Below are 57,671 nucleotides of genomic sequence, written 5' to 3'. Positions count from 1 at the left end.
GATAGCTGTATCCCGCCGCATGGGCATAGCAATCGCGGATCTGACAGGTCGTGTCCGTATCGGGCGACAGCTGCACCATGCCGAAGGGCGCGCTGGCACCGGGGAACGTGTGGCCTTCCGGGCCGGTGCCGATCATCGGGTCCACCCAGTGCAACGGATCGTCTTCTGGCGCGGCCGCGAGCGGTTGAACGGCAAGGACACAAGTTAACGCGGCGACCGCAAATGATAGCTTCATGGCGCCAGAATAGACAGAGCAGCCCCAGGTGTTCAACCGCCGCCGATCGGCGGGATTTCGCGTTCAAGCACGGCAATCGTCGTCGGCATCGCGGCCATTGGCCATCATCCGCGATAGCGCAGCGTTTCCACCAGCAGCGCGAAGGCCGGCGAGGCATGGCGCCGACTGGGATAATAGAGGTGATAGCCGGGGAACGGACCGCACCAGTCCTCCATCACGCGGACAAGCCGGCCTGCTTCGACATGATGCATCACCTGATCTTCGGGCAGATAGGCAAGCCCCAGCCCGTCCAGTGCCGAATTGAGGCGCAGGCTGATATTGTTGAAGACCAACTGGCCTTCGATGCGCACGTTCACCTCATGCCCGTCCTTGTCGAGGTCCCAGGGGAAAATGCCGCCATAGGTCGGCAGACGGATGCCGATGCAATTCTGCGCGGTCAGGTCCTGCGGCGTGCGGGGGATTGGATGGCGAGTGAAATAGTCGGGCGAACCGACTACCGCCATGCGCATGTCGGGGCCGATCCGAACGGCGATCATGTCCTTTGCAACCTGGTCGCCCAGACGCACGCCGGCGTCGAAGCCTTGAGCCACGATGTCGGTCAGCCCGTAATCGACGATGATCTCCACGCGAACATCGGGGTTGTCGGGAACGATCCTGCGAAGTGCCGGTTGCAGGATCGAAACGGCGGCATGTTCTCCAGCGTTAATGCGGATGGATCCAGCAGGCCTGTCGCGCAACTGGCTGAGGGAGGCGAGTTCCTGCTCGATTTCCTCGAAACGCGGGGCCAAGGTATCGAACAACCGACGCCCCGCCTCGGTGGGTGCCACACTGCGGGTAGTCCGGGTGAGCAGGCGCAGTCCGATACGCTCCTCCAGTCCCCTGATCGTCTGGCTCAGGGCCGATTGCGAGACGCCCAGCTTGGCCGCAGCGCGGGTGAAGCTCAGTTCTCTGGCGACGACAACGAAGGCCGCCAGCTCGTTATAGTTCTCGGTTGCCATTGATTAGCCCAGCTTATCGAAACATGCCGATTATAGAGACTAATCGTACCTTCGCCACCAGCCTATCTTGATCGCCGACCAGTGGAACGAGCTTGGACGTTTGGAGCCGAGAAGGATGGAGATGGACTCTGATTGGGCCATTGGGCGTCGCGCGATCGTCGCCGATGGCGGTATCCGCAAGGTTCGTTCCCGAGAACCCGCGACCGCTGAACCAGATAGAAGAGTAGGACAACGACAATGACGACCGAGACTCCCACCGTCACGCTGAACAATGGCGTAAAAATGCCGAGCCTGGGCTTCGGCGTGTTTCAGGTCCCCGACCCCGCCGAGTGCGAGCGCAGCGTGCGCGACGCGATCGATGTCGGCTATCGCTTGCTCGACACCGCAACGTCCTACGGCAACGAAGCCGCGGTCGGTGCGGCGATCCGAAGCCACGGGATCGACCGCAACGAGCTGTTCGTCACCACCAAGCTGTGGATCGAGGATGCAAGCTACGAGGGGGCGAAGGCCGCCTTCGAACGCTCGCTCGAAAAGCTGCAACTGGACTACCTCGATCTCTGGCTCATCCATCAGCCCTATGGCGACGTCTATGGCGCATGGCGTGCCATGGAGGAACTCCACCGCGAGGGACGCATCCGCGCGATCGGCGTCAGCAATTTCTATCCCGACCGTCTGCTGGACTTCGTGCTTCACAACCAGATCACACCTGCCGTGAACCAGATCGAGATCCACCCCTTCCACCAGCAGAGCGACGCGCAGGAACTCCTTGCCGAATACAAGGTACAGCCCGAGGCCTGGGGCCCGTTCGCCGAAGGCAAGAACGGCCTGTTCTCCAACGAAGTGCTTGCCGTCATCGGCCGGAAACACGGCAAGACCATCGCGCAAGTCGTCCTGCGCTGGCTGAACCAGCGAGGCATCGTCGCCATCCCGAAGTCGGTTCGCAAGGAACGCATGGCCGAAAACTTCGCGATCTTCGACTTCGAACTCGACGAAGACGATAATGCCAAAATCGCAACCCTCGACCAGAAGGCGAGCAGCTTCTTCGATCACCGGGATCCCGCAATGGTCAAGTGGCTGGGCACGCGCAAGCTCTGAACGCGGCACGGCGAAGTCGGTCAATCAGCGCCGACTTCGCCGTGCCCTTGCTCCGTTCGAGCGGCGGTTTAGAGCCGCATAGACGTGAGGATACCTCCGACCTCCCGATGGGCAAAGATCCGCACCGGCGGCGAGAATCAAAAACGGGGCGCACACCCCTGCGCGCCCGGTCCGCGCCCGGCATAGATCGTCCCGCGGCAAGCACCCCGCCCTCACCCAGGCACTACCGTTGCCCGAAATTTTGACTGTGAGAGCAATCAAATTGCCCCTGAAAGCCAGAATGCGCAGATTGACTTGACGCAATTTTACCATGAACCAACCATCCGGATGGTAGGTGCGACTACTGCGATTTCTCCAAGTTAAATCCGTCATTCAACTCAAACAAAAAGCCTGAGTATTAGGGGGGAATCCGTTCAGCCCACCTGCCCGTGAAATATATAAAAAAACCGGGAGAGGGATGATTATGAAATCTTCACGACTGAAGAATTGCGCGCGCGCGAGCGTCGCGATTATTGCGCTGCTGCCCGCTATGGCTGTGGCTCAATCTGCCGATCAATCGAACGAGGGGCACCAGGGCGACCAGCCTGCCGCGTCCCGCGAAACCGAAATCGTGGTCACCGGCACGCTCATCCGCGGCATTGCCCCGGCCGGCTCCAACGTCATCGGCATTACCGACGCGCAAGCCAAAGCAACCGGCGCGGCAACCGCCAACGGGCTGCTTTCCAGCCTTCCGACAGTGGGCAACTTCTTCAACTCGGTGCAATCGGGTGTGTCCGGCGTCGCGGGCTCGAATGGCAGCACTTCCATCGCTCGCCCGAACCTGCGCAACCTGCCCGGCGCGAATACGAGCGGCGGCGCGCAGACGCTCGTCCTGCTTGACGGCCATCGCGTAACGCCTCTTGGCATCAACCAGCTTGCGGTCGACCCCGACTTCATTGCACCGCTGGTGATCGAACGGGTCGAAGCCATGACCGACGGCGGTTCGGCCGTTTACGGTTCAGACGCGCTGGGCGGCGTCATCAACTTCATGACGCGTAGCCGCTATGACGGCGTTCAGCTCGATGCCAAGGTCGGCATCGGAGACAGCTACACCTCGTATCAGGCGGGCGGCATCGCGGGCAAGGACTGGGGTTCCGGTTCGGCCTATATCGCCTATCGCTATTCGCAGAACGACGCACTGTTTGGCTCCGACCGCGACTATGTCCATCGCATCGATCCGCTGACGGGCATTCCGACCGGCCGCAACTGCGCTGAAGGCGTCAACGTCTCGGCAGGATCGGGAGCCGCTGCCCGTAACTATATCATGAACGGCGCCAATCTGGCAGTCGGCGGCCCCATCACTTGCGACTATGCGCAAGACGTTGCCATTTATCCGAGCGTCAAAGCGCACAACGTTTTTGCCAGCCTGATGCAAAAACTGGATGACAATCTGCAAGTTGACCTGAAGTTCTATTACGCAAATCGCCAAATTCGCGGAAACAACGGTACATTGGGCAACGGCCAGCTGGGCACGGGCGCGGAATCGATGGTCACGCTCGCGCCCTCGAACCCGAATTATCACCCCCTGCCGGTGGGAGACCCCAATTTCGGCATGGCTCAGACGGTCCGCTTCAGCCTTGCAGATGCCTTGGGCGCGCGGTCCAGCACGCAGAATACCAACCTCGATACGTGGAACGTCACACCGCAGTTAACCTGGAAATTCGGCCACGACTGGCAATTGCGCGCGCTGGCGAACTACGGCAGGGGCACAGTCGATTACGAGAACGCGCAGCTCGTGAATGCCCGCGGCAACTCGCAATTGCAAAATGCCGCCAACACCGGTGCTTTGAACCCATACAACGTGGGGGCGACCAGCCAATCCGTGCTGGATAGCATTGTCGGTTACGACGTGGGAATTGGCCGGAATGAGTACGCCAATTTCCGCGCCATTCTCGACGGGCCGATCGTCTCGCTGCCGGCAGGCGATCTGCGCGCGGCCCTCGGCGCGGAATATTCGACCGATACGATGCGCCAGCGCACGACCAACGTGACCACCTATACGCTGCTGCCGCCAAGATCCTATACCCAGACCGTCAAATCGCTGTTCGGCGAACTGCAGGTCCCGGTCCTTGGCGGCGGCGACAATGACATGTCGCTCGTCGTTGCCGCATCGGCCCGCTACGACAAGTACAATGACTTCGGAGACACCTTCAATCCGAAATTCGGTATCACTTTCGAACCGTTCAACAGCCTGACCCTGAGGGCAAACTGGGGCAAGTCGTTCAACGCCGCCACGCCGGCAGACCAATTGGGGGTCTATTCGTCGATTGCCCAGCAGATCCCGGGCGCGTTCCTTCAGTTTCCGCCGCCCACTCCGGGCGTTTGCGGCGTGTCCGGCCTTCCGGCATGTGCGTCGGCAACCGCTGCGGGCATCTACCTCAACGGCGCGGTTCCCGGTCTCCAGCCGCAGAAGGCCACCAACTGGTCAGCAGGTTTCGACTTCCGGCCGATCGACAGGGTCACGCTTAGCGCCAGCTATTACAGTATAGACCTCAAGGGAACGATTGGGCGTCCGGTCAGCGGGTCCAACTTGACTGACTTCTACATGGGTTACCCCGATCTTTGGTTGTTCCAGCCCTCGGGCGAACAGGTTGCGCGGATCCTCGCCACTATCCCTGCGGCGGGTGTCGGAGTTGCACTCGCAAACCCGACCTCGACGAGCCAGGCGCTCCTTCTCGGCGCGGGCGGATCCACGACGCCAGTTCAGGTCCTGCTTGATACGCGTGCCCAGAACCTGGGCCGCACGAAATTGTCCGGGATCGATTTTTCGGCCAACTTCGACTTTGACACCAGCTGGGGATCGATCGATGGCCGTGTCGCCGGAAACTATCGCCTTACGCAAAAGAACCAGTCCCGTCCCGGGATCGCCTGGTTCGATGTGCTCCAGTATGATACTTCGAAGTACCAGATTTCGACCAATCTTGGCACAACGATGGGCCAGTTCCGCGCCCAGGCAACCTGGAATCTCACACCGGGCTACACACGTAGCGCGAATGTGGCCGGTCAGAAGAGGGTTTCAGACTTCAACATCGTCAACCTTTACTTCGGTTACGACTTCAAGGGTAGTGGCTTGGCGAATGACCTGAGCGTGACTTTGAACTTCAACAACATCTTCGACGAAGAGCCGCCGGTATACCTCGATGCCGGGCAGCCCGGCTACCTTCCGGGCAACACCTTCACTCTGGGCCGCATGGTTCAGCTGGGCTTGTCGAAGAAGTTTTAAGACCTTGCAATAAAATATTGCCGAGCGCCCGTCCGACAGTTCTATTGGGCGGGCGCTCTTTTTTTCGAGGCACAATGGAAAAGAAATCGGATCGCAAGGTTGTACGGGTGGACGGCGGGGTCCGCCGGGTACAAATCATGGATGAAGCCCAGCGTCTCATCGGCGAGCGGGGCTACAACGGCTTTTCCATTCAGGAACTTGCTGACCGCTGCTCTCTCACGAAAGCTGGCCTGCTTCATCACTTCAGCAGCAAGGAGCAGATTCTGATCGATTTGCTGGATGACCGTACCAAGCGGCACCAGCTTGACATGAAGAACTGGGTTGCCCGCCGCAAGGCAGCGACAGTGGGATGGTATGACCGTGCAACGTTCATCGAATCGCTCAAGAAGAGCGTCGAACGCGAGATTGCCGATGTCGAAATGGTCCGCATGCACGTGATGCTGCAGGCCGAGACTCTATGTGCAAGTCACCCAGCGCATAACTACTTCAATACGCGCGAAGCCATGCGGCAAAGGCGGATGGCGCTTGCGCTCGAACACTTCTGTCAGGATCCACAGACCACGGCGCGGCACCTGCTGGCGCTGATGGACGGCCTGACGGCGCAATGGCTACGCGAACACATGAACTTTGATCTCGCGGCCCAATTTGCAGCGGCGATCAGCCTGCAATTACCCCAGCCCGATGACGAAAATTAGCGTCGAACCAAAGGGGCAATAGCAACGCCATTGCCCGCGCCGGTTTTGGCGGCTTGCAATTGCGAGATCAGTGCAGTCTCACCGCCGTACCAGACCCTTTGGCTGCACGACACCAAGATCCAGATGCGTCACGATCCCCGGCGCCGCATCGCATACAGCGGGCACGGCGGTACAGCCGACCAGCCCTGTCCAGGGCAAACCGAGGAACGGATGGCGTCCGTCCTCTTCCTCCATCGCCATCAAGTGGCATTCGAGCGGCGGCTCGCCCTTTATCCGCACGCGGTACTTGGCCTCGCCCTGTTCCCATACCGGATCGAGGTCTTCGCCAAGCTGCCAGTAGAAATGATACACGATCAGCGGTGCACCCTCACACCAGGCGGTCCACTCGTAATGCTGGCCGCCCACAGTGCCCGCCTTCACCTCGCCGTAGAGGTGCTGAATGTCCTTCAGCGCCTTGGCGACCTCGAACTTGACGGTGACTTTCTCGATCTCCTTGCCCAGCCCTTCGGCAATCATCGCCATGCTGGAGTAGAAGTGCTTGTAGGTCTCGGGCGAACGCCGGGGATTTGCCAGCAATTCCTCAGGGTCGGCACCGAAGCCCATGATCTCGGTATAGATCATCGGGTTGCGCACCTTGTCGATGATCTCCGACACCTCGATGCAATCGACCCGGCTCATGAGACGGGCCAGCGTCAGCGGAAGGATGTCGCCCGAGAATCCAGGGTGGATGCCGCAGCCGTGGAAAGAGACATTACCCTCACGGCAGGCTGCCTCGATACGCGCGGTTTCCTCCGGAAGCCACTTGTTGGGCAGGAACGGGCCCGCCGGTGAAACGACATTCTTGCCCGAAGCAAGCAACTGGCACACCTGCTCCAGTGGCGGCGTCATCATGCTGGGCGCAAACAGGACGCAGTCCGCCTCCATCGCCAGGATCGCATCGATATCGCTGGTTGCCTTGATGCCCGTGCTGGGCAGGCCGACCAACTCGCCAGCGTCCTTGCCGACCTTTTCCGGATTGGTGACGTAGACGCCGACCAGATCGATGACCGGGTTCTCGATGAAATATTTGAGCGCTGCGCTGCCGACCGTGCCGGTGGCCCATTGGATGACGCGATAGGTCTGTTCTGTCATGGTACTGCTATCCTCAGTTCAGGCCACGGCTCTGGCCGCCATCGACACGGTAATTGGCGCCGGTGATGAAACCGGACAGCGGACTGGCGAGCAGGCATGCCACCATGGCCAGTTCGGTTGGCTTGCCGACACGCCCGACAGGCGGGATCTCGAACACCTGCGCCTCGCCGAAACGTTGGCAGACATCCTCGAAACTCATGTCGGGGTCGCCAAATTTTTCGCGTCCGAAGCGCAACAGGCCATCGACCATGATGATGCCAGGTGTCAGGACATTGGCCGTTACCCCTACCCCGCGCAGCGAGCCTGCAAGGCTTACGGTGAAGTTGTTCAGTGCGGCCTTGGCAGCAGAATAGTCTGCGCCCATGTAGTTGGGCTGCATAGCCACCGCGCTCGATACGTTGACAATCCGTCCGAAGCGGTTCGCCACCATATCGGGCACACAGAGCTGACACAGCTGCACCGCGCCCATGGTGTTCGCGCGGTAATTGGACAGGAAGTCCGCCGCGTCGATCTCCACCGGAGCCTTGGACGAGTTGCCTTCCGAATTGCCACCGGCGTTGTTTATCAAGATTTCGACATTACCGCCGAGCGCTGCCACCGCCGCCGCGTGGACGGATTGCGCCCCGCCGTCATCGGCAAGCTCGCCGATGGCGACGCCAGCCGCACCGATCGCGGTGGCAACTGCTTCCGCGCGCTCGCGGTTGCGCCCGTGTACGACAACGTGCGCTCCTTCCTCAGCCAACATGCGGGCAATGGCCTCGCCGATCCCGCTACTGCTGCCCGTGACCAGCGCACGTCGCCCTGACAGATTCAGGTCCATTCATCTCTCTCCCAGTCGTTCGCTCGCAAACATCACGACGCGGGTCGCCATTCCATTCCCAAATGGGGATCTCCCGAAGTTGGGAAGCGACAGGCGCCTTGGTCGATGCGGCGATTTGGAGAGAATGTTCTGTAGGTCCGTCCGGTGGGCTGCCCCCCATCGACCGATTTGTCGGTAATTTCGGCGCAGTAACGCTTACACCGAGCAGACATCCACGCGCACATCATTAATCCGGCACACGTGACAAGGCCCGCCCTTCGAGGGCAGGCCTTGCCGATTCAAAATTGCAGGTCCGATCAATATTTGAAGCTGACCGTACCGATGACCGTACGGCCCGCTGCCTGATGGGCGTAGTGGGTAGCGTATGCCTGATCGTAGTACAGCTTGATAGTTAAGTTCGGCACATCCAGTTCCGGACCTTGTCAGGCTGCCTGCGATCAGGTCTCCGGACTGCGAACGCTGCGCCAGGCCTCGCGGACTTTGGCTATGCCGAAGCGCAGAACCTGCGCAGGATCGATGTGCGGCATGGTGGGCAGTTCGTCCGGATCGACGATCGCGTGAAGGATGGCCGGGCCCGGCGCGGCAAGGAACTGCGCAACCGTCGTATCGAGATGCGCGGGATCGCGAACCGTGAAACCCTGCGCGCCACATGCCCGGGCAAAGGCGGCGAAATCGACGTTCGGAAACGTCGTGCCCTTGGCCGCGGGCAGTGCGGCTACCTCCATTTCGAGATGGACGAGGCCCCATTCGGCATTGTCGTAGACCACGATCTTGACCGGCAATTGATGCTCGACGCTGGTCATGAACTCGCCGAGCAGCATCGTCATGCCCCCATCGCCGACATGGGCGATCACCTGTCTGGAACGGTCCAGCAGTTGCGCGCCGTTGGCAAGGCCCAGACCCGTGCCGACCGCCGCGTTGTTGAAGGAGCCGGTGTTCTGCTGCCGGCCGCTCTGCCGCCACCAGTTTGCCGCCCAAAGCGTCACTTCGCCGGTGTCGGTGACGATGATCGCATCGTCGGCAGCGTGATTGCTGATCGCCCGCGCCAGTGCGGGCGGGTGGAGCTTGCCCGGGGTGCGCGCGATATCGGCCCGCTTGTCCAGCATGGCGTTCCATTCGTTACGGGCGGTCTGCGCCTTTTCGAGGAAAGCGGCGTCCGAGCGGGCGGGAAGAAGCTCCAGCAACATCGATAATGCCGGGCGCACGGAGCCTACGATGCCCAGCGCCACCGGCGCACGCCTTCCAAGGGCCAGCGCGCGTTCGTCGATCTGGATTACCCGGCCATGTTTGGGAAGGAATTCGGAATAGGGATAATCGGTGCCCAGCATGAGAAGCAGGTCCGCCTCGTTGATGGCGTCCACACCTGCCTTCGAACCGATCAGACCCACGCCGCCGATCCAACAGGGATTATCGAAGGGAAGAATGGCCTTTCCCCGGAACGTGTGCATGAGCGGGGCTTTCAGCCTGTCGGCAAGCTGTTCGAGTTCGTCTCCCGCGCCATGGCAGCCCTGTCCGCAGAAGACGGCCACGGTCTTCGCCTCGCCGATCATTCGGGCAGCTTCGGCCACGTCGGCCTGAGCCGGGGCAATTTCCGGCCGGGGCCGCAGGACGGCCATGCTCGCCACATCTCCCCCGATCTTTGCGGCAAAGACCTCCGGCGGCACGTTGATATGAGCGACACCGCGTTCGGCATAAGCGGCGGCAATGGCTTCGCGGATGACGGCGGGTGCCTGTTCCGGCGCGCTGATCATCTGGCTATAGACGGCAACGTCGCGAAACAGCAGGGCCGGATCGTCTTCCTGAAGATAGTCGGTCCCCCGCTTCTCCGCCGGAACGCCGCCCGTGATGGCCAGCACCGGCGCATGGTCCTTGCGCGCCTCGTACAGACCGGCGACGAGGTGGTTGCCGCCCGGGCCGGTCGTCCCGCAGCACACGCCAAGGCGTCCGGTCAGTTTCGCTTGCCCGGTGGCCGCAAGCGCCCCGCCTTCCTCATGACGGACGCCGATCCAGTCGATCGCGTCCTCCGCATCCAGCGCATGGGTGAAGGGATTGAGAGCGTCACCGACCACGCCGAACACGTGGCGAACGCCCAGTTGCGCAAGTGTATCGACCAGCAATTCGGCTACGGTTCGGGACATGGGGGGCTCTCTCTCAGAGTTTGACGGCGTGGAAACGCCTCACCGTCCCGTCTGCTCCCACGCGTTCTCGAGCCCCGAAGAGTCGCTCGCCGGCAGGAGAAGCGGAACGTCCACACCCCCTGCGCATTTGTAAACGATGAACCTCCCTCATCGGCCCATCCGAACGGCGCTGGCCCTGATCGCAGCATGTCTTGCGGCATGCGCGATATTGGCCGGAGCGTTCCCCGCCAGCTGGCTCAAGGAACTTGCCGAACGCAAGCTGAGCGAGAACTTCGGACGCCCGGTGACGATCGCGGGGATGTCTCGCGACAGTGCATTCTCGTTCACGCCGGTCCTCGGCCTGAACGGGGTGGCCATTCCGCAGGCGGCATGGGCGGGCCCGGGCAGGCTTGCATCCATCGACCGACTTCGCGTGCGAATCGCGATATTGCCGATGCTGATCGGCCGTGGCAGCCCGGAACTTGTTTCAGCGGACGGTGTGATGCTTGACCTGGTCCGGGATGCGGACCGCCGCGTCAACTGGAACAGCGGCGGCAAGCAAGAACCCGGAGCGAGCCCCACGATATCGTTTGCCGGGATGGAATCGGTGAAGGCGCAGATCCGCTATCGGGATGCGCTTCGCAAGCGATCGGTCGAACTTCATGTCAGCATCGACCCCCAGCACGGGCTGGTCGCGTCCGGCCCCGGAACGATCGACGGGAACGCCGTGGCCGTAACGGTCAAAGGACCGGCGGGCGCGGCGAATGCGCCATGGCCGTTCGAGGCCAGCATTGTCGGCGCGGCGATCGACATGCGCGCGAAAGGAACCATGGCCGGTCCGCTGCGCACGGACGACATGAGCCTCGACATAACGGCGCGGGCAAACGACCTCAAATTACTGGACCGCGTGATCGAGGCCGGTCTCTTCCACACGCAACCGATCGGCCTGACCGCAAGCGTCCGGCACCGGTCGGACATCTGGACGATCGACGGTCTCAAGGGCAAGGTGGGCAACAGCCCGTTTTCCGCCAGGCTCTCGGTCGACAAGTCCGGAGTCCGCACAAAGCTCGATGGCGAAATCCGGTTTGCGACATTGGATTTTGCGGATCTGGCGTCCGATGCAAGTCGGGCCGCCAATCACGCGTTAGAGCGGGCCGAGGGAGAGAGACTGGTTCCCAATACCCGACTCAACATCCGCAAGATCGACAAGACCGACGGGCGCATCGCCTTTCGCATCGACCGGATCGCAAGTGGCGGATCCTCGCCATTGCGCAGCGCGCAAGGCGTCCTGACAATCGATAACAGGCTGCTCATCGCCAAGCCCCTGACGCTGCGCCTCAGCCGTGGCGTTGTTGGCGGCGAGATCAGGGTCGACCAGCGTCAGGGCCAGAGCGAGCCGACGATCACCCTCGCGCTCGACATGCGCGGCAGCAGCATCGACGCGCTCGCGGGAGGCAGCGGTGAAATCGACGCCACCGTCGATGGCCGGATTCGGCTGTCCGGCGTGGGAAACACGGTTCGCGAAGCCGTCGGCAAGTCCGACGGAATCATCGGCGTAAGCGCGCACGATGGGGTCCTGCCGGCAAAACTGGCCAGCCTGCTAGGCTTCGATGTCGGAAAAGGCCTGCTTGCCGACAAGGGCAAGCAGGCGACGCTACGCTGCGCCATCGCCCGTCTGGAAATGCGTCACGGAACAGGAACTGCCGCGCCGGTGCTGGTCGACACCAGCGAAAGCCAGACGCACGGCACCGGCACGATCTCCTTTCCCGATGAGCGCATCTCGCTCACGCTCACCGGCGCCCCCAAGAGCGATTCCGTCCTGCGCCTGCCCGGCTCGATCCATGCGGGCGGGACGATCCGCAATCCGTCCGTCGTGATCCCCCCTGAGGTGAAGTCCGTGGGCAACGTGATCAAGGCATTGGGCCGGGCGATCTCGGACAAGCGCATGCCTGAAGCGACAGACGCCGATTGCACGGCACTGAATGCCCGCGTGCTTTCGCCCCGTGTGGATTGAGACGGTTCGCTGCGCCGCTCTGGAACTGCGGGCACGGGTCCACCGTTGCACAGGCAGAGGATAATCAAAGGGAACGCGATCACTCCATGTACGGGATTATCGAAGCCGACAGAGAAGCCGCAAGAGCACTGCGCGAGGTTCTGGCCGACATTTGCGGCTTCTGGCATTGCCCTGATGATGATGGGCAACTCTGCCAGGCATTGGCCCGGCATCGTATGGAAGCCGAACAACGCCTCACCGACAAACTGGCGCCTTTGGGTAAGGCGCGGGCGTGCGAACAAATGCCGCGTTTGATGCAGCAGGAGATGCCGCCCCTCGCGCGCGGTTTTGGTCCGGCCCACCAAAGCACGAGATCTGGACACAAGTAGCGATCCGGCGCCCCGCTTTAACATGGCGGGCAAGCGATTTGACCATGATTGCAGTGATGCCCGAAACAGATGTGGCGGACTGGACGCCACGGGATAGCCAGAGTCATAGTCGCGCAGAACACCCGGAATTCTGGAGCCTGTCCGTGACCATCGACATCGATCTGCCTGTGGTCCGACATGTGCCCGGAGAACCGGTGCTGGGGCTGGGACAATACGAACTGTCCGCGCTCGGCATTCTCAAGGAAGAGTTCTTCATTTCGGGAACGGCGCGATCCTTCGTTGCCGTGGGTGAGACTGGCTCCGATGGCAGGTGGACGGTAGCGCCGGCCGATCTTGCCGATTTCGAGACGCGAATAGTCGTATTGCGTCCCGCCGCCCCGGAGGCGTTCAGTGGAACGGTGATCGTCGAATGGCTGAATGTGTCCGCCGGCATCGACGCGGCACCCGATTGGAGCATGACTCATCGCGAGATCGTGCGGAGCGGCCACGCCTATGTGGCAGTCTCTTGCCAGGAGGTCGGGGTGCAGGGCGGCCCCAGCATGGGCAGCGACATGTCGCTCAAGAAGCTGAACCGCGAACGATACGAAAGCCTGATTCATCCCGGCGATGCCTTCTCGTACGACATCTTCACGCAAGTCGCCCGGATGCTTCGATCCCCGAAGGCCGCAAGGGTGCTCGGCAACCTTGAGCCACAATACATCCTCGGCGTCGGCGAATCTCAGTCCGCCACGTTTTTGGTGACTTACATCAATGCCGCCGATTCCATGGCAAAGGCATTCGACGGCTTCCTCGTCCATTCGCGGGGGACGACTGCGGGCCCCCTGTCCGGCCAATCGATCTTCGTGGGCGAACGCGTGACCGGCGTAAGGCTGCGCGAAGACTTGCGTGTTCCGGTGATCATGATCGAGACCGAAAGCGATCTCACGTCCCTCGGCGGCCTCGCCGTGCGCCAGCCGGACACCGACAGGTTGCGCACGTGGGAGATCGCCGGCACCGCGCATGCGGACAACTATCTGCTTGCAGTGGGGAGCATCGATTCAGGGAATATCCCGATCGAGAAACTCGCGGCCGCGTTCGAACCCATCCAGGACTTGATGGGCAAACGGCTCGGCAAGCCCGTCAATTTTGCGCCCCAGCATCACTATGTCGCTCAAGCGGCACTCCACAGGCTCCATCGATGGGTCATGGACGGTGAAACCCCGCCGAGCGCAGAGCGATTGCAACTCGCGTCCGACGATCCCTCCCAACTCGCGAGGGACGATGATGGAAACGTGTTGGGTGGCATCAGAACGCCTTGGTCCGATGTCCCCACCGCCTGCAACTCGGGAATTGGCGAGGCGGGCACGTTCTCATACCTCTTTGGCTCATCGGTGCCGTTCGATCGCGCCAGACTGGCAAGCCTCTATCCCGGTGGCGAGCCGCAATATCTGGCGATGTTCGAGCAATCCCTCGATCAGGCGATCGACGCCGGATTCATATTGCCTGCCGACCGAACCGAAATCCGTGGTCTTGCCTCTTTTGGCTTTCGCTTCGCTATCCGTTAGCACGAGACCCGAACCGTTCTGAGGTCCCCTCCAAAGGGGCTTTCCGGCGGCCAGCCGGATCGCCGAGGCGGCGCAAACATCGGTTGACAGGCAAACTCAATCAAATAAGTTGAGTTTACCGGGCCGCAGCCCGGCTTTGCAGTTTCGCCGAACAACGTGCGCGCGGGAAAGCGTTCGTATGTCCGGCATTTCTGGCCCCAGGCGACCACGTCCGGGCTTTTCACTCCATGTCTGGGATTGAGAGGGTTGCGTGGGCCTTGGCGCTTGTTTGCGCGCGTCTGCGAAACCTGCCCAATCCCGAGAAGCCGCGCGGCCGCATCGCCGCGACAATTCGGAAGGGATGACGTTGAACCGCAAGATCCTGATGGCAATGACTGCCCTCGCGTCCTCATTCGCCATGGCCAGCACCGCCGGTGCCCAACAGCAGCAGGCGTTCCAGGGCACCGTGGGGCGCACGTTGGCGGAATCGAAGGAGTGGTGGCCCGAACCAGCGCGCGCGCCGGCAGGTGCCCCCAACGTGGTGTGGATCCTGCTCGACGATGTCGGCTTCGGCGCCTCCAGCGCCTTTGGCGGCGGCATCAGCACGCCGGCGCTGGAAGCGCTGGCGCAGCAGGGTTTGCGCTATACCAATTTCCACACGACCGCGATCTGCGCGCCGACGCGCGCGGCCTTGCTGACCGGGCGGAACAGTTCCTCCGTCCATGAGGCGGGATTTTCGCACATTCCGCTGTCGGCCGGCTTTCCGGGCTGGGACGGCCGGATCCCTTCCGAAGACGGCACCATTGCCGAAATTTTGCGCGACAGGGGATACAATACCTTTGCCGTCGGCAAATACGGCCTGACGCCCGATGAGGACGCCACCGATGCCGGGCCCTTCGATCGCTGGCCTACCGGCAAGGGCTTCGAACACTTCTTCGGCTTCCTGGGATCGCAGACCGACCAGTACAAGCCCGACCTGGTGGAGGATCAGGCACACGCCCAGCCCGATGGGCGCCACCTGAGCGAGCAGATCACCGACAAGGCGATCACCTATATCGACCGCCAAAAGACGGCGGCCCCGGGCAAGCCCTTCTTCCTCTATTACGCGCCCGGCGCCACCCATGCGCCGCATCAGGTCGCGGCGGAATGGAGCGATCGCTACAAGGGCAAGTTCGACGAAGGCTGGGACGTCTATCGCCAGCGCGTGTTCGAACAACAGAAGCGTCAGGGGATCATTCCCGCCAATGCCGTGCTTCCTGACCGCGATCCCGGCATTACCGCCTGGTCGTCACTCTCGCCCGATGAGCGGAAGCTCTATGCCCGCTTCATGGAAGTCTACGCCGGCTATCTGACCTATACCGATCATGAGATCGGCCGCCTGATCGATCATCTCAAGGCGACGAACCAGTACGACAATACGCTGTTCGTGGTGATCGTGGGCGACAATGGCGCCAGCAAGGAGGGCACGCTGAACGGCGATATCGATCGCAAGATCACGTCTAAGCCGCTCAGCTATCAGGAAAACGTCGCCTACAATCTGGCCAAGATCGGCGAACTGGGAACGCCGTCGGCAGTGGAGGGCAACTATCCGCTCGGCTGGGCGCAGGCCGCGAACACTCCGTTCCGGCTTTGGAAGTCCGACGCGAACAGCGAAGGCGGCACGCGCAATCCGCTGATTGTCACTTATCCGAAGGGTATCAAGGGCAATGGCGCCGTTCGCACCCAGTACGGCCATGTCATCGATATCCTGCCAACCACGCTGGAACTGATCGGCCTGAAGGCCCCGGATCGCATTCGCGGATTGGCGCAGCAGCCGATCGAAGGGACCTCGCTGGCCTATTCCATCACCGACGCGAAGGCGGCATCGCAGCATCGCACGCAGTACTATTACATCTTCGGATCGCGCGCGATCTATCAGGACGGATGGAAGGCCTCGCTTCCCTATCCGAACGCCGTGATCAGCGGCAGCCCGAATGCCGCCAAGCCGTTCGATGAGAATGCCTGGGAACTGTACAACCTGAACGAGGATTTCACCGAGCGCGTGAACCTTGCCCAGCGTTATCCCGAGAAACTGGCCGCCTTGCGCGCCCTGTTCGAAAAGGAAGCGCAGGCGCACAATCTCTACCCCCTGATCACCTGGGACGATGTGCGCAACGGCCGGATCCATCAAGTGCCGGGCGCTCCCACCGGACAGCATGCGCTCGATCAGCTGACCGATCATCAGGCAAAGGCCCAATAGGCCCGGAGCGGCATTCCCGAGGCAAGCCTCATGGTCGGTCACGCGATTGCGTGGTCGGCCATGAGCGGCGATGCCGGCGTTCGCGCCTCACCGATGATCCGCGGACGACTAGGCAACGCGCATGCAAAACGATTGCGCCCCAATCGGCCCGATGGCACGTCGCAGCACTGAAATGAAAACATGGAGAGACCCGAGGTGACGGAAAGACCGCTGCATCCCGAGACACTTGCCCTGCATGCAGGCTGGCGCGCCGATCCCGCCACCGGTGCCGTCGCCCCGCCGATCTACCAGACCACATCCTATCAGTTTCACGATGCGGACCATGCCGCCCGCCTGTTCTCGCTTGAGGAATTGGGCAATATCTACACCCGGCTCGGCAACCCCACGACCGACATTCTCGAAAAGCGGATAGCCGCGCTTGAAGGCGGCGCCGCGGCGCTGGCCGTGGCCTCGGGACAGGCCGCATCGGCCTACGCGATCCAGAACCTTGCCCGCAGCGGCGACAACATCGTGAGCGGCACCGACCTTTATGGCGGCACTTACAATCTCTTTGCCAACACGCTGAAAGACATGGGCATCGAGGTCCGGTTCGTCGATCCTGCGGACCCGGAAGCCTTCCGGCGCGCAAGCGACGAGCGCACGCGTGCCTGGTACGTGGAAACCCTGCCCAATCCCAAGCTTGTCGTCTGTCCCATCGGCGAGATTGCGAGCCTTGGCCGCCCTCTCGGCATCCCGCTGATCGTCGACAATACCGCAGCACCTTTAATCGCCCGCCCGCTGGAGCATGGCGCCGCGATCGTCGTCTATTCCACCACCAAGTACATCGGCGGGCATGGCACATCGATCGGCGGCATGATCGTCGATGGCGGCAATTTCGACTGGAGCGCCTTTCCCGACCGGCAACCCCTACTGAACACGCCCGATCCCAGCTATCACGGCGCCGTCTGGGCGGAAGCGGCGCGTCCGCTTGGGCCCATCGCCTACATCCTTCGCGCCAGAACGATCCTCTTGCGGGACCTTGGCGCCGCCCTGTCGCCCTTCAATGCGTTCCAGATCCTGCAGGGGCTCGAAACCTTGCCGCTGCGCATGCCGCGCCATTGCGAAAATGCCCTTCGGATCGTGCAGTACCTGCAGAGCCGCGAAGAGGTTGTCCGCGTCATTCACCCCAGCATTCAGACCGGAATTCAGGCAGAGCGGGCCCAGCGATACCTCACGGGCGGGCTTGGAGGGCTGGTAGGCTTCGAGCTGAACGGCGGGCGGGACGCCGGACGCCGCTTCATCGATGCGCTCGAGCTGTTCTATCATGTGGCCAATATCGGCGATGCAAGGAGCCTCGCGATCCATCCGGCCTCGACGACGCATTCGCAGCTCTCCGAAGCGGAGCAGAAAGCGACGGGCGTGTCACCGGGCTATGTCCGCCTGTCGATCGGCCTCGAGCATATCGACGACATTCTGGCCGACCTCTCGCGAGCGCTCGACAAGGCAAGCGCCTGACGCCGTGATACGAACGGCCATGCTGCCAAGGCATGGCCGTTGCGGCTCAGCGAGGACGTTTCCCCGGCCCAAGCCCACCCCCATGGCCAAGAATTTCAGGGCTTGCTGCCGCCGCCGATCTGTCGCACCGCCTCAGGGCAACCTTCGGACGGAATTCAGGATATGAAAAAGAGCATGGGATGGCCCCTTTTAGGGCTGGCCATTGCGCTCGCCGCGTTCTTCTCGAGCGGACAGGGCTTCCCCAGTGCAAGGGCCGAAACCATGGCCTCGTTACAGGAGCGCGCCCGCATGAAGGACGCGCTCGCAAACGATCCGGGCGTCCCCAGCGTGGCCCCGCAAGGGTACGACGTCACCATCGTCGTCTTCTCGGACTACCAGTGCCCCTACTGCCGCAGGTTTCACGCCGACCTGAAACAGCTCCTCGCCGCCGACCAGAAACTGCGCGTGGTCTACCGCGACTGGCCGATCTTTGGCGGCGCATCGCGCGAGGCTGCCCGGATCGCCATGGCCACGCGCTATCAAGGCAAGCACGCGGCCTTCAACGACGCCCTGATGGCAGGCCCGGTCAGGCTCGATACGGATGCCATCCGCCAGGCCGCGACGCGCGCGAATGTCGATTGGGCCCAGCTGCAAGCCGACCTTGCCCGCCACGGCGGCGAGATCGACGCGGCGCTGCAAAGGACCGGGCGATTGGCCGAAACCCTCGGGCTCTCGGGCACACCCTCGCTGGTCATCGGCGACTACCTCATCCCCGGCGCTATCGACGGTGCGACCTTGCGCAGCGTCGTCCAGAAATCACGAGCCGGAAAGTCCTGACACCTCAGCCGGTGCCTGTGACGCATTCCGCTGCGTCCACTGGCCGGGCGTGAGGCGAGATAACCTTGACGATCGTCAGCTTGCGATCATGGCCGTCCCGGTCCGGCCACAAGATGGATTGTCCTTGCCGCATACCGATCAATCCGGCGCCAACGGGCGTGAGGATCGATATCCGATTTCCCGTGATATCGGCTTCGCCCGGGTAGACCAGCTGGACTGTCCGGCTCGAACCGCTCGCCGCGTCCACGAACTCGACAAGGCAGTTCATCGACACGATGCGCGCAGGAAGAGCGTTCGATCCGTGCAGCGTAGCACGCTCTATCTCCTGCAGGAGAAGTTCGGCGACTTCCGGAAGCCGATGCTCGGCCGCAAGCGCAAGATTGGTAAGGGTCTCGGCCTGATCATCGATGAGGTGGATCGCCGGCCGCCTGGCCGCCTTCCTGATATTCATGGTGCTGGTTATCCCGCAAGAGAGAAGCCCCTGCACGAAGCAGCGGGCGTTTCCTTCACATCCCCGAGCCTGGTGCACGCGGCACCGAACCCGGGGCTAATTGCCTGCGAGAAGCTGTCCCCCGTGACGGGCGAAACGGATTAGGCGAAGGCGTCCGTGCATCGGTTCAGCATGCCCTCAAGAAGCGGGCCCGTCAAATGAGACGCGCGCGAATCCTTCCGCCGAGTAGTTGAAGACAACCATCCGGCGCGCTGCTAGGGGTCAGCCATGATGTCATTCCTAACCTCGAAAAAGCCGGAACTCGCGATCGATTTTGGCACAGCGAATGTTCGCGTCGTTCATCGCTCAGAGGGCATTTTATTCGACGAACCTTCGCTTTGCTGTTTCACGGGCCCATGGGGTGCCGAGCAACTTCTTGCAGCCGGAACAAGCGCACGGGCGATGGTGGACCGGACGCCGAGCCACATGCGGATCAAGCGTCCGCTTCGCCGCGGCGTGCTTCAGGATATCGACGCGGCCACGCACATGCTGCGCTACGCGCTTCGAAGCGCGGTGGGACGCTCCGGACTGGGCAGGACGCGCGTCCTGATCGGCGTACCTTCGGATGCCACGCAGGCTGAGCGGGCGGCACTGCTCACGGCGGCGAGCGACGCCGGTCTGGCCTCGGTTCGCCTCGTCCCGGAACCACTGGCCGCTGCGATCGGCGCAGAGCTTCCTATCGAGCATCCCACCGGCACCATGGTTGTCGAATGCGGGGCCGGTACCAGCGAAGTGGCCCTGATCTCCCTGGGAGGCATTTGCCAGACACGCTCGGTACGCGTCGGCGGCGCATCGCTCGCCCGCGCCATTGCCGACGATCTGCACCTTCGGCACAAGCTGCTCATCGGCGACCTCACCGCCGAGCGCGTCATGGAGGAGTACAGCGCCCGCGCGCAGAGCGGCGAACGTTCGCTGCCGATCGAGGTCAAGGGACGCAGCCTGCGCACCCAGATGCCGGCTGTCCTGTCGCTTTCGTGCGAAGAACTCGATCTCGTCGCGGAAAAGCATTTCCGCGTGATTATCGAGGCGGTGCGGCAACTGCTCAGCGAAACGCCGCCGGAGCTCAGCCATGACATTCTGGCGGACGGCATCGTTCTGACCGGCGGCGGCGCACTGTCGCCCTTGCTGGGCTTGTTGATGTCGAAGGAAACCGGCCTTTCCGTACGCACGGCAGCCGACCCGAGCGAATGTGTAGCGCGCGGCCTGCAGGCAATGCTGCTGCACTGAGACGACATCGACCGGCGAGCAGCCCCCGCGCGGATTTCGGTTAGCAAACGAAAGCGCATCATGAACTGCGATTGATCCGCCCAGCGCTTCGGCTTGCCGCCGCGCGGGCGCAACTCGCGCCGGTGCGAAACCGAACCGAGCCGAGTGTCGGGAGCAATTCTCCGCGCGCAAGCGTTGTGCGTTGGCAGGAGAAGGAGCCCGATCGATGTCGCTTGCCGCCGACTTTGCCACCACCGCCCGCCGCGAAGTGCTTACCCGACCGGTCATGTCCCTCGTGCAGTCGGCGCTCCCGGCCCTCTCCGCTACCGAGAACGAGGCCATCGATGCGGGCAACACCTGGTGGGACGCTGCGCTGTTCACCGGCAATCCGGACTGGGATCAGCTCCTCGCCGTCCCTCCCGCCACGCTGACGGATGAAGAGCGCGCGTTCCTGAATGGGCCGGTGGACAGGCTTTGCGCGATGATCGACGACTGGCGAATGACGTGGGAGACCCACGACCTGCCGCCGGAAGCCTGGGACTTCCTCAAGCGCGAGAAATTCTTCGGCATCATCATACCCAAGGAACACGGCGGGCTGGGCTTCTCGAACTTCGCGCATAGCGAGATCGTGCGCAAGATCGCCACGCGCTCGGTATCGACGGCCGTGACCGCGATGGTTCCCAACTCGCTCGGCCCGGGCGAGTTGATCCTGCGCTTCGGCACCAAGGCGCAGCAAGAATATTGGCTGCCCCGTCTGGCCGATGGACGCGAACTGCCCGCCTTCGGGCTTACCAGCCCGGAAGCCGGCTCCGACGCCGCCTCCATGACCGATGAAGGCGTGATCTGCCGGGGCGAATGGAACGGAGAGGATGTGCTGGGCATCCGTCTCAACTGGCACAAGCGCTATATCACACTGGGCCCGGTGGCGACGATCCTGGGCCTTGCTTTCAAGCTGCGCGATCCCGACCATCTGCTGGGCGGGCAGGACGATATCGGCATCACCGTCGCCCTCGTGCCCACCGACCTGCCCGGCGTCACCATCGGCCGCCGCCATGTCCCCTCCATGCAGAGCTTCCAGAACGGCCCGAACGAGGGGCACGACGTGTTCATCCCGCTCGATAACGTGATCGGCGGGCCCGAGCGCGTGGGTCAGGGCTGGAAGATGCTGATGAGCGCGCTTGCGGCCGGGCGCGGAATCTCGCTGCCCTCGCTCTCGGCGGCGGCGGGAGCCTTCGCCGCGCATACGACTGGCGCCTATGCCCGGCTGCGATCGCAGTTCAACCTGCCGATCGGCAAGTTCGAAGGCATTCAGGAGCGCCTCGCCCGGATTGCCGCCAATGCCTACCTGCTGGACGGCGCCCGGCGCCTGACCTGCGCCGGGCTCGATCAGGGGAACCACCCGGCGGTCATTTCCTCGATCCTGAAGCTCCACGCCACCGAACGCATGCGGGTGGTCATCAATGACGCGATGGACGTCCACGGCGGCAAGGGGATCATCGAAGGGCCGCGCAACTACCTTGGCAGCCAGTACCGCGCCATTCCGGTTGGCATCACCGTGGAGGGCGCCAATATTCTCACCCGCAGCCTGATGGTTTTCGGCCAAGGCGCGATCCGGTCGCACCCCTATCTGCTGGACGAAATCCGTGCCGTCGGCGATGCCAACCGCAGCCGGGCGCTGGCGAATTTCGATCAGGTGCTCTGGAAGCATATCGGCCATGCACTGAAGACCGCTATCCGCGCCTTCGTGCGGAACTGGAGCGGCGGCCTGTTCGCGCCCGCCCCCAGGGCCGGCAAGGCGAAGAAATACTATCGGCAGATGAGCCGCTATGCCGCCGCCTTCGCGTTCGTGTCGGACATTTCCTTCCTGACGCTGGGCGGCGAATTGAAGCGGCGCGAACTGCTCTCCGCTCGGCTGGGGGACGTGCTTTCGGAGCTGTACCTCCTGTCCGGTGCGCTCAAGCGCTGGGAGGATGAAGGGCGGCAGGATGACGATTTGCCACTGCTTGCCTGGTGCATGGAAAGCGGCTTCGCGACGATCGAACAGCGCTTCGCCGAGATTATCGCGAACTTCCCCGCAAGGCCGGTCGGCTGGATGCTGCGCCTGTTCATCCAGCCCTTCGGCCGCCGCCGCAATGGGCCTTCCGACCGCACGATCCGCGCCTGCGCCGATATCCTGCTGGAGCCCTGCCCTGCACGCGATCGGCTGGTGGAGAACGTCTACATCGGCGGCGCCGACGAAGCGGTAGGCCGCCTGACCGATGCCTTCCGCCAGACCGTCGCCACCCAGCCCATCCACGACCGGCTGCGCAAGGCGCGCATCCGCGATTTGGACAAGGCTCGCGATGAGAACCTCATCACGGCCGAGGAATTCGAAAGCCTGAAGGCCGCCGACGCCGCCGTGGCGGAAGTGATCGCCGTAGACGATTTCGCCGCCGAAGACCTCGAACGTTCCCACCCGGAAAGCGCCGACAACCGCATCGGCGAGCCTGCCGAATGAGCCGGGCCGTCTATATCGTCGATGGCGCCCGCACGCCGTTCCTGAAAGCGCGCGGCGGCCCCGGCCCCTTCACGCCCGTAGACCTTGCCGTGCAATGCGGCCGGCCGCTGCTGCTACGCCAGCCTTTCGCGCCCACGGATTTCGATCAGGTTATCCTGGGCTGCGTCAACGTGATTGCCGATGAGGCCAATCCCGCGCGCGTTGCCGCCCTGCGGCTTGGCTGCGGGCCGCAAACCACGGCCTTCACCGTCCAGATCAATTGCGGCTCGGGCATGCAGGCGATGGATACCGCCTATCGCTACATCGCTGACGGCGGAAGCGATCTTGTCCTTGCGGGCGGCGCCGAAGCGCTGAGCCATGCTCCACTGGTCCTTCGGCAAGATGCGGTGGAATGGCTGGCGGCGATGCAGGGCAACAAGGCCGGTCCGCTTGGCGCGCTGAAGGCCGCCAGCGGGTTCCGGCCTGACTTCCTGAAGCCCATCGTCGGCCTCGAACGCGGGCTGACCGATCCGATCACCAACCTTGGCATGGGCCAGACCGCCGAAGTGCTGGCGCATCTCTTCTCCATCTCGCGCGAGGCGGCGGACCGTTATGCGGTGGAGAGCCACAAGCGGTTGGCCAAGGCTCAGGCCGAAGGCTGGCTAAAGGGCGAACTCGAACCCGCCTTCGCCCGCGACGGCACCGTCTACAACCACGACGACGGCGTGCGGCCGGACAGCGACGCCGCCAAACTGGCCAAGCTCAAACCCGTGTTCGAGCCGCCTTTCGGCAAAGTCACCGCCGGCAACAGTTCGCAGATAACCGACGGAGCCTGCTGGACGATCCTTGCCTCCGAAGCGGCGCTGGAGCGTCACGGGCTGTTTCCCCGCGCGCGCATTCTGGACAGCCAGTGGTCCGCGCTCGATCCCTCGATCATGGGGTTGGGGCCGGTTCTGGCCGCCACCGAATTGCTCAAGCGCAACGCATTGACGCTGCAAACGGTCGAGCTTTGGGAACTCAACGAAGCGTTCGCAGCGCAAGTTCTGGCCTGCCTCGCCGCCTGGCAGGACGAGGGTTTCTGCCGCGAAGTGCTCGGCCTCGACGGCGCGGCGGGCGCGATCGATCCCGAGTCCATCAATGTCGATGGCGGGGCGATCTCGCTCGGCCATCCGGTCGGCGCCAGCGGAGCCCGCATCGCGCTCCATCTGGTTCAGGCCATGGAGCGGCTGGGCAAGCGGCGCGGCATCGCCACCGAATGCATCGGCGGCGGCCAGGGCGGCGCCATGCTGATCGAACGCGCGTGAAGGAGGCCATGATGAACGATCCCGTATGGACCTATCTGGCCGACCGCGACCTGACGCTCGGCCCCGTTTCCCGTTCACAGGCCGGTGGCGAGTTCAAACACTGGCAGTTCTCGCGGGATGCCGACGGCATGGCCTGGGCCGTGATCGATCAGCATGGCACCGGCGCCAATACGCTCTCGCAGGCGGTATTGGAGGAATTCTCCCGGATACTCGACCTTGTCGAGCAGCGCGCGCCCAAGGCGCTGGTGATCCGCTCGGCCAAGAAGAGCGGCTTTCTCGCGGGCGCGGATATCTCCGAATTTCGCGGCGTCACCGACGCAGCCGCGATCCGCGCAAGGATTGCCAGCGCCCATGTGGTGGTCGATCGGCTGGCAGCGTTCACTTTGCCGACCATCGCCGTCATGCACGGCTATGCCATGGGCGGCGGGCTGGAGATCGCACTTGCCTGCAACCAGCGCATCGCCGTGGAAGGCACCCGCTTCGGCTTTCCCGAAGTGCAGATCGGTCTTCACCCCGGCCTTGGCGGAACCGCGCGCTTCCCGCATCTGTGCGATCCGATCGAGGCGATGAGCGCCATGCTGACCGGCAAGTCGATCCACGACCGGGAGGCCCAGCGCATGGGGCTGGTCGATACGGTAGTGCCCGAACGCCACGTTCGCGCGGCGATCGGGGCGGCTGTGAGCGGCGATCTCGGTCAGGCGCGACAGGGACTGGTGGGACAGTTGAAGGACACAGCCCCCGCCCGCCGCCTCGCCGCGCGTCAGATGCGCGCGCAGGCCGAAGCGCGCGCGCCTTCGGCGCACTATCCTGCGCCCTATGCCCTGATCGACCTCTGGGAAGAGCATGGCGGCGACATGGAGGCGATGAAGCAGGCCGAGATCGCCTCCTTTGCGCATCTGATGCTGACCGATACGGCACAGAACCTGATCCGCGTCTTTTTCCTGCGCCAGAAGCTCAAGGATCTTGCCCCCAACGCTTCGGGGGTGGCGCAAGTCCATGTGATCGGCGCGGGCGCAATGGGCGGAGACATCGCCGCCTGGTGCGCGTGGCAAGGCCTGCGCACGAGCCTGTCGGACGTGAAGCCGGAACCCATCGGCGCTGCCATCGGCCGAGCCGCCGCGCTCTACGAGAAGATCGCCCACGGCGACCGCCTGAAGATACGCGATGCGCTCGATCGGCTGATCCCCGATCCCGAGGGCCACGGCATCGCCAGCGCCGATCTCGTGATCGAGGCCGCGCCCGAGAAAGTGGACCTCAAGCGCAAGCTCTACGCCGATGCCGAGCCGCGCATGAAGGAAGGCGCAATCCTGGCCACCAACACCTCCTCGATCCCGCTTGCCGAGCTGCGCGAGCGGCTTCGGCGGCCGGAGCGGCTGGTCGGCATCCATTTCTTCAACCCGGTCTCCCGCCTCGATCTCGTCGAAGTGGTCAGCCACGACGGCACCAAAGCGGAAGTTGCTGCAGAGGCGCGCGCTTTCGTAGGCCGCATTGGCAAGTTGCCCGCTCCAGCGAAGAGCGCGCCCGGCTTCATCGTCAACCGCATCCTCACCCCCTACCTTGTCGAGGCCTTTGCCCTGATGGACGAAGGCCTGCCGCCCGATGTCATCGACAAGGCCGCCACCGATTTCGGCATGCCGGTCGGGCCGCTGGAACTGGCCGATCAGGTAGGCCTCGACATCGGCCTCGCGGTTGCCGAGATGCTGAAGCGGGAACTGGACTGGCCGCTTCCGGACGCTCCGCAATGGCTGAAGGACAAAGTCGAAGCGGGCGACCTTGGCCGCAAGACCGGCAAGGGCATCTACCTCTGGCGCGATGGCAAGGCCGTGAAAGGGCATCCCGCAAAACACGGCACGCTCACCCCGGATCCCGATCTCGTCGACCGGCTGATCCTGCCGATGCTCAACACGGCCGTGACCGTGCTGCGCGAAGGCGTGAACGACGATCCCGACGTGATCGATGCAGCGATGGTCTTCGGCACTGGATTTGCCCCGTTCCGCGGCGGCCCGCTCCATTATGCCCGGGAACGCGGCGTCGGCGAGGTCACTGCCACCCTCTCCGAACTCGCCCGCAAGCATGGCTCCCGCTTCCAGCCCGACGCGGGGTGGGACGCCTTGCAGTGACCATCTGCTTCGCCGATCCCGAAGAGATTGCCGATCGCATCATTGCCCACACCGGCGGCCGGATCGTGCTGGGGCTGCCGCTGGGGCTCGGCAAGTCGCCCCACATCGCCAATGCCCTGTTCGAACGGGCACGCCGCGATCCCGCGATCCGGCTCGACATCTTCACCGCGCTCACGCTGGAGCCGCCCGCACTCGGGTCCGATCTGGAACGCCGATTTCTGGAACCTGTATTCGCGCGCACCATGGGCGGATATCCCGAATTCGCCTATGCCGCCGCCCAGCACGCGGGCGACATGCCGCCCAACATCGAAGTCAACGAGTTCTTCTTTCAGGCAGGCAGCCGGCTTGCCACGCCGATCGCCCAGCGCAGCTATATCTCGGCCAACTATACCCATGCCATTCGCTACCTGCTCGATCAGGGCGTCAACGTGATTGCCCAGATCGTCGCGCGGCGCGGCGATCGCTTCAGCCTGAGCTGCAACAGCGACATGACGCTGGACCTCCTGCGCGCCCGCGACGCCGGCAAGGCCGACTTCCTGCTGGTCGGGCAAGTGAACGACGAGCTTCCCTTCATGACCGGACCGGCGGACCTTTCCGCCGATCGTTTTGCGATGATCCTGGACAGTCCGGAGACGCAGTTCCCGCTGTTCGGACCGCCCAATCAGCCGGTCAGCGCGGCGCAACATGCGATCGGCGCCCATGTCGCCTCGCTGGTGCCGGACGGCGGATCGCTCCAGATCGGCATCGGCGAAATCGGCGATGCCGTCGCCCATTCGCTGATCCTGCGCCAGCAGCGTCCGGACCGCTTTCGGAGTGCGATCGATACCTTGCTCGTTGCCGGGCAGGTTCGTCCTGCGGTTGAAACGGCCCCGTTCGACCGAGGGCTCTATGCGCCGACCGAAATGCTGGTGGACGGCTTCATCGCGTTGATCCGCGCCGGCATCGTCAAGCGCGAGGTAGAGGGGGCGGTGCTCCACGGCGGCTTCTTCGTCGGCCCGCGCGCATTCTATGCGGCCCTGCGCGACATGGACGAAACCACGCGCGGCCGCATCCACATGCGCGAAATCTCGTACGTCAACGCGCTCTATGGCGACGAGGCAGCCAAGCGCGCCGCCCGCGTCGGCGCCCGCTTCGTCAACAGCGCGATGATGGTGACCCTGCTGGGCGCGGCGGTCTCGGACGGGCTGGAGGATGGGCGCGTGGTCAGCGGCGTGGGCGGCCAGTACAACTTCGTCGCGCAAGCCCTGGAACTGGAGGGCGCGCGCTCGATCATCACGCTCCCGGCGACCCGCAGGCACAAGGGGGAACTGCAATCGAACCTCGTCTGGACCTATGGCCACGAGACGATCCCGCGCCATTTGCGCGACATCGTGGTCACCGAATACGGCGTGGCGGACATACGCGGCATGAGCGACGAGCGGGTCATCCAAAGACTTCTCGCCATTGCCGACAGCCGGTTTCAGGATGAATTGCTCGATCACGCCAGGAGTGCCGGCAAGATCGACGCGAAGTGGCAAATTCCCATCGAATGGCGAAACAACCTGCCCGCAAGACTGCCACCGGCGCTACAGGCAGACGATTTCCCGCCCTATCCGTTCGGCACCGACTTCACGCCGGTAGAGCAGCGGCTGCTCCCTGCACTCCTGTATCTGGCAGACAGCAGTTCCCATCCCGGCACCCTGGCGAAGATTGCCGCACGCGGCGTGCTCGGCAACGTCACGGCCGAGGAAGAGGAAGCGCTGAATCGGCTCGGGCTCGCTGCTCTCGAAGGTCACAAGGCACAGAGCCTGCGGACGCGAACCTATCGAGCTTTGGTTCTGGGTGCAGTGCGTTTGACGAAATAGCCCGGATACCGCGAGACCATTCGATGTTCGGACCGGCAGCAACGCGCGCCCCGATCACTCGCCCCTTGGTTCGCCGCTCCTGGAACGGGGCCGCCGACATGGTGCGGCGGCCCCTTTTGCAAGGCCAATGTTCACTTCTGCGAGATTGTAACTTCGCCTATCGCGCCTCCTGCAAAGGCGTAGCCGGGGGCCGCATCCGCAGGATAATCGCCCACCGGAGAACCGCGGTCGATCCCGACATCGAATGTCTCATCGATGGTAAAATAGGTTGGCAACGTCATTCTCAGCTTGCCCGCATCCTCCCTGTGCCCATCGATATTGAGCGTGACATCCGCACCGTTTGCAAAGCCCTGCCCCTGGTAGGCAATGTCGACATCGATCCGATGCTGCCCGGCGGAGAGCGGCGCCGCGCTTCGCAGGTCGAGCGTCTGCAGGTCATAGGCGCGATAGCGGAACACCGCATGGTGGCCGGCATCCACGAAGATCGTCCATCCGGCAGACTCGCCCCCCACCGCCGCGACGACGCCCTGAGCTGCCGGATCCGTCCGCAAGGTTGCCGAAATGCCCCAGGAACGATTCTGAACCTTGGGCAAGGCCGTCTCAGGTATTCCTACCGCGCCGGCATGGAAAGTTGCCTGTTTGACGCCCGCCGCCAGATCGGGAAGACCGCGCCCGAACAGCTTTGGGCCGGATATCGGAAGGACCTGGTTGGCCGCCGCCTCCTGTTCGAAAAGCCGCTTCATGTCCTCCAGTCGGGCCGGCTCTTTGGCGGCAAGGTCGGTCGATTCCGAAAAGTCGCTGCGCAGGTCGTAGAGCTGCCACACGTCCTTGGCCGGGTCGGTGTCCTGAAGTGCCACTTTCCAGGGCACGGGCCCGTGGTTGGCCATGGCGAACCATCCGTCATGATAGATGGAGCGGCGACCGAACACCTCGAAGTACTGCGTATTGTGCCGTTCGGCAGCTTTGGGCGCATCGAACGTATAGCGAAGGCTCACGCCGTTCATCGGCTTTTGCGCAATGCCATCCACGCTCTTCGGCGCCTCGATTCCAACGATGTCGAGAAGCGTCGGGACCACATCGTTGATGTGCCCGAACTGACTGCGAAGCCCGCCTTTGTCCTTGATGCCATTCGGCCAGGTAATGACCATCGGATTGCGAATGGCGCCAAGATGCCCCGCCATCGACTTGCCCCACGGAAACGGTGTGTCCGTGGCCCAGGCCCAGGCTGCATTGACATGGGCATAGGCATTGCGCGTGCCAATATCGTCCAGCCGGGCATCGGTGACCGGCGGTGCGGGAAATCCGATCAGGCCGCGCAGATAGCTGAGCGATCCCGCTGTGCCCCCCTCCATGCTCGCGCCGTTGTCGCCCACGAGATAGACGATGACGGTGTTGTCGTACTGACCGCTGTCCTTCAATGCCTGAACCACCTTGCCGACTTGCGCGTCGGTATGGGCAAGATAGGCGGCATAGGCTTCCATCAACCGTGAGGAGAACGCCTTCTCCTCGGCGCTGAGACTGTCCCATGCCGGAAGTTCGGCAGGACGCGGTGTCAGCCTGGCGTCTTTCGGAATGACGCCAAGACGCTTTTCGCGCGCGAAGATTTCCTCGCGCAGCTTGTCCCAGCCCTGATCGAACTGACCGCGATAACGATCGATCCATGGCTTCGGTACCTGGATCGGGGCATGAATGCCGCCCGTCGCCAGATAGAGGAAGAAGGGCTTGTCGGGCGTCACCGAATGCTGGCGGCGCAACCAGTCGATGGAATGCGCGGCGAGGTCTTCGCTCAGGTGATAGCCCGTGCCGGCCGGACGCATGGTGGGCGTCGTCCCGTTGAACAGCGTCGGCTCGAACTCGTTCGTCTCACCCCCGATGAAGCCGTAGAAGGATTCGAATCCCTCGCCGGTCGGCCAGCGGTCGAACGGGCCCGAGGGTGACATTTCCCAGTCCGGCGTCTGGTGCCACTTGCCGAATGCCGCCGTACTGTAGCCGTTCTCGCGGAGGATTTCGGCAATCGTCGCGGTGTCCTTGCCGTGATAGCCGGTATAGCCTGGGCGCCCGTCGGCCGTATTCATGACCGCGCCGATGCCTGTGGCATGGGGGTTTCGCCCCGTCAGCAGCGCTGCGCGGCTCGGCGAACAGATGCCTGCGGTATGGAAGCGATTGAATCGCAGGCCATCGTGCGCAAGCGCATCGAGCGCGGTAGTCTGCGCCGGCCCGCCAAATGTCGAGGCCGCTCCGAATCCGACATCGTCCAACAGCACGATCAGGATATTGGGCGCGCCCTTTGGCGCCGGCTTCTGGACAAGCGTCGAGGCTGTGACCGGAACAGACGAAGCAGGCACGGGCGTACCGGGAATTGGAGACGGCGCGGATTGCGCCCAGGCGCCCGTCACGGGTGTCAGGCCCGCCACGGTTAGCGAAGCGGTTAGCAAGAGGCGGCGGCGAAGGATCATGGTTGCTCCCCTGAAGGCGTTCGCGGGTCCGGTGCGTGCCAAGGGCGCAAGCGACTACGGCTCACGCCGAGGCGCGGCCAAGCGCGACCGGATGCCGGACGAATGGCCGGATGCTGGAATGCGAGAAAAGGCGAACGCGTCTCCGGTGGACCGGTGCGCGGTGCCCCACAACTAGCAGAGCGGGATGCAATTTCTAATGCATAAGGAATGCCAAATTGATAACCCGTGGTAATGGATGTCGATCTGACCAAACTGCGCCACGTGATCGCCGTTGCCGATTGCCTCAGCTTTTCCAAGGCCGCCCGGGCATTGCGGCTGACGCAGCCTGCGCTCAGCCGCAGCATCGCCCGCACCGAGCAGCAATTCGGAGTGACGATATTCGAACGCGGGCGCAGCGGCGTATCGATAACCGGCCAGGGCACAACCATCCTTGCCGAGATGCGGGAGCTGATCGCGCATGCACGCGAATTGGAAAACAATCTTCGGATTTACGGGCGCGGCGAGGCAGGCAGGGTCAAGCTCGGCGTCGGCCCGCAGCCTGCCAGTATCTTTCTTGCGAAGCTGGCGGCATCTGTCCTGAATTCCCGGCCTCGGCTGGATTTACAGGTCGAGATCCGCTCATCCGAACAACTGCTGGAAGATGTCCGCGCCGATCGCGTGGACGCGGCACTGATTACGGATTTCAACATGGATGCCGCCGACCTGATGGTGGAATCGTTGTGCAATCTCGATCGCGGCATCCTGGTGCGACGGGACCATCCATTGGCCGGGCAGGCGCTATGCGCTGACGATATCTACCGCTTCACGGTTGCCTGTGGCTCGCGCATTCCCATGCCGTCCGGCCACGCAGGCCTGTTCGTCTGCAACAACGACCATATCGTCGGCGAAGTGGTAAAGCAGACGGACCTCGTCTGGTTCGCATCACCCAAAGTTGTCGAAAGCGAAATCGCGCAAGGCCATATCGTCGCGCTCGAACTGGACGAGCAGGCGCACGAGCCCCTCTCGGCCGTGCTCGTGCGGCGCAGCTATGGGGCCCCCTCACCTGCCCTCACGTTCGTGATCGGTGAAATCAAGCGCCTGTTCGAGACGGTCAAGCCTGAGATTGCCGCCAGTTGAAGATCCGACGAGACAACCGCCCAGTTCACGGAAGCGAGAACCGGGGCATCGAAGCGATTGCCGAACAGCGTGTGGATGGCGCCTGCGAAAACCCGGAGAAAGCACGGAACAAGGGTCACTCAGGCGATCAAAAAGCCTGCCTTCAGTACACCCAGAGCAAAACCGGTGGCCTGAAGGCAGCACTTCTTCGAACGATGTCGATCAGGAGGCCGAGGCGCTCGCTTCGACCAGGTCGGCGATGCCGGCTTCTGTGGTGATCACCATTCCCGCGACCGAGGCAGCAACCTGAATGGCGCAGCGCGCGACCTTCGTGGGATCGATGACGCCAGCCTGGAACAGGTTCTCGTATGTCTCCGTCTGGGCGTTGAACCCCATATTTTCGTCACCGCCGTCAAGCAGTCGTCCGGCGACCACACCGCCATCGTAACCGGCATTTTCCGCGATCTGGCGAACCGGCGCCCGCAAGGCGCGACGAACGATTTCGATGCCGCGGGTCTGGTCGTCGTTCTCGCCCTTGAGGTCGTTCAACACCTTTGAGGCATAGAGTAGCGCCGTACCCCCGCCGGGAACGACACCTTCCTCCACGGCCGCCCGCGTCGCGTAGAGGGCGTCTTCCACGCGGTCCTTGCGCTCCTTCACTTCGAGTTCGCTCGATCCGCCGACCTTGATGATCGCGACACCGCCAGCAAGCTTGGCCAGGCGCTCCTGCAGCTTCTCCTGATCGTATTCGCTGGTGGCGAGCTCGATCTGGGCCTGGATAGTCGCGATGCGCGCCTTGATCGCATCGGCCGTGCCCGCGCCGTCCACGATCGTTGTGGTATCCTTGTCGATCGTCACTTTCTTGGCACTGCCCAGCATGTCCAGCGTGACGTTTTCGAGCTTGGTCCCAAGGTCTTCGGAGACGATCTCGCCGCCCGTCAGAACCGCGATATCCTCAAGCATGGCCTTGCGGCGATCGCCGAAGCCCGGAGCTTTGACCGCCGCGACATGCAGACTGCCGCGCAGCCGGTTTACGACGAGCGTGGCCAGCGTTTCGCCCTCCACGTCTTCGGCAATGATCAGCAGCGGCCGCTGGGACTGGACGACCGCTTCCAGCAAGGGGAGGATCGAGGCCAGCCCCGCCAGCTTCTTCTCGCACAGGAGGATGTACGGATCGGTCAGTTCCACCGTGAGCTTCTCGGCATTGGTGACGAAGTAGGGCGAAAGATAACCCCGGTCGAACTGCATGCCTTCGACGACGGCAAGCTCGAATTCGACGCCCGAGGCTTCCTCGATCGAAATGACGCCTTCCTTGCCGACTTTTTCCATGGCTTCGGCGATCTTGCGGCCGACCACGTCATCGCCATTGGCCGAGATGGTTCCGACCTGCTCGATCTCCTGCGTTCCCGCCACGGGCTTGGACCGCGCCTTGAGTTCGGCGACCACGGCTTTCACCGCACAGTCGATACCCCGCTTAAGGTCGATGGGATTGGCCTGCGCAGCCACGGACTTCATGCCTTCGAGAACGATCGCCTGCGCAAGGACAGTGGCCGTGGTCGTGCCGTCTCCGGCGTGATCGTTTGTTCGCGAGGCGACGGTGCGCAGGAGCTGCGCGCCCATGTTCTCGAACTTGTCCGAAAGGTCGATTTCCTTGGCGACGGCAACGCCGTCCTTGGTGATGCGCGGCGCGCCGTAGCTCTTGTCCAGCAGGACGTTGCGCCCCTTGGGGCCCAGCGTCACTTTCACGGCATTGGCAAGCGTATCGACACCCCGGCTGAGAGCTTCACGAATATCGCGCGAGAATCTTACGTCTTTGGCTGGCATGCTCGGTATCCTTCAAGATGGAGATGTTTGGCTTCGCCGGAAGCGCCGGCCCGCAAACAACTCAGTCCAGGATGCCGAGCACGTCGCTGTCCTTCATGATGATCAGATCCTCGCCTTCGATCTTGATCTCGGTGCCGGACCATTTGCCGAACAGAATTCTGTCACCGGCCTTGACGTCCAGAGCGATGACATCGCCGTTTTCCGCGAGCGTGCCCGCGCCCACGGCGACGACTTCACCCTCCTGGGGCTTTTCCCGCGCATTGTCGGGAATGATGATGCCGCCGGAGGTCTTCTCGGGCGCTTCGAGCCGGCGCACGAGAACGCGGTCGTGCAAAGGGCGAAATGTCATGGGGAGCGATCCTGTCGCTGGGCCGCGACGAGGGCGTCGCTTTCACAAGTGGAGCCAGCGCTACGCCTTGCGATTGGCAGTCTTTACCAAAGAGTGCCAATGCCAGCATATGGGCAGTACATGCGGCGATTCAAGGGCGCGCGCCCGCCAGTCCCGGTCGGGACGCGCAGATCGCGCGGACGTTCTTACCGAACTACCAGGGCCCTCTGTCACGATAGAAGGGAAACCGTCGCACGGGCCCTGCCACGAGGTGGTTCTTGAATTTTACACGCATCAGTTCGGCGCCTTCCTCCCGAACGCACACCAGGTGCGTACCTCCGGTCGGAAGCGGTTCGGTCACGCTGATGGTAACGGCAAATTTCTCGCAAAGGGCCACTACTTCGGCTTCGTCGAGAGTCAGATTCATAGCTCGGCTCATAGCGGCAGTCCCAAAATTGTCACAGGATACGGGGGAAGGCACAAGCGAAGCATCGCGATGCCCCACTTGGTAAGCGCCGGCCTGGCGAAACTCTCAATCGGAGACCGGCCCACATACGCGGTTGCCGATCTGCGTGGGAGGATGGCCTAGGATCGCTTTTCAGGCTGAAGCGATATGGGACCCTTTGCCGACGGATTGGATGCGTTCGGCTTAGGGGGAGCAGGCTTCTTGGGCTTGCGGATTTCCCTGCTGCTCTTTTTCTGGCTCTTTGCCATTTATTGATCCTTTGAGATCGGATTGGATGCATTTCCGGGGCGCGAATGGAGGAGCGCCGCGGCGCGCAGTGCAGTCCAACTGCACGCGGCGGCCGCACCGAGCCTGAGCTGGTAATCTTCGATTTGGTGTCCCCAGTTTTGAGCGAGTTGCCGGTGTTTCGTGCGCACTGCGGCATCGATGGCCGAATCCGCTCGCATCGATGCAAGCTGGTGCGCGAAGTATAGCCGATTGAGGTCCAAAAAATGGCTCCACGTCGTAAGCGGGAGCGCAATCGGTCTCTCAGTCGCGGGTGCCTACAGAGAACCCATCCGCGATGAACGGTATATAGGCACGCATCCGGGATATAATAAGGGGATCAGGAGCGATGCTGAAAAAATACTTTGAATGACATACCAGAGCACGCATGCGCTCAAATTCGCCCCCATCAGCTATCTCCTGCGCCTAGAACACGAATAAATACTGACTGCGATCCAATTGCTGACCGAACAGATCGTAGTGGTAGACGATGTCTTTCCCGTCCTTCGGTTAAATCGGCGCTCCTTTTCCCCTAGGCTTCGTTCACCTCGAAGCAATCCGGGCCAATCTCCTCGTGTGGCAGGCCTCCTGCTGCGGTCTGATTTCGTCACCGCTTATCGCGTTAAAAGAACCAATAATCCCACCGATAAGTATCCCATATTGCCGTCCCCGCGGTGGTAACGGTATCTTGCACGGTCGAGGGAGCGAATGTGGAGGTGGCACATGGCACGCGCCCTATTCCTTCAAGCGCCGTCCTTCGATGGTTTCGATGGCGGCGCAGGTTCGCGATATCAGGCAAAGCGCGAAATTCGCAGCTTCTGGTATCCGACATGGCTGGCGCAACCGGCAGCGCTGGTCGATGACAGCAAGCTGATCGATGCGCCTCCCGCCCGGCTCAAGTTGGATAGCGTCCTTGCCGAAGCGCGCGGCGCGGACTTGGTCATCATCCATACCTCGGTGCCGAGCTTTGCGTCGGACGTGGCGACGGCGCGCGCGCTCAAGGATCTGGTGCCCTCGCTCAAAGTCGGCTTCATCGGCGCCAAAGTGGCGGTAGAGGCGGAGAAGAGCCTGCGCGATGCAGGCGGTGCCGTCGATTTCGTCGCGCGCAACGAGTTTGATTTCACGATCAAGGAAGTTGCCCAAGGACGCGACTGGAACGCGATCAAGGGCCTGTCCTGGCTTCAGAACGGCACCATCGTCCACAACGAAGACCGGCCGATGCTGGAAACGATGGACGACCTTCCCTTCGTGACGCCAGTCTACAAACGCGACCTGCACATCGAAGATTACTTCATCGGCTACCTCAAGCACCCCTATATTTCACTCTATACCGGCCGCGGCTGCAAAAGCCGGTGCACCTTCTGCCTCTGGCCGCAGACCGTGGGCGGCCATCGCTATCGCACCCGCTCGGTCGGGCATGTGATCGAGGAGATACGTTGGGCGCAAAAGGCCTTCCCGCAAGTGAAAGAGTTCTTCTTCGACGACGACACGTTCACCGACGACGCACCGCGCGCCGAGGCGATCGCGCGCGAATTGGGCAAGCTCGGCGTCACCTGGTCGTGCAATGCCAAGGCCAACGTTCCGTACGAGACGCTGAAGATATTGAAGGACAATGGTTTGAGGCTGCTGCTCGTCGGCTATGAAAGCGGCAACCAGCAGATCCTCCATAATATCAAGAAAGGCATGCGGATCGAGGTCGCGGAGAAGTTTACGCGTGACTGCCACGCCCTCGGCATCACGATCCACGGCACTTTCATCCTGGGTCTGCCCGGCGAGACGCGGGAGACGATCCAGCAGACTATCGAGTGGGCCCGGCGGATCAATCCCCATACTATCCAGGTAAGCCTTGCGGCGCCCTATCCCGGCACTTTCCTGTACAACCAGGCATTGGAGAATGGTTGGCTCGACACCGACAATGCCGAGCTGGTGGATGCGCACGGCGTGCAGATCGCACCGCTGCACTATCCGCATCTGGAGCATCGGGAGATCTTTCACTCGGTCGAGGAGTTTTACAGGAAGTTCTATTTCCGCTCGGGCAAGATCGCCTCGCTGGTGGGCGAGATGGTGCGGGACTTCGACATGATGAAACGCCGCTTGCGCGAGGGGGTGGAATTCTTCGACTTCCTGCGCGAGCGCAAGAGGACGGCCTGAGCCATGGACGCTCCCGCCACCCTCTCGCCCGAGCCGGTCCGCCCCGGCGCGCGCTTCATTCCGGGCATCGTCGACCTGTCGGTAACCGACTATTGCAATGCCGATTGCAGCTTCTGCGGCTTTGCGCGCTCGAAGATGAAGCGGGTGCCGCGCCGGTTCGTCGATGCGGACGGCGTGCTGCGCGCGCTGCCAATCCTGAAACGGCGCGGAATTGCCTATATCAACTTCCAGGGCGGCGAGCCGCTGCTTCACCCCCGCATGATCGAGATGGTGGCGGCTGCCCGCGCCATCGGGATGAAGCCCAGCCTCATCACCAATGGCTGGAAACTACCCGAGAAGGCGGAAGCGCTGGCCAAGGCGGGATTGCAAAATCTGCTGGTCTCGATCGACAGCCATGATCTTGCCGCGCACGAGGCCAATCGGGGCCTGCGCAACCTGACCGACCGGATCGCGCGCGGTATCGTGCAACTCAAGGCCAGGGGCGTGCCGGTGATGGCCTCGGTCACCGTCAACAAGCTGGTCGATTTCGCTGCGCTTCCCGACACCCTGCGCCAGCTGGGGTTCGACGCGGTCACGTTCTCCTATCCGCGCAAGGATCCGTTCGGTTCAAGCAGCCTGGTCTATGATGAAGACAGCGACCTGGTGGATTACAGCGAGGCGGAACTGCTCGCCGCGCTCGATGCGATCTTGGAGGTCAAGAAGCGCTTCCCCGTCCTCAATCCCACAGCGTCGGTCCGGGATATCCAGCGCCATGTAATGGGAAAGCCGGAAAGGTTCGCCTGCGTCGGCGGGTTCAAGTATTTCTACATGGACTGGAACCTCGACATCTGGCGGTGTGAGGCTTGGCATGCTCCGCTGGGATCGGTGTTCGAGTTCGATCACATGCCCGACGATCGCAGCCCGTGCACGGCCTGCATCATGTCCTGCTATCGCGATACGAGCACATTGATGCACGCCGGGGTGGCGGTCGATGCGGCGGGCAGAGCACTTGCGGAGTGGAAGCCCATGCAGGCGGCGCGAACTTTGTTGAACCGCGCCGTCGCGCAATCGCTCGGGACGACGATGGCGGAGGCAGGATTGATCGTTAAGCTCGGGCTGAGGAAGGGCAAGGCCGTGCGCACGCCGTGATCGCCGCTGTGTCGGCATCGCAAGGGCAGGCGGAGGCACAGAGCAATTGGTTGTGCCGATTTCCATCAGCCGTTTGTAGATCGGGTCAACTCCTCCCAATCCGCAATCTCGCGCTCCATCCTGTCCATGCGCTCGCGAACCAGGCGCAATGCATCGCTGCCCAGCAGCAGTTGCGGCGGCGGAGCGTCCGACGCGACAAGCGCAAGCACTGCCGCGGCAAGCTTCGCGGGATCGCCCAGTTGCTTGCCATCTTTCTCGTGCCGCGCTGTCCTGATCGGGTCGAATAGCGCGTCGTAGTCGGCAATCGAGCGAACGGTCCTGACCATCGAGCGCCCGGCCCAGTCGGTACGAAACGAGCCGGGACACAGCGTCGTCACGTGCACTCCGAAAGGCGCCATTTCCGCACGCATGACATCCGAAATACCCTGCAGCGCAAACTTGCTGCCGCAGTAGTAGCCTATTCCTGGCATCGTGATCATGCCGCCCATCGATGTCACGTTCACGATGAACCCGCGGCGGCGCTTGCGGAAGCGCGGCAGGAACGCCTTGGCGACAGCGACCGCACCGAAGACATTCACATCGAACTGGCGGCGCATTTCCTCAAGCGGCGATTCCTCCAGTATCCCTTCGTGTCCATAGCCGGCGTTGTTGATCAGCACGTCGACCGGGCCATGCTCTTGCTCGGCTTCCGCGACGATCGCGGGAATACGCTCGAAATCGGTGACATCGCACAGGACCACGCGCGCGTCCGGCAAACGCTCCCGCAGCGATGCCCCGGCCTCGTGCGAGCGGACCGAGCCAATCACCCGGTGACCGGCCGCCAGCGCGGCTTGCGCAATGGCGAAACCGAAACCGGAGTTGGCGCCTGTGATGAAAAAAGTCTGCTCTGGCATGGCTGTTCTCTGCTTGATCGGATTTACGGCTTGTCAGATAGTATGTTGTCGGAGCAGCGCCCAATTGCGCTTCCTCTGAGATCCTTGCCCAATCCTATGAAATCACCGTCCACGCAGTCTACGTTACCCACGCTTGCCGCCGAACTCGCACCGCAGCACGGCTATAACGCCACGCCTTTGCCCGGCGTCCGCATTCTGCGGTCCGAAGCGATCCTCGAAGACGTGCCCGTACTCTACCGGCCCGGGGCAGTGTTCGTGCTGCAAGGGTCCAAGCAGGGCTTCGTCAATGGCGAGATCTACCGCTACGATGCCGACCATTACCTTGCCGTCTCGGTTCCCGTGCCGTTCCGGATGGCCTCGCAAGCCAGTCCCGAACACCCCCTGCTCGCCATCTATCTCGATTTCGACCTGCATCTTGCCGCCGAGATCGTGACCGCGCTCGATGGAAAGGCTGATCGCGACGACAAAGTGCGGGCTCGCAGTCTTGTCTCCAGCCCGATGGCACCGCCGATCCGGGATGTCCTCGGTCGCTTGCTTCGCGCCCTTGGGGATGCGGAGGAACTCGCCATTCTCGGCTCGGGTCTGCTGCGCGAGTTGCATTACCGCGTGCTGGTGGGCCCTCAGGGTGGTTCGGTGATGGCAGCGCTTCGACGCCATGACAAAGCAGACCGGATCGTGCAGAGCCTGACCCTCATTCGCGAACGCTACAACGAAGGGTTATCGGTGCCGCAGCTTGCCGCATCGGCCGGCATGAGCGTTCCGTCCTATCACGCCGATTTCAAGGCGCTCACCGGCAACACGCCGATCCAGTACATCAAGGCCCTGCGGCTGCATGAGGCCCGGCTGATGATTGCGCGGCGCAAAGGATCGATTGCCACGATTGCCGCTGAAGTCGGCTATGCCAGCCCGGCCCAGTTCAGCCGGGAATTCAAGCGCCATTTCCATCGCAGCGCGAGCGAGGAAGCGAAATGGATGCGTCTGCATCTCGGGGAGATGGATTAGGACAGGACGCTGGCTCAATCCCGAAAGCGATAGGGATCGAAACACCGCGCATCCCGATCCCGATTTCCGGCCAGCGCGGTTTCGAGCAGTTCGGCCGCGAGCGCCGCAAAGGCGATGCCGTTGCCGCCGAAACCCGCGGCTATCCAGACGTGTTCCATCGATTGCACGGGACCGATTGCAGGCAGCCCATCCGGGGAACTGCCGAAGGTAGCCGTCCAGGCGCAATCCCAGTCGATCTGTTCGCATCCCAGCGTGGCGGCCAGCCGTGCCGCAATCTTGCCTGCCTTGGCTTCCAGCAGATCGTCCCGCGTTTCGGCCTGGGAAAAGTCCACGTCCTCGCCGCCGGCAATGATCCGGCCCTCGCTGCATGAGCGGACATAGAGATAGGGATCGTTCGCTTCCCAGATCATCGCATCTTCGGCCCATAACGGCGCGACGCCGGGTCTTGTGGCGATGACGTAAGTGGAGAGCAGAGAGAAGGCTGGCGGCAGGAACAGCCTTGCTCGTTCGTATCCGGTGGCAAGGATCACGTCTTTTGCCGTGAACCTGTGACCTTCCGCCGTTTCCAATTCGACGCCCCGGGTGGAGGGATGAAGGGCGACAATGTCCACGGGATAGCTCAACGTGCATCCATGCGCCTGCGCGCGCGCCAGCAGGGCGTGACAGGTTCGAACCGGGTCGATGGCATAAGTGCCGGTCGAAACGATCCCCGCCCGCGGCGCTATGCCGAACCGTTCCGCCACCGCTGCGGCGGGGAGAAACTCGGACGGGAGGCCGTGCTGCCGGTGAAGCCCTGCCTCGGCTTCAAGGCCGCTGGAATCGAGCAGTCCGCCAGCCAGATATACGGTGGGGCCATCGGTCTTCAGCGATGCGTCCAGCCCATCGAGATGCGTGCCGAAACGCTCGACTGCGGCGAATACGCGCCGCCAGCGAATTGCCGCTTCCTCTTCGCCCACCTCGCGCGCAAGCGAGATCAGGGGCACGTCCATGGCCCACATGATCTGGGCGGTGGAAGCGGCGGTGCTGCCGGTTGCCGGCGGGCGCCGATCGCACAGGGCAACCGTTCGCCCGCCGCGCGCCAGCCTCTCGGCGAGGACGGAGCCCATGATCCCGCTGCCAAGGATCGCGATATCGACGTCCGTGGCGGGCAGCGGAGAAGCGGGAGGAGAGCGCCAGTCACTTTCGCGCCATGGCACTCTGCCGGTCCGCAGATCGCGCGCTTCGGTGAGGGGAATGGCAGCGCTCACGCCAGATCGCGCAGTTTCGCTTCGCGCGCCCAGTGCCGCTTCGCACCGACTTTGGCGAAATCCTCCACCGGCACGACGCCGTCATCCTTCTCGACGCCGGCCTTGTCGAGGATCACTTGCGTCCCGGGGCAATGGGCAATCGTCTTGCAGTGGCCGTAAGCGTCCATGAACCATTGCACGGCTGCGCCTTGCTCCGCCAATTTCTCTGCCGCCTCCGGCATCAGGATCGAGGCGACGGCATCGAACACGACCGAGGGCGAACCGGCCAACTGGCCATCGGCCTTCAGCGTGCCGCCCTTCACGGCGATCCCTCCGACCTTCGGCGCGACAAGAAACGCCGTGCCGCCCGCTTTCTCTATTTGCGCCTTGAGAGCATCGATCGCGGCCTTGTCCGATCCTTCGGCGAACAGAATGCCGATCTTGCGGCCCTCCAGCGTGTCGAGCGCTTTCTTCTGGATCGAAAGGGCGTCCGATGGGTTCATCGCTATCGGCTCGCGGGCCGCCTTGGCTTTTTTGGGCAGATCGATAGCCAATCCTGCGGCCACCCGCTTTGCCAGATCCTCGTCGACGTTGCGCAGGCGGGCGACCACGCGCTCGCGAATATGCGGGATAGCAACTTTCGACAGTTCGAAGACGATGGCCGAGGCGATGTGCGCCTGCTCATTTTCAGTCTGCGAGTGATAGAACAGCGCAGCCTGACTGTAATGATCCGCAAACAGCTCCGCGCGGATGCGCAGCTTTTCGGCCGGGTCGTTACGTTCGGCATTTTCGGGGAAGCTGACGAAACCAGTGTCCGCGCACGCGCGGGGGCCAGCATCCTCTCCCGCTTGCGCCAGACTGTTCGGTTCGTAATTGGCGCGCCCGGTGGGCACCAGAGTCTGCATCATGCCGTCGCGCTGGAAATTGTGGAACGGGCACTTGGGCGCATTGATGGGGATCTGGTGGAAGTTGGTTGTACCCAGCCGCGATTTCTGGGTGTCCAGATAAGAGAACAGGCGGCCTTGCAACAGCGGATCGTTGGTGAAATCGATGCCGGGGATCACGTTGCTGGGCAAGAAGGCCACTTGCTCGGTTTCGGCGAAGAAATTGTCGACATTGCGGTTGAGCGTGAGCCTGCCGACCACTTGCAGCGGAATCTCCTCTTCAGGGATCAGCTTCGTCGCATCGAGCACGTCGTAAGGCTGCCCAGCGGCCCATTCCTCGTCGAAGACCTGCACGCCCAGATCCCAGGCGGGGAACCCGCCACCGGCAATCGCTTCGAACAAGTCGCGCCGGTGGAAATCGGGATCGGCACCGGCGATCTTCACCGCCTCGTCCCAGACCAGCGATTCCATGCCCAGTACAGGCCGCCAATGGAACTTGACGAACTTGCCCTCTCCGCTTTCGTTGACGAAGCGGAAGGTGTGCACGCCGAAACCTTCCATCATTCGAAAGGAACGGGGAATCGCCCGGTCGGACATGGCCCACATGATCATGTGCAGCGATTCCGGCATCAGCGAGACGAAGTCCCAGAAGGTATCATGCGCCGATGCCGCTTGCGGATAGCCGCGATCCGCCTCCATCTTCACCGAATGGACCAGATCCGGGAACTTCATGGCATCCTGGATGAAGAAGACCGGGATGTTGTTGCCCACCAAGTCCCAGTTGCCCGTCTCGGTGTAGAATTTGACCGCGAAACCACGCACATCGCGAGGCGTGTCGACCGATCCCGCGCCGCCGGCGACGGTCGAGAAACGGACGAAGACCGGGCATGTCGCGCCCTTCTTCTGAAAGATCGACGCCTTGGTGATTTCAGGAATGGCGCGCGTGCACTCGAACACGCCGTGCGCCCCGGACCCACGCGCGTGGACGATGCGTTCGGGAATACGCTCATGGTCGAAATGGAAGATCTTTTCGCGCAGAACGAAATCTTCCAGCAGCGACGGGCCGCGCTCCCCCGCACGCAGGCTGTTCTGGTTATCCGCAATGCGATGCCCGAAATTGTCGGTCAGAAATGACGCGGGATCGCTGCTTGCCCCGGCGACCTCCTGGTGCAGTTCGCCGCCATTTCCAGCACTCTCACGGGGTTCATTCCGACCGCTGCCGGGACGGATGGCTTCGCGTGCGTTATCGGCGGCTGGGGTGCGATCGTCCTTCGGGGAAGACATTGCGACAACTCCTGAGGAAAAGGCGGCCGAAGCCGAAACGGCCGGCGAACCTGTCTAATGAAGCGCCCCGCCTGCGTCGCCGTTCCCCTGCGCCCCCTCGCCTCGTCGTGCCCGAGCCCCAGAACGACGATACGTACAAACGCGCTGACCGGCATGCATGCGCCTACTCTGGGCACATAGAGTCGGCAGCTCGCCTCTCCGCGAAGCGAGCTGCCGTCAGACTGGAAGATTATGCGCTATGTGGGCGCGACTGGCGCCGATCAGTACCGGGGCGTCAGCCCGTAGCGCACCCTCTCCTGCTCAACCTCTTCGGCCGAGTAGACAGGAGCATTCTCGTCGAAGCGGGTCCAACCGGACTCTCGATAGCGGGCGCCGCGCGCCGCGATATCGACGGAACCCACCGTATCGACGGCGGCATTGGCCCGAGCGACCTCCGCGTCGTTCACCTTTGCACTCAGCAGTACCCCGCCGCGCCTTACGCCCTCGGAATATATCTGCGCTTCTTCATCCGAGTGTCCCGCATGCTTGAGTGCACCGACAATGCCGCCCGCCGCTGCACCGCCAACCGCACCCACGCCTGCGCCGACAGCGGCAGCAGCCAACCAGCCCGCTGCGACGATCGGACCCAGCCCGGGAATGGCGAGCATTCCCAACCCTGCCAGGACGCCGCCTGCACCGCCCAGCACCGCACCGGCGGACGTGCCTGCGGCGACCGCCCCGCCTTCAGTCACGCCCTCGTGCACATGTTCGCCATGCACATTGTTGGCAATGACACTGATGTCGTCACGGGGCACGCCAATGCTTTCAAGCTCACGGATTGCCTCTGCAGCATCCGCATAATTGTCGAAGAGACGAGTGATTGTCTTTGTCATGATCATTCTCCGCGCTGGTCAGGTTCAGTGAACGGTGACGTTACCCTTGTAATCAAGAGCGACCGTCACGGACTTGCCATGCTTCATGGCCTTGCCCTGCCAGATGCCATTTTCGTTTTTCGTAAGCTTGCCGATGTTCGTGTATCCGGCCTTGGCAATACGCCCACGAGCCTGGTCTTCCGTGAAGGAGTTGTGCCCCTTCGCAGCGTGGTTCGTGGTCGCGACGGTAGGATCCTTGACCGCCGGATTGTGCGATTGCGCGTAGGCAACAGAAGACCCGAGCGCGGCAGCCAGCGCCGCGACAAATACGATTTTCATGGTTTTTCTCCTCTGTGCTGACCTAACGAATCCACTCATCGTTGGTTGCCCGGAGAAGTCGCTCCTTCACCTCGCGACGGTCCCATGAAGCAGAAACAGGACGAAACGAACGATCGCCATCAGCCTCATCGATCGGCAGCAGCAGCGACCGGAATTCCCGCTTCCTTGCGCTCCGAGTACCGGTCGACAAGTTGCGCTGCGTGCGGGCGCATCAGCACCGTGAAGCGCACCAGTTCTTCCATCACATCGACGATGCGCTCGTAATAGCTCGACGCCCGCATCCGCCCATCCTCGTCGAACTCCTTGTAGGCCATCGCCACCGAAGACTGATTGGGGATCGTGAACATCCGCATCCAGCGCCCCAGCAGGCGCAGCGAGTTCACGGCATTGAAGGATTGCGAGCCGCCGGACACCTGCATGACTGCAAGCGTTCTTCCCTGCGTCGGCCGCATGCCGCGCATCTGGAGCGGCAGATGATCGATCTGCGTCTTCATGATGCCGCTGATCTGGCCGTGCCGTTCCGGGCTGCACCAGACCATTCCTTCCGACCAGAGCGCGTGTTCGCGCAGTTCGTGGACGGCCGGGTGATCGTCTCCCGCCACCTGGTCGGGCAGTGGCAGGTCGCCAGGATCGAAGATCCGCGTCTCCGCGCCGAAGAATTGCAGCAACCGAGCCGCCTCCTCCACGGCGAGGCGCGAGAACGAGCGCTCTCGCAGCGAGCCGTATAGCAGCAGGATGCGCGGCGGCGGTTGGTCCGGGCCAAGGCCGCTGGCGGGACGCGCCAGCGCGAAGGCCTTGTCCAAGGCAGGAAGATGATCGGGGGCGGTGAGTTCGCGTAGTCTCATGCGGGGATACCTTTCTCGTACCAGGGACAAGTCCGCTCCACCAAGGCGGCGATCGACGGGATCACCGGTGCTTCCACCAGCAGGGCGTCGGAATTGAAGCCAAAGAGGCTGATGGCAGCGGCCAAAGCCCGTTCGAAGAAATTGGAGGGATCGATCAGGGCCGAAGGGACGGCAACGCACCGCGCCACACCGAAACGGCGACCGCGCCAATAGGCGATGCTGGCAGGCCTTCAGTCCTTTGCCGAAGTGGCAGGTGCGGTCGCAGTGCCGCCGCCCAAGGCGATCTGCATGTAAACCGTGTCGAGCCAGCGTCCGGCCTTCCATCCCATGCCCGTCAGGCGGCCGACCTGCTCGAAACCGCAAGTATCGTGCAGAGCAACGGACATCGGTTCAGCACCGCCAATGACGGCGACCATCTGCCGGAAGCCATAGGCTTCGGCGGCCTCCAGCAAGGCCTTGAGCAGCAGCTTGCCGATGCCGCCGCCGCGCCGGTCGTGCGCCACGTAGATGCTGTTCTCGCAGGCATAGGCGTAAGCGGGCCGATCGCGGAACTGGGTGGCGTAGGCATAGCCCACCAAATCCGGTCCATCGCAAGCGACGAGGAACGGCCAGTTCCGGCCAGTCACCATCCGTATCTTGTCTAAGGTCTCGGCCTCGGTCGGCGGCACCACTTCGTAAGTCGCCGTGCCATGCAGGACATGATACGCGTAGACGTCGGCAATCGCCCGGCCATCGTCGATCGTTGCGCTGCGAACCGAAAGAGTCATCGCCGGGTTCCTTCCACGACTTCGCCGTCTTCCTTGACGAAAGTACTGCGTTGCCCGGCCGGCAGCAAATCCAGCACTTCTTCGGACGGCCGACAGAGCTTGACGCCCATCGGTGACACGACCAGCGGACGGTTGATGAGCACGGGATGCTCCATCATCGCATCGATCAGCACCTCATCGCTCAAGGCCTCATCGCCGAGGCCCAGTTCGGCATAAGGCGTGCCCTTCTCGCGCAGCAGGGCGCGCGGAGTGATACCGGCCCGCTCGATGAGTTCCACCAGCAGCGCGCGGCTTGGCGGCGTCGTCAGGTACTCGACGACATGAGGTTCGATGCCTGCATTGCGGATCATGGCCAGGGCATTGCGAGAGGTCCCACAAAGCGGGTTATGGTAGATCACGATATCCGTCATCGTTGCCTCTTCAACAACAGGTAAGTTCGGCCAGAAGCGGCTCGCACAGTTCGGCGCGACCTTGGCAGCAATCCTTGGCCAGATAGACCATCAGTCCGCGCAGCGCGTCGAGGTTGGCCCGCTGGATTTGTTGCCGACCACGCTTCTCGGAAAGCACCAGCCCGGCCTTCGCCATCACGGCCAGATGCGTCGAGAATGTGCTTTGCGTCAGTTCAGAAGCTTCGACCAGTGCGCCGGTCGATAGGCCGTCAGGCTCGTGCCGGATCAGCAGACGAAACGCTTCAAGGCGCGTCGGGTGCGCGAGGGCAGAGAGAATCGAGAGGGCGTCACCGATATCCATTCATCGGAATTATCCGATGCAATTAATTTCGTCAACAAGCCATCGTTTATTTCCGATACATCCAACAGCCTTCCCGGTTGGGCCATCGGTCTTCCATGAAAATGGCCGAATCGAACACCGGACCCGGCAGCTATGCCCATGCTTTCGAAAGTCCCGCAGAGAGCCACAGCCAGGCGTAGACTTCTCGCCTGATAACGATGCCTCCCCCTTACCCGCCAAGAGTCATGACCTGCTCCTTCCATGGCGGAAGGCGCCCACTGAAATTGTCAGATCCCTACGCCCGGCAATGCTGCTCGACCTGTGTGTCTTGGCGTTCTACCTGCAAGGCCATGCTGCATGTCGTCCATCATCCCGGTTACGCGGTCGAAGCCGAACGCACGGGCACTTTCCCGCATGACAAGTATGCGCTGGTGATGCGGGCGCTGGGCGAAAGCGGCGTAGCTATGACGGTCCATGCGCCAGAAGTCATGTCGAGAGAATGGCTCGAGGCTGTCCACGCCCCGGCCTATGTCGACGAAGTCATCGGTTGCACGGTGCCCGCGGCCAAGCAGCGCCGGATCGGTTTTGCGATCGACGAACGGATCTCCCGGCGATCGCAGCTCTCCCCCGGCGGAACATGGCTTGCCGCGAAGCTCGCGCTGCAGCACGGGTATGCTGCAAATTCCGCCGGCGGCAGCCATCACGCCCTGGCCGATACCGGCGCGGGCTATTGCGTGTTCAATGATCTGGCGCTCGCCGCCAACAGGCTGATCGAGGAGGGTAACGTCTCGCGTATCCTGATCCTCGATCTTGACGTGCATCAGGGCGATGGCACTGCGGCCCTGACCGCAGGGCGCAGCGACATCTTCACGCTTTCCATTCATGCCGAGAAGAACTTCCCGACACGCAAGGCGCGCTCATCGCTGGATGTCGCACTACCCGATGCAACCGACGATGCGGACTATCTGGAAGCTCTGGCCGGATCGCTGCCCATGGTCCTCGATCATTTCGTGCCGGAACTGATCCTGCTGCAGGCAGGCGTCGATGCCCATAAGGACGACAAGCTTGGCCGGCTGTCCCTGACCGACGAAGGCCTCGCGGACCGCGATCGCTTTGTGGCGACAGAAGCGAAACGGCGCGGCATTCCATTGGCGAGTACGCTGGGCGGTGGTTATGGCGCGGACCGTGAAGCCGTGGCCTTGCGGCACGCGCGCACGATCCTCGCCCTGTCCGCCACGATTGGCGCGAGCGATACGGCCTGAACGCGCGCGCTTACTGGGCCGCCTTCCTCTCGGCATTGAGGCGCTCGACCAGTTTCTGGATCTCGTCGGGATTGAGAACCCAGGTACGGGTCTTGCGGCCTTCACGAAACACGGGCCGCGTCAGCAGGATGCGCGCCTGCTCCTTGGCGAAAGGCTTGAAGAGCGCGAAGTGCATCACGCATTCGAGCATCGATCCGATCACCGGCGTCTTGCCGTCCAGATCGATCAGCGTTGCAGGCTGGTCCCAAGGAATGTTCATCATGCCGCGCGCCTATCGCGAGTTAGAACGAATGCAAAGGCTGAATGCATTCACCCGCGCTGCCTCCAAATGCCACGAGCGCCTGACGACCATCGGCTAGGCCATCGTCTTGTGGACGCTGTGCACGATCTGCAATGAATCCTTCGACGGTGGCAGTCCGAAATAGCGCGAGTATTCCCGGCTGAACTGGGTGGGGCTTTCGTAGCCTACGCCAAACGCAATCGAGGTCGCGTTTCCCTCTCCAGCGATTAACAGCGATCGTGCGTGAAGCAGCCGGATCCGTTTCTGATACTGAAGCGGGCTGAGCGCCGTGACCGCCTTGAAGTGCCGGTGAAACGCAGAAACGCTGAGCGCTGCCATCGCAGCAAGAGCCTCGACTCTCAGTGGTTTGGTGAAATTCTCGCGGATCCATTGGATGGCGATGCTGACACGCGAGAGCGCCGTTCCGGGCGCAGCGATGTCCCGCAGCATCCAGCCCTGGGGTCCCTGAAGGACGCGGTAGAGGATTTCGCGCTCATAAGCGGGAGCCAGCGCGGCGATGTCGCCAGGATGCTCCATCAGGCGTAACATTCGAACCCAGGCGTCGAGCAGTTCGTCCGTGACCGGCGCAATCGAGAAACCGGGGCTGTAGAGATCGCCTCCAGCAGGTTTGGGCAGGTCCGTCAGCAGATTTGCGACAATCGTCGGCTCCAGAGTGAGGCTCACGGCCAGATAGGGCTCGCCGGTTTCTGCCGGATGAACCGAGCCCACGGCGGGCAGATCGACCGACATCACGAAATAGGTGGCCGGATCGTAGCGCAGTGTGCGGTCTCCGACTGTCATCGTCTTCGATCCGGTAAGAATGAGGTTGATCATCGGATCATAGACCGCTGCCAACTGATGTTCAGGGATCTCGCCCTGCACCATCGCCACCCGAGGGATGCCCGTGTCGGTACGCCGATTTTCGGCGTGCGCGGCCAGGCGTCGCAGTTCGGTCAGGTTCGTGTTCATGCGCACGACCATCTCACGCACAGCTCCATCGACCAACCCAAAAGCAGAAATAGGCATGGATCGAGGAGGATCCGGTAAGCGCCGTCCAGTCCATCGGCGTAGTTCAAGGCTCGACAACATCGCGAGGAGCTATCCAATGAAAATCGTCATCGTCACCGGTGGGAGCCGGGGCATCGGTGCCAGCACTGCTCGCCTCTGCGCGAAGGAAGGCATGGGGGTCATCCTCACCTACAACAGCAACCCTGCTTGCGCTGAGGCGGTCGCGGCCGATATCGAGGCGAATGGCGGCAAGGCCGTCACGCTGAAACTTGACGTTGCAGACACGTCGGCATTTCCCGCCTTCCGTGATGCTGTCCAGGTGGCGCTGAAGGCTCGCTGGGACCGCGAGGATTTCGACGGCCTCGTCAACAACGCCGGATATGGCGTCTTCAATCCGATAGCGACGGTCACGGAAGCAGAATTCGACGGCCTGTTCGCCGTCCATCTCAAAGGGCCGTTCTTCCTGACGCAGACGTTGCTGCCGATCATGGCCGATGGCAGCCATATCGTGAATGTCGCAAGCGCCACCACGCGCGTCGCAACCGTCGGTGTCGCACCCTATGCCAGCTTCAAGGGCGGGCTAGAGGTTCTAACCCGCTACATGGCGAAGGAGTTCGGGCATCGCGGCATCCGCGCCAATTCGATCTCACCGGGCGCGATCCGCACCCAGCTCGGCGGCGGTCTCAACGACGAGTTTGAAGCCATGCTGGCCGGGCAAACCGCGCTCGGCCGCGTGGGCGAACCGGACGATGTCGGCGGCGTCATCGCGGGGCTGTTCTCTGATCACAATCGTTGGGTCAATGCGCAGGCGATCGAAATCGCCGGCGGCTACATCATCTGAACGGGAGAGCCACATGCTCGATCACGTCTTCCTGTCGGTCAGCGATCTCGATCGCTCAATCGCCTTTTACACCGCCGCATTAGCGCCGCTGGGGATCACGCAGCGGGTCGATTACGATGGAAAGGATGGCCCTCCGGGGCACCCGGACCTCAAGGGTTTCGGCAAGAACAACCGGATGGCCTTCTGGCTGCGATCCGGCTCCGTCGAGGGCGGGGCCGCCCATGTCGGCTTCATTGCCAGTTCGCGCGCAGAGGTCGATGCGGCCTACGCCGCGGCCATCGCGGCGGGTGCGACCGACAACGGACCGCCCGGACCCCGGCTCCATTACGATCCCCGCTATTACGCCGCAAACGTGCTGGATCCGGACGGATACAGCCTCGAATTCACCTACAAGAGCTGGCAGCACTGATATGACGAAATTGATGATTTACGGCGCCGCCGGCTACACCGGGCGCATGGCGTCCATCAACGCCAAGGCACACGGCCTCGACTTCGTCATCGCCGGAAGAGTGAAGGACGAAAGCAGGCTCAACTTATTCGCCTCGGAACTGAACGTCGAATATCGGCTGTTCGTCGTCGATGACCGAGCCGCCGCCGAGGTAGCGATGGAGGATATCGGCGTGCTGCTGAATTGTGCCGGTCCCTTCATGCATACGGCCGAGCCAATGATGCGCGCTTGCCTGGCGCCCGGGGTCCACTATCTCGACATCGCGGCCGAAATGGACAGCTACCGCCTTGCAGAGACGCTGGATGCGGAAGCCCAGGCGGCCGGCGTAATGCTGTTGCCCGGTAGCGGCGGAAGCGTGGCGATGCTCGGATCGCTGGCGGGACACGCAGCGAAACGCGTCGCTGCTCCCTCCAAGCTCAGCATCGCGCTGCACGTCACCGGCGGCTTTTCCCGTGGGTCGGCGATCAGTGCCAGCGAGAATGTGACAGCGCAGACACTCCACCGCGTCGATGGCACGCTGGTCAGCCGCGATGCGGGTGAGGTCCGCACCTTCGATTTCGGCAGGGGGCCAGCCACATCCTTCCCGGTGACGCTGCCCGATCTCATCACGATCTGGCGCGCCACGGGCATCCCGAACATCGAGACGTTCGTCCATGTGTCGGAGGGCGCCTTCCCCGAGGGCGATCTGGCGCAGATGCCGGATGGCCCCACCCTGGAACAGCGCGAAGCCAATCGCTATCAGGCGGCGGTGGAAGTGACCGGCGACGACGGGACCGTGGTTCGTTCGCTGCTCGATACCGTAAACGGCTATACGTTCACGACGATCGCGGCAGCAGAAGCAGCGCGGCGGGTTGTGGGCGGCGAGGCGCGACCGGGCTTCCAGACCCCGGCCACGCTGTTCGGCATCGGCTTTGCCGAGACGATCGCCGACACCCGTATCGTCGATCAGTGACGCGGCGAGAGGGCCTGGCTATGGAGGACAAGCAGGATCGCGGCGAGGATTTCGCCACCCATTGCTGGTCCTTTACTTCGGGCAAGCCGATCGAAGGCAGAGTCACCGACGCGCAGACCGCGCCGTCGGTGACCCTCTCAAAAAATCTGAAGGCACGAGGCTTCAAGTTTGTCGGGCCGACGATCGTCTACGCCTGGATGCAGGCCGTCGGCATCACCAACGACCACCTCCCGGTCTGCTTCCGCAGGGCGCAGATTTTGGAGCAAGGCCGGCCCTCACGTTTCAGACGCCGCGTGCGCCGCCGGTGGCCCTGATCGACTCGCCGCTGACCCAGTGGGCATCTTCCGATGCCAGGAACAGGACGGTGGGCGCAATATCCTCCGGCTCGCCGAAGCGTCCGAACGGCGTCTCGGCGAGCAGTCTTTCGCCAAGCTCGCCCGCGAAATTGCCTTCGGTCGCGCGGGTGTTGGTATAGCCGGGCATGACGGCGTTCACGCGGATGCCGCGCGGGCCAAGTTCACGCGCCAGCGCATAGGTCATGGTATCGACCGCGCCTTTGGTCGCCGCGTAGATGCTGGTGCCGGGAGATGGATGCGTGCTGAGGATCGAGCTGATGTTGACGATGCTGCCGCCATCCTCGCCGAAATGTCTGACCGCTTCGCGGATGGCAAGAAAATAGCCAAGCACGTTCACATTGAACTGCTTGTGAAAGGCGTCTTCGGTCAGGCTCTCCGCCGTCTCGAACTTTGCAACGCCGGCGTTGTTGATGAGAATATCCAGCCTGCCGTGCCGCGCGATGACGTCGTTGAAAAGACGGACAACATCGCTCTCCTTCGACATATCGGCTTGGAGGGCAGCTGCTGCTCCGCCCTCAGCTTCGATCAATGCCACCACCGCGTCGGCGCCGTTCTTGCTGGTGGCGTAATTCACGATGACGCTCGCCCCCTCGGCGCCCAAAGCCCGGGCTATGCCCGCACCGATGCCGCTCGACGCGCCCGTGACGAGCGCGACTTTTCCCGTTAATCTCATGAAATCTTCCCTCTCGGCGAAAGCCGGAATGTCGCATGGCTGCGATGGTATCGGTCGCTACCGCTCGGCCTTCAGATGACGGAGAGCACAGACGGATCGCCGGAACGCCAGACGTTATCGATCGTGACGCGTTGTATGACCCAAGCATCATCGCCGCGAACCAGTTCGACATCGTAGCGGTTCTTCATGAGATAGTGCCGCGAAGGGTCGGCTGCTGGCACATGCTGCGCCTCCACCAGTGCATCAAGGCGAGCCCGGTCACCATCGACGGTGACGCGCGGATTGCTGACCGAATGCGTGGTATCGAGGGACTTGAGCGATCCGGATAGGGCCGCGACGATATTCTCCCGCCCCTGCAGCACCGGATATTCGAAACCGGCCTTGGCCGCGGCTGGCCTGAAATCGGACACGGCGTCCGCCGCGAAGGCCGATGCGAGCAGATCGGAATTCTTGAGGTCGATGCCGGCGGCGAAGCGGTAGAGGGTTTCCGCCGCTGCGAGCTTATCTGCAGCATCGCTTGGCTGGATCGGCTGGTTGGTCTTCAACATGATACGGTCCTGATCTGGTTGGCGTCGTCTTGGCGACATCAGCCGGATCTAGGGCCCGCTGCTCCTGTGCAGTAGGCAGCGGAAGAGCATAGCAACCATTCCCTGCAAGAATGCTCAGGGTATCTGAAGGCCGGGCTGGCTAGCGAAGGTCGCCGCGAGAAAATCGATGAAGACGCGCACGCGATATGGCATTTTGCGGCCACCCGGCGTGACAAGATGGATCGGATCGGTATCCGCTTTATAGGCTTCGAGAATTCTGACGATCCTGCCTGCTTCCAGATCCGCATGAAACAGCGCGCCCGGCCCGTGCAGGATGCCGATTCCTGCGAGCACAGCGGCCCGTAAATCCTCGCCATCGTTCGACCGAAACGCGCTTGTCGGCATGATCGCAACAGTCCCCTCCTCGCCGCTGAACCGCCATTCGATGGCCCGCCCGCCGGTTTGGGCTGCGATGAGCTTATGGCGTGCCAGATCTCGCAGGTCCGCTGGAGTGCCATGCCTGGCGAGGTAGTCTGGAGAAGCAACGGTGATCATCTGCATCTCACCAATCTTGCGGGCAATCAGACCCGAAGAACCAAGCTCGCCGACGCGCAGCGCCACATCGACTCCGTCCTTGACCAGATCGGCAAACGGTTGGCCGGCGGTAAACTCGACCTCGATCTGCGGGAACTGCGCAAGAAAGGAAGGCAGGCTCGGGATGATGTACATGCGGCCAAGGACCGGAGGAGTGGCAACGCGGACGAGTCCACTTGGCGCAGTGGATCCGTCGCGGATACGCGCTTCGGTTTCCTCAAGGTCACTGATCAGGCGCCGGGCGGAATGATAGAGGTCCAGGCCTGCTGCAGTCGGCCTGAGTCCGCGAGATGTGCGCTCCAGCAACCGCGTTCCAAGATGCGCCTCAAGAGAGCCTATCTGCTTGCTGACGGATGGTTGCCCCAAGCCGAGTTCGTGCGCGGCACGCGTGAAACTGCCCAGTTCGATAACACGCGTCAGCAATCGCAACGTCGATAATCGATCCAAATCGTCATTCCCTGTTGGAATGCCAACGTGGTCGCGCATTGGCTTGTGCACAATCCCACGCAGAGATTATTTCTCTGCGAACGTCAGGTTTCAGGAACGATGATTAGATCGTTCCAGGGACGTGCCGCTGACATACAACGCCCGCCTCGCGCGCATCGCGAAAGGGCATCGCCGAAAGCTGTTCAGGATAAATACGTTCATGGTCGGTCTTGTTGCCAACGACGCAGGGTTGTTCCCTCAAGCCGGCATTGAGCCGCATAGAAGGCAATGCAAGCGTTCAAACACCCGGCCGACCAGCCTTTGACCGGCCGGCCAGCCGGGACGAATACAGCCGACGATTAAAGCTTTACGCGAGCCATGCCCATTTCATTGTAGCGCGGTCCAGCCGTCTTGCCGCTGGGAGCGGCGGCCTCGATTGTGGCGAGGTCATCGCTCGACAAGTCCACATCGGGCGCACCGACGCTATCCCGCAAGGTCTCGCTGCGCTTGAAGCCGGGGATCGGCACGATGTCCTCTCCCTGAGCCAGCAGCCAGGCGAGCGCGATCTGTGCATTGGACACGCCGTGACGCTGCGCGACTGACGCGATCGCATCGACGATCGCCAGGTTCCGGGGCATGTTCTCCGGAGAATACCGTGGGTCGTTGCGCCGCCAGTCGTTTGCCGGCAGGTCGTCGAGACTGCGGATGCCCCCAGCCAAAAAGCCGCGCCCCAGAGGGCTGTAGGGCACGAACCCGATGCCGTTTTCGCGGCAGGCGGAAAGGATGTCGTCTTCGACATCGCGTTCCCAGATCGAATATTCGCTTTGCAAGGCGGCGATCGGATGAACTTTCGCGGCCCGGCGCACGGTGTCGGCCGCCGCCTCCGACAGGCCGATGTGGCGCACTTTGCCTTCCTTGACGAGGTCCGCCATGCCGCCGATCGTTTCTTCGATGGGGACCTGCGGATCGACGCGATGCTGATAGAACAGGTCGATCGTGTCGATGCCCAGCCGCTTCAACGATCCTTCGCAGGCACGCCGTGCGTTTTCGGGGCTGCCATCGACGCCGACCGGCGTGTCGCCATCCCAGCGCATCGCGAATTTCGTGGCGATGACCAGTCCTTCGCGGCGCCCCTTGATGGCCGCGCCGACCAGTTCCTCGTTACGGAACGGGCCATACATTTCGGCGGTGTCGAAGAAGGTGACGCCCAGATCGATCGCCTCGTGGATCGTTCGCGTGGAGACATCGTCGTCCGCAAGGCCATAGTTGATGTTGCCGTCGCGGATCATCGGCATGCAACCCACGCCGATGGCGGAAACCTTCAGGCCTTGGCCCAATGTACGATACTTCATTGTATTTGCTCCCAGCTTGGCCAGACGGACGTCCTCAGAAACGCTCGCCAACCAGTTCCTCACTCTTCGCCCAAAGCGCCTTCGCGGTTTCCGGATCGAGGGCATAGGGCTGCACGCCGCCACGCAGGCCTTCGCTCTCCTGCATTTCCGCGACATGGCAGTCCTCGCAATAGCGTCCGCCGATTTCGGAAGGCTCCGCGACGATCGCGCTCCAGACCGAGGTCGCCGCGCCTTGCGGGATCGACTTGTAGACGAGCGGCGGCTGGCCCGCAGCTTCAAGGCCGGCGCCGATCGTGGCGACCAGTGCCTCCTTGTCTTCCTCGGTCATGTACCGGGACAGTTCGGTGTCCCAGATCACGCCGGGATGCACGGCCGTGGCGCGAATGCCGCTATCCCGATGCCGCCGGTCGAACTCTACTGCGAAGAGGATATTGGCGGTCTTGGAGCGACCATAGGCAACCCATGGATCGTAGGGGGTCTGTTCGAAGCCCGGATCGTCAAGGCTCACGTTGCCGTAGCGATGCCCGGCCGACGACAGGTTCACGAGCCGGCCACCCGGTTTCAGGAGCGAGGCGATACGGTTGACGAGCAGGAAATGGCCCAGATGGTTGGTGCCGAACTGGGTTTCGAAACCGTCCTGCGTATGTCCGAACGGCGCTGCCATGACCCCGGCATTGGCGATCACGATGTCGAACGGCCCGCCATCCGCGTTCAGACGGTCCGCGCAGCTGCGCACACTTGCGAGCGACGCGAGATCCAGTTCCACGAGTTCGAAGCTGCCCTTACTGCCTTCGGCCGCCGCGCGCACGCCTTGCGTCGCAGCTTCGGCTTTCTTCAGATCGCGCGCCGCGCCGACCACATCGGCGCCGTGGGCGACGAGGGTACGGCAGGTTTCGACGCCGATGCCTGCCGATGCGCCGGTCACCAACACGCGCTTTCCGCTAAGGTCTATGCCTGCAAGCACGTCATCGGTCGTCGAAGTCGCGCCAAATTGCTGGGTCATGATGCTCTCCATTTGCGTGGCGGCAGCGGCCGGCGATATTTCCGGGCTGCAGGTCACGGCCGGCATATGGGCGCGTCATTGCCGATGCAGGTGCCCGATCGTCTCAACGCCTTGCCCGATCCTATCAGCATGGTTGAATCGCGCCACCGGCAGTACGATAGTAGGTGCCATGCAGGAGACGCTTGATCGCATGTGCCGGCGCGTGGAGCGCCATGTCGGCGGCCCGGTGCCGGAAACCGCCGTGCCGCGCCTGCGCATCCACGCGGCGCACGAGGTGGGCTCGGCCATGAGCAGCCGCTATGAACCGATGATCTGCCTGGTCCTGCGCGGCGCCAAGCAGGTCACGATCGGCAATCGCGTGCTGCGCTATGACGCGGCAACCTGCTTCGTGACTTCGGTGGAAGTTGCCGCAGTCGGCTGCGTGATCGAGGCATCGCGTGATCGCCCCTATCTGGTAACGAGCCTTGCGCTCAACCGGGAGGTTCTGGCGGAACTGCTCGCCGAACTGCCCCTTACCGCCACAAACGGGGATGATGCGGGCCCGCTTGCCGGGTTCGGCGTCGCGCCGGTCACATCCGATATTCTTCTCGCCTGGGAGCAGCTTCTGGCCTTGCTGGATACTCCCGGCGACATTCCCATCCTGGGCCCCGCACGCGAGCGGGAGGTCCTCTATCGGCTGCTGCAAAGCGGTCACGGCTCGATGCTGCGGCAGATCGGATGCGAGGATAGCCGACTGTCCCGCATTCGCCGGGCGATTGAATGCGTCCGCCGGAATTTCGACCAGCAACTCAGGACGGAGTCTCTCGCGCAGATCGCGGGAATGAGCGTTCCTTCGTTCCACCGCCACTTCAAGGCGGCAACAGGTATGAGCCCGTTGCAGTACCAGAAGAGCCTGCGATTGCAGACCGCGCGCCGCCTGCTTACCGTCAGCCCCGACGCAGCGCGCGCGGCCTTTGCGGTCGGATACGAGAGCGCGTCGCAGTTCAGCCGCGAATATGCGCGGCATTTCGGCGAACCTCCGGTTCGTGACGTTGTCCGGCTGCGCGGTCATAAGTCCGACGCGTTCGAGGCGATCTAGGCTGTAGACTCATAAACGCGAAGCCACAGCCGTATTGAAGCGAGTTGAACCATGGCAAGGAAGTTCTCGGCCAGTTTGTCGTAGCGGGTTGC

49 protein-coding genes and 2 pseudogenes (1 of these 51 running past the window's edge) are annotated in these 57,671 nt (G+C 62.8%); 24 read left to right on the top strand and 27 right to left on the bottom strand.

The genetic code is table 11. The annotated features are described in order from the left end of the window. Together EDF56_RS06015 and EDF56_RS06010 are read right to left on the bottom strand one after the other, a co-directional pair. On the bottom strand, window positions 1-235 hold the 5' end (the start) of the coding sequence (locus tag EDF56_RS06015; protein WP_132385863.1) for a GH92 family glycosyl hydrolase. It extends 2,105 nt beyond the left edge of the window; the window shows 235 of its 2,340 coding nt (coding positions 1-235); its start codon is at window positions 233-235; its stop codon lies beyond the left edge, outside the window. A gap of 104 nt (window positions 236-339) precedes the next feature. After that, entirely contained in the window at window positions 340-1,233 is an 894-nt protein-coding gene (locus EDF56_RS06010; RefSeq protein WP_132385862.1) for a LysR family transcriptional regulator, read from the bottom strand. 237 nt (window positions 1,234-1,470) lie between these two features. Here EDF56_RS06010 and EDF56_RS06005 point away from each other — a divergent pair, with 237 nt between their 5' ends. From EDF56_RS06005 to EDF56_RS05995, 3 genes are all read left to right on the top strand, one after another. After that, entirely contained in the window at window positions 1,471-2,328 is an 858-nt protein-coding gene (locus tag EDF56_RS06005) for an aldo/keto reductase (RefSeq protein ID WP_132385861.1), read from the top strand. Window positions 2,329-2,857: 529 nt separating this feature from the next. Beyond that, on the top strand, window positions 2,858-5,590 hold the full coding sequence (locus EDF56_RS06000; protein ID WP_165912092.1) for a TonB-dependent receptor: 2,733 nt from the start codon (window positions 2,858-2,860) through the stop codon (window positions 5,588-5,590). A gap of 74 nt (window positions 5,591-5,664) precedes the next feature. Next, window positions 5,665-6,285 (top strand): TetR/AcrR family transcriptional regulator, encoded by a 621-nt coding sequence (locus EDF56_RS05995; RefSeq protein ID WP_132385859.1) that lies wholly within the window; start codon window positions 5,665-5,667, stop codon window positions 6,283-6,285. Window positions 6,286-6,363: 78 nt separating this feature from the next. Here EDF56_RS05995 and EDF56_RS05990 read toward each other — a convergent pair whose 3' ends face one another. From EDF56_RS05990 to EDF56_RS05980, 3 genes are all read right to left on the bottom strand, one after another. Beyond that, window positions 6,364-7,416: a hypothetical protein gene (locus EDF56_RS05990; protein WP_132385858.1), complete on the bottom strand. Its 1,053-nt coding sequence runs from the start codon at window positions 7,414-7,416 to the stop codon at window positions 6,364-6,366. Between the two features lie 13 nt (window positions 7,417-7,429). After that, window positions 7,430-8,236, bottom strand: a complete 807-nt coding sequence (locus tag EDF56_RS05985) for an SDR family NAD(P)-dependent oxidoreductase (RefSeq protein WP_132385857.1) — start codon at window positions 8,234-8,236, stop codon at window positions 7,430-7,432. A gap of 437 nt (window positions 8,237-8,673) precedes the next feature. Beyond that, entirely contained in the window at window positions 8,674-10,374 is a 1,701-nt protein-coding gene (locus EDF56_RS05980) for a thiamine pyrophosphate-binding protein (protein WP_132385856.1), read from the bottom strand. Between the two features lie 208 nt (window positions 10,375-10,582). Here EDF56_RS05980 and EDF56_RS05975 point away from each other — a divergent pair, with 208 nt between their 5' ends. From EDF56_RS05975 to EDF56_RS05950, 6 genes are all read left to right on the top strand, one after another. Beyond that, window positions 10,583-12,367 (top strand): AsmA family protein, encoded by a 1,785-nt coding sequence (locus EDF56_RS05975; protein WP_165912091.1) that lies wholly within the window; start codon window positions 10,583-10,585, stop codon window positions 12,365-12,367. A gap of 86 nt (window positions 12,368-12,453) precedes the next feature. Beyond that, entirely contained in the window at window positions 12,454-12,735 is a 282-nt protein-coding gene (locus EDF56_RS05970; RefSeq protein ID WP_132385854.1) for a hypothetical protein, read from the top strand. Between the two features lie 143 nt (window positions 12,736-12,878). Beyond that, on the top strand, window positions 12,879-14,279 hold the full coding sequence (locus tag EDF56_RS05965; RefSeq protein ID WP_207904636.1) for an alpha/beta hydrolase domain-containing protein: 1,401 nt from the start codon (window positions 12,879-12,881) through the stop codon (window positions 14,277-14,279). Window positions 14,280-14,625: 346 nt separating this feature from the next. Further along, a complete protein-coding gene (locus EDF56_RS05960; RefSeq protein ID WP_207904635.1) occupies window positions 14,626-16,497 on the top strand; it encodes an arylsulfatase in 1,872 nt (623 codons plus the stop codon). 195 nt (window positions 16,498-16,692) lie between these two features. Continuing rightward, the gene (locus EDF56_RS05955) at window positions 16,693-17,991 is read left to right on the top strand and encodes a PLP-dependent transferase (protein ID WP_243652419.1); all 1,299 of its coding nucleotides are present in this window, start codon (window positions 16,693-16,695) and stop codon (window positions 17,989-17,991) included. A 174-nt stretch (window positions 17,992-18,165) separates the two neighbouring features. After that, complete coding sequence (locus EDF56_RS05950; RefSeq protein ID WP_165912090.1) at window positions 18,166-18,807, top strand: DsbA family protein; 642 nt, start codon at window positions 18,166-18,168, stop codon at window positions 18,805-18,807. Window positions 18,808-18,811: 4 nt separating this feature from the next. Here the strand turns inward: EDF56_RS05950 and rnk are convergent, their stop codons facing one another. Then, the gene (gene rnk, locus EDF56_RS05945; protein ID WP_347812968.1) at window positions 18,812-19,294 is read right to left on the bottom strand and encodes a nucleoside diphosphate kinase regulator; all 483 of its coding nucleotides are present in this window, start codon (window positions 19,292-19,294) and stop codon (window positions 18,812-18,814) included. Window positions 19,295-19,525: 231 nt separating this feature from the next. Between rnk and EDF56_RS05940 the strand changes: the two genes are divergently transcribed. The 5 genes from EDF56_RS05940 (at window position 19,526) to EDF56_RS05920 (ending at window position 28,247) form a co-directional block, all read left to right on the top strand. Beyond that, window positions 19,526-20,524 (top strand): rod shape-determining protein, encoded by a 999-nt coding sequence (locus tag EDF56_RS05940; RefSeq protein ID WP_132385850.1) that lies wholly within the window; start codon window positions 19,526-19,528, stop codon window positions 20,522-20,524. Window positions 20,525-20,729: 205 nt separating this feature from the next. After that, a complete protein-coding gene (locus tag EDF56_RS05935; RefSeq protein WP_132385849.1) occupies window positions 20,730-23,000 on the top strand; it encodes an acyl-CoA dehydrogenase in 2,271 nt (756 codons plus the stop codon). Beyond that, window positions 22,997-24,283, top strand: a complete 1,287-nt coding sequence (locus tag EDF56_RS05930) for an acetyl-CoA C-acetyltransferase (RefSeq protein WP_132385848.1) — start codon at window positions 22,997-22,999, stop codon at window positions 24,281-24,283. The genes EDF56_RS05935 and EDF56_RS05930 overlap by 4 nt, the downstream gene beginning before the upstream one ends. An 11-nt stretch (window positions 24,284-24,294) precedes the next feature. Beyond that, window positions 24,295-26,403: a 3-hydroxyacyl-CoA dehydrogenase NAD-binding domain-containing protein gene (locus EDF56_RS05925; protein ID WP_132385847.1), complete on the top strand. Its 2,109-nt coding sequence runs from the start codon at window positions 24,295-24,297 to the stop codon at window positions 26,401-26,403. Next, a complete protein-coding gene (locus EDF56_RS05920) occupies window positions 26,400-28,247 on the top strand; it encodes an acetyl-CoA hydrolase/transferase C-terminal domain-containing protein (protein ID WP_132385846.1) in 1,848 nt (615 codons plus the stop codon). The genes EDF56_RS05925 and EDF56_RS05920 overlap by 4 nt, the downstream gene beginning before the upstream one ends. A 131-nt stretch (window positions 28,248-28,378) precedes the next feature. Here the strand turns inward: EDF56_RS05920 and EDF56_RS05915 are convergent, their stop codons facing one another. After that, window positions 28,379-30,703, bottom strand: coding sequence for an arylsulfatase (locus EDF56_RS05915; RefSeq protein WP_132385845.1), 2,325 nt, complete (start codon window positions 30,701-30,703; stop codon window positions 28,379-28,381). Window positions 30,704-30,934: 231 nt separating this feature from the next. Between EDF56_RS05915 and EDF56_RS05910 the strand changes: the two genes are divergently transcribed. Continuing rightward, the gene (locus EDF56_RS05910; protein WP_132385844.1) at window positions 30,935-31,819 is read left to right on the top strand and encodes a LysR family transcriptional regulator; all 885 of its coding nucleotides are present in this window, start codon (window positions 30,935-30,937) and stop codon (window positions 31,817-31,819) included. Window positions 31,820-32,020: 201 nt separating this feature from the next. Here EDF56_RS05910 and groL read toward each other — a convergent pair whose 3' ends face one another. Further along, complete coding sequence (groL, locus tag EDF56_RS05905) at window positions 32,021-33,622, bottom strand: chaperonin GroEL (RefSeq protein ID WP_132385843.1); 1,602 nt, start codon at window positions 33,620-33,622, stop codon at window positions 32,021-32,023. Between the two features lie 61 nt (window positions 33,623-33,683). After that, a complete protein-coding gene (groES, locus tag EDF56_RS05900; protein WP_132385842.1) occupies window positions 33,684-33,971 on the bottom strand; it encodes a co-chaperone GroES in 288 nt (95 codons plus the stop codon). Window positions 33,972-35,403: 1,432 nt separating this feature from the next. Between groES and hpnJ the strand changes: the two genes are divergently transcribed. Next, the gene (gene hpnJ / locus EDF56_RS05890) at window positions 35,404-36,831 is read left to right on the top strand and encodes a hopanoid biosynthesis associated radical SAM protein HpnJ (protein ID WP_132385840.1); all 1,428 of its coding nucleotides are present in this window, start codon (window positions 35,404-35,406) and stop codon (window positions 36,829-36,831) included. A gap of 3 nt (window positions 36,832-36,834) precedes the next feature. Then, complete coding sequence (locus tag EDF56_RS05885; protein WP_132385839.1) at window positions 36,835-37,959, top strand: radical SAM protein; 1,125 nt, start codon at window positions 36,835-36,837, stop codon at window positions 37,957-37,959. A 65-nt stretch (window positions 37,960-38,024) separates the two neighbouring features. On the opposite strand, the gene EDF56_RS05880 is transcribed toward EDF56_RS05885, so the two are convergent. Continuing rightward, entirely contained in the window at window positions 38,025-38,852 is an 828-nt protein-coding gene (locus tag EDF56_RS05880) for an oxidoreductase (RefSeq protein ID WP_132385838.1), read from the bottom strand. A 96-nt stretch (window positions 38,853-38,948) separates the two neighbouring features. Here EDF56_RS05880 and EDF56_RS05875 point away from each other — a divergent pair, with 96 nt between their 5' ends. Next, a complete protein-coding gene (locus EDF56_RS05875; protein WP_132385837.1) occupies window positions 38,949-39,854 on the top strand; it encodes an AraC family transcriptional regulator in 906 nt (301 codons plus the stop codon). A gap of 14 nt (window positions 39,855-39,868) precedes the next feature. Here EDF56_RS05875 and EDF56_RS05870 read toward each other — a convergent pair whose 3' ends face one another. From EDF56_RS05870 to EDF56_RS05830, 9 genes and pseudogenes are all read right to left on the bottom strand, one after another. Further along, window positions 39,869-41,101 (bottom strand): FAD-dependent oxidoreductase, encoded by a 1,233-nt coding sequence (locus EDF56_RS05870; protein ID WP_132385836.1) that lies wholly within the window; start codon window positions 41,099-41,101, stop codon window positions 39,869-39,871. Continuing rightward, complete coding sequence (locus EDF56_RS05865; RefSeq protein WP_132385835.1) at window positions 41,098-43,248, bottom strand: catalase; 2,151 nt, start codon at window positions 43,246-43,248, stop codon at window positions 41,098-41,100. The genes EDF56_RS05870 and EDF56_RS05865 overlap by 4 nt, the downstream gene beginning before the upstream one ends. A 260-nt stretch (window positions 43,249-43,508) precedes the next feature. Next, the gene (locus EDF56_RS05860) at window positions 43,509-44,120 is read right to left on the bottom strand and encodes a general stress protein (RefSeq protein WP_132385834.1); all 612 of its coding nucleotides are present in this window, start codon (window positions 44,118-44,120) and stop codon (window positions 43,509-43,511) included. 24 nt (window positions 44,121-44,144) lie between these two features. Further along, window positions 44,145-44,438, bottom strand: coding sequence for a hypothetical protein (locus EDF56_RS05855; RefSeq protein WP_132385833.1), 294 nt, complete (start codon window positions 44,436-44,438; stop codon window positions 44,145-44,147). Window positions 44,439-44,563: 125 nt separating this feature from the next. Then, the gene (arsH, locus tag EDF56_RS05850; RefSeq protein WP_132385832.1) at window positions 44,564-45,283 is read right to left on the bottom strand and encodes an arsenical resistance protein ArsH; all 720 of its coding nucleotides are present in this window, start codon (window positions 45,281-45,283) and stop codon (window positions 44,564-44,566) included. Further along, window positions 45,280-45,507 (bottom strand): annotated as a pseudogene (locus EDF56_RS05845) (arsenical-resistance protein); the annotation flags it as partial. The pseudogene EDF56_RS05845 and the gene arsH, both read right to left, overlap by 4 nt. A 6-nt stretch (window positions 45,508-45,513) precedes the next feature. Next, window positions 45,514-46,050 (bottom strand): GNAT family N-acetyltransferase, encoded by a 537-nt coding sequence (locus EDF56_RS05840; RefSeq protein WP_132385831.1) that lies wholly within the window; start codon window positions 46,048-46,050, stop codon window positions 45,514-45,516. Then, the gene (gene arsC / locus EDF56_RS05835) at window positions 46,047-46,460 is read right to left on the bottom strand and encodes an arsenate reductase (glutaredoxin) (protein WP_132385830.1); all 414 of its coding nucleotides are present in this window, start codon (window positions 46,458-46,460) and stop codon (window positions 46,047-46,049) included. The genes EDF56_RS05840 and arsC overlap by 4 nt, the downstream gene beginning before the upstream one ends. A gap of 10 nt (window positions 46,461-46,470) precedes the next feature. Beyond that, the gene (locus EDF56_RS05830; RefSeq protein WP_132385829.1) at window positions 46,471-46,800 is read right to left on the bottom strand and encodes a metalloregulator ArsR/SmtB family transcription factor; all 330 of its coding nucleotides are present in this window, start codon (window positions 46,798-46,800) and stop codon (window positions 46,471-46,473) included. 329 nt (window positions 46,801-47,129) lie between these two features. Between EDF56_RS05830 and EDF56_RS05825 the strand changes: the two genes are divergently transcribed. Beyond that, window positions 47,130-48,041, top strand: coding sequence for a histone deacetylase (locus EDF56_RS05825; RefSeq protein WP_132386303.1), 912 nt, complete (start codon window positions 47,130-47,132; stop codon window positions 48,039-48,041). A gap of 10 nt (window positions 48,042-48,051) precedes the next feature. Here the strand turns inward: EDF56_RS05825 and EDF56_RS05820 are convergent, their stop codons facing one another. Together EDF56_RS05820 and EDF56_RS05815 are read right to left on the bottom strand one after the other, a co-directional pair. Continuing rightward, on the bottom strand, window positions 48,052-48,303 hold the full coding sequence (locus EDF56_RS05820) for a hypothetical protein (RefSeq protein WP_132385828.1): 252 nt from the start codon (window positions 48,301-48,303) through the stop codon (window positions 48,052-48,054). Window positions 48,304-48,396: 93 nt separating this feature from the next. Next, window positions 48,397-49,290 carry an AraC family transcriptional regulator gene (locus tag EDF56_RS05815; RefSeq protein WP_132385827.1) on the bottom strand — a complete coding sequence of 298 codons (894 nt, stop codon included), beginning with the start codon at window positions 49,288-49,290 and terminating at the stop codon, window positions 48,397-48,399. Here EDF56_RS05815 and EDF56_RS05810 point away from each other — a divergent pair. The 4 genes from EDF56_RS05810 to EDF56_RS05795 are packed head-to-tail and all read left to right on the top strand — an operon-like array spanning window position 49,289 to window position 51,884. Further along, entirely contained in the window at window positions 49,289-50,170 is an 882-nt protein-coding gene (locus EDF56_RS05810) for an SDR family oxidoreductase (RefSeq protein WP_243652418.1), read from the top strand. The two genes, EDF56_RS05815 and EDF56_RS05810, sit on opposite strands and share 2 nt — an antisense overlap. A gap of 13 nt (window positions 50,171-50,183) precedes the next feature. Next, window positions 50,184-50,579 (top strand): VOC family protein, encoded by a 396-nt coding sequence (locus tag EDF56_RS05805; protein WP_132385826.1) that lies wholly within the window; start codon window positions 50,184-50,186, stop codon window positions 50,577-50,579. 1 nt (window position 50,580) lies between these two features. Further along, on the top strand, window positions 50,581-51,570 hold the full coding sequence (locus EDF56_RS05800; protein ID WP_132385825.1) for a saccharopine dehydrogenase NADP-binding domain-containing protein: 990 nt from the start codon (window positions 50,581-50,583) through the stop codon (window positions 51,568-51,570). A gap of 20 nt (window positions 51,571-51,590) precedes the next feature. Further along, window positions 51,591-51,884 (top strand): DNA-3-methyladenine glycosylase I, encoded by a 294-nt coding sequence (locus tag EDF56_RS05795; RefSeq protein ID WP_132385824.1) that lies wholly within the window; start codon window positions 51,591-51,593, stop codon window positions 51,882-51,884. On the opposite strand, the gene EDF56_RS05790 is transcribed toward EDF56_RS05795, so the two are convergent. The 5 genes from EDF56_RS05790 to EDF56_RS05765 form a co-directional block, all read right to left on the bottom strand. Continuing rightward, the gene (locus EDF56_RS05790; protein ID WP_132385823.1) at window positions 51,853-52,599 is read right to left on the bottom strand and encodes a glucose 1-dehydrogenase; all 747 of its coding nucleotides are present in this window, start codon (window positions 52,597-52,599) and stop codon (window positions 51,853-51,855) included. The two genes, EDF56_RS05795 and EDF56_RS05790, sit on opposite strands and share 32 nt — an antisense overlap. Window positions 52,600-52,670: 71 nt before the next feature. After that, window positions 52,671-53,144 (bottom strand): nuclear transport factor 2 family protein, encoded by a 474-nt coding sequence (locus EDF56_RS05785; RefSeq protein ID WP_243652417.1) that lies wholly within the window; start codon window positions 53,142-53,144, stop codon window positions 52,671-52,673. A 117-nt stretch (window positions 53,145-53,261) separates the two neighbouring features. Then, on the bottom strand, window positions 53,262-54,206 hold the full coding sequence (locus EDF56_RS05780) for a LysR family transcriptional regulator (protein ID WP_243652416.1): 945 nt from the start codon (window positions 54,204-54,206) through the stop codon (window positions 53,262-53,264). 299 nt (window positions 54,207-54,505) lie between these two features. Next, a complete protein-coding gene (locus EDF56_RS05770; protein WP_132385821.1) occupies window positions 54,506-55,498 on the bottom strand; it encodes an aldo/keto reductase in 993 nt (330 codons plus the stop codon). Between the two features lie 34 nt (window positions 55,499-55,532). Further along, entirely contained in the window at window positions 55,533-56,501 is a 969-nt protein-coding gene (locus EDF56_RS05765; protein ID WP_132385820.1) for an SDR family NAD(P)-dependent oxidoreductase, read from the bottom strand. Window positions 56,502-56,670: 169 nt separating this feature from the next. On the opposite strand from EDF56_RS05765, the gene EDF56_RS05760 reads away from it, so the two are divergent. Continuing rightward, the gene (locus tag EDF56_RS05760; RefSeq protein ID WP_132385819.1) at window positions 56,671-57,579 is read left to right on the top strand and encodes an AraC family transcriptional regulator; all 909 of its coding nucleotides are present in this window, start codon (window positions 56,671-56,673) and stop codon (window positions 57,577-57,579) included. Here the strand turns inward: EDF56_RS05760 and EDF56_RS05755 are convergent. Continuing rightward, a pseudogene (locus EDF56_RS05755) lies at window positions 57,576-57,671 on the bottom strand (IS5/IS1182 family transposase); the annotation flags it as partial. The gene EDF56_RS05760 and the pseudogene EDF56_RS05755 sit on opposite strands and share 4 nt — an antisense overlap.

This window comes from Novosphingobium sp. PhB165, assembly GCF_004341845.1.
In the GTDB taxonomy this organism is placed as follows: domain Bacteria; phylum Pseudomonadota; class Alphaproteobacteria; order Sphingomonadales; family Sphingomonadaceae; genus Novosphingobium.
Note: the sequence above shows the minus strand (reverse complement) of the source record. Positions and strands in the feature narration are given on the sequence as shown.

What these genes read in the sequence shown, in the direction of transcription:
- EDF56_RS05880 (WP_132385838.1), bottom strand. Translation starts at nt 38,852, where the DNA reads ATGCCAGAGCAGACTTTTTTCATCACAGGCGCCAACTCCGGTTTCGGT.
- hpnJ (WP_132385840.1), top strand. Translation starts at nt 35,404, where the DNA reads ATGGCACGCGCCCTATTCCTTCAAGCGCCGTCCTTCGATGGTTTCGAT.
- EDF56_RS05995 (WP_132385859.1), top strand. Translation starts at nt 5,665, where the DNA reads ATGGAAAAGAAATCGGATCGCAAGGTTGTACGGGTGGACGGCGGGGTC.
- EDF56_RS05980 (WP_132385856.1), bottom strand. Translation starts at nt 10,374, where the DNA reads ATGTCCCGAACCGTAGCCGAATTGCTGGTCGATACACTTGCGCAACTG.
- EDF56_RS06005 (WP_132385861.1), top strand. Translation starts at nt 1,471, where the DNA reads ATGACGACCGAGACTCCCACCGTCACGCTGAACAATGGCGTAAAAATG.
- EDF56_RS05805 (WP_132385826.1), top strand. Translation starts at nt 50,184, where the DNA reads ATGCTCGATCACGTCTTCCTGTCGGTCAGCGATCTCGATCGCTCAATC.
- EDF56_RS05820 (WP_132385828.1), bottom strand. Translation starts at nt 48,303, where the DNA reads ATGATGAACATTCCTTGGGACCAGCCTGCAACGCTGATCGATCTGGAC.
- EDF56_RS05840 (WP_132385831.1), bottom strand. Translation starts at nt 46,050, where the DNA reads ATGACTCTTTCGGTTCGCAGCGCAACGATCGACGATGGCCGGGCGATT.
- EDF56_RS05760 (WP_132385819.1), top strand. Translation starts at nt 56,671, where the DNA reads ATGCAGGAGACGCTTGATCGCATGTGCCGGCGCGTGGAGCGCCATGTC.
- EDF56_RS05930 (WP_132385848.1), top strand. Translation starts at nt 22,997, where the DNA reads ATGAGCCGGGCCGTCTATATCGTCGATGGCGCCCGCACGCCGTTCCTG.
- EDF56_RS05950 (WP_165912090.1), top strand. Translation starts at nt 18,166, where the DNA reads ATGGGATGGCCCCTTTTAGGGCTGGCCATTGCGCTCGCCGCGTTCTTC.
- arsC (WP_132385830.1), bottom strand. Translation starts at nt 46,460, where the DNA reads ATGACGGATATCGTGATCTACCATAACCCGCTTTGTGGGACCTCTCGC.
- EDF56_RS05865 (WP_132385835.1), bottom strand. Translation starts at nt 43,248, where the DNA reads ATGTCTTCCCCGAAGGACGATCGCACCCCAGCCGCCGATAACGCACGC.
- EDF56_RS05885 (WP_132385839.1), top strand. Translation starts at nt 36,835, where the DNA reads ATGGACGCTCCCGCCACCCTCTCGCCCGAGCCGGTCCGCCCCGGCGCG.
- EDF56_RS05810 (WP_243652418.1), top strand. Translation starts at nt 49,289, where the DNA reads ATGCGCACGACCATCTCACGCACAGCTCCATCGACCAACCCAAAAGCA.
- EDF56_RS05795 (WP_132385824.1), top strand. Translation starts at nt 51,591, where the DNA reads ATGGAGGACAAGCAGGATCGCGGCGAGGATTTCGCCACCCATTGCTGG.
- EDF56_RS05915 (WP_132385845.1), bottom strand. Translation starts at nt 30,703, where the DNA reads ATGATCCTTCGCCGCCGCCTCTTGCTAACCGCTTCGCTAACCGTGGCG.
- EDF56_RS05970 (WP_132385854.1), top strand. Translation starts at nt 12,454, where the DNA reads ATGTACGGGATTATCGAAGCCGACAGAGAAGCCGCAAGAGCACTGCGC.
- EDF56_RS05790 (WP_132385823.1), bottom strand. Translation starts at nt 52,599, where the DNA reads ATGAGATTAACGGGAAAAGTCGCGCTCGTCACGGGCGCGTCGAGCGGC.
- EDF56_RS05765 (WP_132385820.1), bottom strand. Translation starts at nt 56,501, where the DNA reads ATGACCCAGCAATTTGGCGCGACTTCGACGACCGATGACGTGCTTGCA.
- EDF56_RS05925 (WP_132385847.1), top strand. Translation starts at nt 24,295, where the DNA reads ATGAACGATCCCGTATGGACCTATCTGGCCGACCGCGACCTGACGCTC.
- EDF56_RS05990 (WP_132385858.1), bottom strand. Translation starts at nt 7,416, where the DNA reads ATGACAGAACAGACCTATCGCGTCATCCAATGGGCCACCGGCACGGTC.
- EDF56_RS05860 (WP_132385834.1), bottom strand. Translation starts at nt 44,120, where the DNA reads ATGACAAAGACAATCACTCGTCTCTTCGACAATTATGCGGATGCTGCA.
- EDF56_RS05940 (WP_132385850.1), top strand. Translation starts at nt 19,526, where the DNA reads ATGATGTCATTCCTAACCTCGAAAAAGCCGGAACTCGCGATCGATTTT.
- EDF56_RS05985 (WP_132385857.1), bottom strand. Translation starts at nt 8,236, where the DNA reads ATGGACCTGAATCTGTCAGGGCGACGTGCGCTGGTCACGGGCAGCAGT.
- groL (WP_132385843.1), bottom strand. Translation starts at nt 33,622, where the DNA reads ATGCCAGCCAAAGACGTAAGATTCTCGCGCGATATTCGTGAAGCTCTC.
- EDF56_RS05830 (WP_132385829.1), bottom strand. Translation starts at nt 46,800, where the DNA reads ATGGATATCGGTGACGCCCTCTCGATTCTCTCTGCCCTCGCGCACCCG.
- EDF56_RS05770 (WP_132385821.1), bottom strand. Translation starts at nt 55,498, where the DNA reads ATGAAGTATCGTACATTGGGCCAAGGCCTGAAGGTTTCCGCCATCGGC.
- EDF56_RS05855 (WP_132385833.1), bottom strand. Translation starts at nt 44,438, where the DNA reads ATGAAAATCGTATTTGTCGCGGCGCTGGCTGCCGCGCTCGGGTCTTCT.
- EDF56_RS05910 (WP_132385844.1), top strand. Translation starts at nt 30,935, where the DNA reads ATGGATGTCGATCTGACCAAACTGCGCCACGTGATCGCCGTTGCCGAT.
- EDF56_RS05875 (WP_132385837.1), top strand. Translation starts at nt 38,949, where the DNA reads ATGAAATCACCGTCCACGCAGTCTACGTTACCCACGCTTGCCGCCGAA.
- EDF56_RS06010 (WP_132385862.1), bottom strand. Translation starts at nt 1,233, where the DNA reads ATGGCAACCGAGAACTATAACGAGCTGGCGGCCTTCGTTGTCGTCGCC.
- arsH (WP_132385832.1), bottom strand. Translation starts at nt 45,283, where the DNA reads ATGAGACTACGCGAACTCACCGCCCCCGATCATCTTCCTGCCTTGGAC.
- EDF56_RS05815 (WP_132385827.1), bottom strand. Translation starts at nt 49,290, where the DNA reads ATGAACACGAACCTGACCGAACTGCGACGCCTGGCCGCGCACGCCGAA.
- EDF56_RS06000 (WP_165912092.1), top strand. Translation starts at nt 2,858, where the DNA reads ATGGCTGTGGCTCAATCTGCCGATCAATCGAACGAGGGGCACCAGGGC.
- EDF56_RS05780 (WP_243652416.1), bottom strand. Translation starts at nt 54,206, where the DNA reads ATGCGCGACCACGTTGGCATTCCAACAGGGAATGACGATTTGGATCGA.
- groES (WP_132385842.1), bottom strand. Translation starts at nt 33,971, where the DNA reads ATGACATTTCGCCCTTTGCACGACCGCGTTCTCGTGCGCCGGCTCGAA.
- EDF56_RS05800 (WP_132385825.1), top strand. Translation starts at nt 50,581, where the DNA reads ATGACGAAATTGATGATTTACGGCGCCGCCGGCTACACCGGGCGCATG.
- EDF56_RS05935 (WP_132385849.1), top strand. Translation starts at nt 20,730, where the DNA reads ATGTCGCTTGCCGCCGACTTTGCCACCACCGCCCGCCGCGAAGTGCTT.
- EDF56_RS05825 (WP_132386303.1), top strand. Translation starts at nt 47,130, where the DNA reads ATGCTGCATGTCGTCCATCATCCCGGTTACGCGGTCGAAGCCGAACGC.